The organism is Kitasatospora sp. NPDC059160 (assembly GCF_042755465.1).
Classification (GTDB): domain Bacteria; phylum Actinomycetota; class Actinomycetes; order Streptomycetales; family Streptomycetaceae; genus Kitasatospora.
The window spans coordinates 1-50,743 of the sequence record NZ_JBHZCN010000071.1 but is presented as its reverse complement, the minus strand read 5'-3'; the positions used below and the strand labels follow the sequence as shown (position 1 = coordinate 50,743).

Here is a 50,743-nt window from a genome sequence, read left to right as displayed (position 1 = left end):
GTGCGCGATACTGGGATTGAACCAGTGACCCCTACCGTGTCAAGGTAGTGCTCTCCCGCTGAGCTAATCGCGCCTGGTGAGGCGGTTGTGCAGCGAGCCTCGAAGGGCTCGTTACTGTGCGCGATACTGGGATTGAACCAGTGACCCCTACCGTGTCAAGGTAGTGCTCTCCCGCTGAGCTAATCGCGCCTGGTGAGGCGGTTGTGCAGCGGACCTCGTGAGGTCCGACGTGCGCGATACTGGGATTGAACCAGTGACCCCTACCGTGTCAAGGTAGTGCTCTCCCGCTGAGCTAATCGCGCGGGGAGGTCTCCCGGTGGAACCGGGAGAACCCCTTGGAGGTGGAGACGGGATTTGAACCCGTGTACACGGCTTTGCAGGCCGTTGCCTCGCCTCTCGGCCACTCCACCAGGCAACGCATGAAGAACGACCTTACACTGTTCTCCATCGAGCGGACGACGAGATTCGAACTCGCGACCCTCACCTTGGCAAGGTGATGCTCTACCAACTGAGCTACGTCCGCCTGTCTCCCCGGGACCTTCACCGCTTTTCCTCGGCTGCGCTCCCTGGCGACGTGTTGAACTCTAGCGGATTCCCGGGCCAGCTAAAAATCCGTTCCCGCAGCGTGCCGAGGGGATGCCGACGGAGTGCCGTTCCGTCAGCCCCTCCGGCCGGTCACCGGCCACCACCTGCGGCGCTCCCGGACGATCATCCGCAGGCCACCCGGCGCACACCGGCGCGACGCACTCAGCTGCTCGTACGCGGGGGCGCGGCGGGCTCGGGCCCGACCCGGGGCACGCCCCCGACCTACACTTCAAGCACCGCCACCCCCCAGCACCACCGCGCAGGAGAACCGTGTCCGGCCATCCCGACCCCCGCACCCCGCTCGCCCGCTTCGGCGGCCGCCTGGCCACCGGACTGCGCGACGTCACCTCGGACCCGGCCGCGCTCGACTCCTCCGGCTACTGGGCCGTCGCCTACGACTTCGAGGGCCGACTGACCTGCGCCCGCTTCGACGAGGTCCGCCCCGCGCCCGCCCCGCCCTCCGGCGCGGGCTGGCACGGCCCGGACGCCGGCAGCTGGCACAGCTCCCTGGACCGCGCCGCCTACACCGCGGGCGTACGCCGCATCCGCGCGCACATAGCCGCCGGCGAGGTCTACCAGGCCAACCTCTGCCGGGTGCTCTCCGCGCCGCTGCCCGACCCCGACCGCAGCGACATCGACGCCCTCACCGGCCTCCTCGCCCGCGGCAACCCCGCCCCCTACGCCGGGACCGTCCGACTGCCCGACCACGGCGTCGAGATCGCCACCGCCTCCCCGGAGCTCTACCTGCACCGCACCGGGCGCACCGTCTCGTCCGGCCCGATCAAGGGCACCGGCCGCACCGAGGACGACCTCCTCGACAAGGACCACGCCGAGAACGTGATGATCGTCGACCTGGTCCGCAACGACCTCGGCCGGGTCTGCGGGACCGGTACCGTCACCGTGCCCGACCTCTGCGTCGTCGAGAAGCACCCCGGCCTGGTCCACCTGGTCTCCACCGTCGAGGGCACCCTGCGCGACGGCGCCGGCTGGCCCGAACTGCTCGACGCGACCTTCCCGCCCGGCTCGGTCACCGGCGCCCCCAAGTCCAGTGCCCTGCGGATCATCGACGCCCTGGAGACCGCCCCCCGCGGCCCCTACTGCGGCGCGATCGGCTGGGTCGACGCCGACCGCGGCGAGGGTGAACTCGCCGTCGGCATCCGCACCTTCTGGCTCGACCGGCAGGACCCGCGGGTACCGGTCCTGCGCTTCGGCACCGGCGCCGGCATCACCTGGGGCTCCGACCCGGAACGCGAGTGGGCGGAAACCGAGCTCAAGGCCGCCCGACTCGTCGCGATAGCGTCGGGCAGCGAGCCCGGCATCGACACCGCCCCCGAGCCGCACCGTGTCTAGGAACCGTGTCTAGGAGCAGCCCTCGATGAACACCCGCACCACGAGCTGGGTCAACGGAACCCTGGTCGACTCCGCCCACGCCGCCGTCTCGGTCCTCGACCACGGCCTCACCACCGGCGACGGCGTCTTCGAGACCATGAAGTCCGTCGACGGCCGGGCCTTCGCGGTCACCCGCCACCTCGACCGGCTCACCCGCTCCGCCCGCGGCCTCGGCCTGCCCGACCCGGACCACGCCGTGGTCCGCGAGGCCTGCGCCCAGGTCCTCGCCGCCAACCCGGCCCCGCTCGGCCGCCTGCGCGTCACCTACACCGGCGGCGACGCCCCCCTCAGCTCGGAGCGCGGCACCACCGGCCCCACCCTGGTGGTCGGCTTCAACGCCATCGGCCCCCGCCCCGACGAGACCGCCGTCGCCGTCGTCCCCTGGCGCCGCAACGAGCACAGCGCCGTCGCCGGCCTCAAGACCACCTCGTACGCCGAGAACGTGGTCGCCCTCGCCGCCGCCCACCGCACCGGCGCCTCCGAGGCCCTGTTCGCCAACACCGCGGGCCGACTCTGCGAGGGCACCGGCTCCAACGTCTTCGTGGTCCTCGGCGGCCGCCTGCTCACCCCGCCGCTCGCCTCCGGCTGCCTGGCCGGGATCACCCGGCAGCTGGTCGTCGACTGGTGCGGCGCCGAGGAGGCCGACCTCCCGCTCGGCGTCCTCGAGGAGGCCGAGGAGATCTTCCTGACCTCCACCACCCGCGACGTTCAGGCCGTCACCCGCGTCGACGACCGCCGGCTGCCCGGCACCGGCCCGGTCACCGCCAAGGCCATGGCCGTCTTCGCCGAGCGCAGCGGCGACGACCTCGACCCCTGACCCCGGGGAAACGGCCGGGCAGACGCCCCGGGCAGCGCGGATAACCTTCCCGGCGAGGGGAAGGGACCACGACATGACCACCACGCTGCGCCCCGAGGGCCCGGAGACACCCACCACGGCCGGCGGCCGCACCAGACGCTGGCGGATCCTCGCGAACGGCCACCAGGTCGGCGCCCTGCGCACCAGCTCGGCCCGTCACGACAGTGAACTCTGGGGTGAGATAGCGGAGTTGGAGATCACGGAGGGCCGCGGTCGGGGCCGCGGCACCTTCGGCGCCCTGGCCGCGGAGGAGGTGCTGCGCGCCTGGGGCTGCACCCGGGTCGACGTCGTCGTCCCCGAGTCCGCCCCGATCGCCCGGGGGCTGGTCGCCGCCCTCGGCTACACCGAGCGGATGCGGAACCTGGGCAAGAGCCTGACCGCCGCCCCGCCGCTGCCCGCCGGTGTCACCGCCCGCCCGATCGACGCCGCCGAGTTCCCCGCCTGGATCGACCGGGCCGCGCGGGAGTACGTCCAGTCCCTGCGGGACTCCGGCCTCACCGAGGCGCAGGCCCGCGCCAAGTCACGCCTGGACCACCGCAACGTCCTCCAGCAGGGCGTCGAGACCCCCGGCGTCGCCCTGCGCCGCCTCCACGGCCCGGGCGGCGCCCCCGAGCCGCTCGGCTCGCTCTGGGTGAACCTCCACCTGCGCGACCTGCCGGACGGCACCCCGCTCGCCTGGGTCATGGTGGTCGAGGTGGACCGGGCCCACCGAGGCCGGGGCCACGGCCGCACCCTGATGCTGCTCGCCGAGCGGGAGTGCCTGGCCGCCGGAGTGCGCGAACTCGGCCTGAACGTCTTCTCCGGCAACCGGGCCGCCCTCCGGCTCTACGCCTCGCTCGGCTACCGGGTCGTCAACCGCTGTTACGGCAAGCCGCTGTGAGCAGTTGACGCAGCGTCAGGCCGACGGGGCGTCAGGTGCGTCGGTCAGGATGCCTTCGCCGCTTCGATGACCGCGACGATCCGCTCGCGCAGCCCGTCCTGGCTCTTCCCGCCGTCCAACCGCTCGCGGCCGATCACGTACGTCGGCGTCCCGGTGACCCCGATCGCCTTGCCCTCGGCCTGGTCGGAGTCCACGATCAGCATGTGCCGGCCGTCGACCAGCGCGGTGTCGACCTCCTCGGCGTCCACCCCGACCTCCCGGGCCACCTCCAGCAGCAGCTTCTGCCCCCGGGCGTCCAACTCCTCGACCCGGGCCAGCAGCGCCTCCACGAACGGCCACCCCAGCCCCTGGGCGAACGCCTCCTCGGCCGCCTCCGCCGCGGCGTAGGCGTGCTTGTGCTTCTCCAGCGGGAAGTGCCGCAGCTCGACGGAGAGCGCGTCGCCGTACTGCGCGCGCAGCGCCCGTACGTCGTCCAGGGCGGTGCGGCAGTCCGGGCACTGGAGGTCGCACCAGAACTCGAGGCGGGGGAGGGAACCATCGATCATTCCCCCAGTGTTCCACTAGTGGGTGCCCGCCCCCGCCCGGCGGTGCGCCCGAGGGCGGACCGAGAGGGAGGCACCGATGTCCAGGACCACCGGAAGCGAAGGGGCGCACCCGTGCTGACCGCGGCGATCAGTTTCCTCCTCACGGCCGGCGGCGTGGCCGTCGCGGGCCTGCGGGCCCGGCGGCGGCGCTTCCGCTCGGCGACCCGCTGGTTCGCGGTCGCCCTGCTGCCCGCCGGGCTCTACCTGACCGGACTGTTCCCGCTGGCGAGCACGATCGGCCGGGAGTTCGCCGACTGGGCGGCCAAGCTGGTCTTCGACCCCCGGGTGTGGACGGGCCTGGTGCTGCTCGGCGTCTCCGCCGCGCTGCTGTTCGCCAGCCGCTGGCCGGGCCGGCGCGGTGAGGTGGAGTCCTCCGCGGAGCGTCCGGCCGCGGCCGGAGCGGCTCCGGAGCGTCCGGCGGTGGCCCAGGCACCCAAGGCGCCCAAGGCGTCGAGGGACCCCAAGGCGTCCGGCAAGCCGCAGGCGGGCAAGCGGGACGACGGCCTCGGCGACTTCGCCGACATCGAGGAGATCCTCCGCAAACGCGGAATCTGAGCCGGGCGGGAGATGCGGCGCCGGTCAGGCGGGGGCGACGGCCTCCGCCGACCGCTGGCGCGCCCGGTAGGCGGCGACGTGCAGCCGGTTCCCGCAGGTGCGGCTGTCGCAGTAGCGCCGGGAGCGGTTCCGGGAGAGGTCCACGAAGACCCGCGCGCAGTCCGGCGCCTCGCACCGGCGCAGCCGCTCCCGCTCGCCCGCCATCAGGATGAAGGCCAGCGCCATGCCGAGTTCCGCCGCGAGGTGGGGCCCGAGCGCGGCGTGCGGGGCGAAGTAGTGGATGTGCCAGTCGTGGTGGTCGTGGTTGACCAGCCGGGGCGTCGTCCCGGCGGCCGCGACGATCGCGTTGACCAGCTCGGCGGCCGCTTCGGTGGACTCCGTCCAGAACACCTCGCGCAGCCGGGTGCGCAGCTCCTGCACCTGGCGCAGGTCGTCCTCGGTCAGCGAGTCGATCTCGCTGATCTCCTGGCGGCCCACGAAGGCGTCCAGCGCGGCGACGTCCGGCAGTCGCTCGTCGCCGCACACCTCGGGCGCGGTGTTGAGCAGATCCACGAGGATGCTCAGCGCGCACTCGGTGTCATGGGTGATCAGCACGTTGGGACTCCTCGCGCAGGGGGACTCCGGTACCCCGCGTCCACGGTTACCCCAGACCATACCGGCCCTTGCGGCATAAGGGCGGCGCCTTCGTTCGAAGGCCTGTACGGATTCCGGCGGAGTGTCCCGGTCTGGGCGCGGCTGGGTGTCGGCGGCCCCGCCGAGCCCCTCGCCCCGCGGCCCGGGAGGAGCCGCCGGGGGCCCCGGAAACGACGGTGGCGCCCGGCAGCGAGGCCGGCCACCCGTGACGGATGGCCGGCTCCGATGCCGGGCGCCTGCGGTGCTGTGGCCCCGCTCCGGTGGGAGCGGGCCGTTTCACCGGCCCCGAGACCGCGTGGTGCGCGGCTGAGTCCGCTGCCGTGCCCCCGAGTAGGACGGCAGCGATGACGGCAGGAAGTACGGCCCCGCCGACAGCGGGGCTGGACCGCCTCCGGTCGGGGTCAGCTTTCGGCGAGGATGTGGGACAGCTCCCGGTCGAGGTCGAAGTGACGGTGTTCGGTGCCGGGGGGCACCGCGGCGTCCGTCCGCTTGAGGAACGACTCAAGCGCGCGGGCCGGGGCTTCCAGCAGGGCTTCTCCTTCCGGAGAGCTCAGGGCGATGCAGACCACCCCTTGCCCGTGGCTGCGCGACGGCCACACCCGGACGTCGCCGGTACCGGTGGGTCGGTGCAGCCCCTCCGCGAGGAGATCTCGGGCGAACACCCACTCCACGGTCTCGTCGGCGCCCGTGTGGAACGTGGCGTGCACGGCGTAGGGGTCGGCGGTGTCGTAGCGCAGGCCCGCGGGGACGGGCAGTGAGGACTCGCTGGACACGATGAGGCGCAGGTGCAGCTCGCAGCTGACCGTGGTGTTCATAAGCGCCATGGCCTTTCGCTCAGTGTGCGCTCGGGGAATCGCACGTCGGCGAACGGACCATCCCACCCCCAAGACCGATGTAAACCCCTCTGTCCCGATTCGGGCGCGAGTCGTACCCCTTACGGCGCATTGCGGAATCGCCCCGGAGTACCCGCCCGGGGCATTACCGGCGGTTCTTCTCGGTCGGATTCCGGTTCGGCGTGCAGGCGGTCCGTCGGAGTGCCGGGCGGGCCGGGAACAGGGGAGCGGGTGGTGCGGCCGGGCCCGACGAGTCGTGCGCGCGGGCGGGGAGGGACGGGACGGGTGGCGGGGAGGCCCCGGCCCCGGGCGTCGGGGCGGGGTCGCCGGCGGGCGGGGTGTTCGGAGCACCCTCCGGGATGCGGTAATGTTTTCCCTGCACCCGGGCGATTAGCTCAGCGGGAGAGCACTTCGTTCACACCGAAGGGGTCACTGGTTCGATCCCAGTATCGCCCACCGGAATGCATTGTGATATGTGAGGCCCAGTCGATTATCGGCTGGGCCTCACATGTATTTCCGGAAATCCATCCGAAGAGCCGGTATCGAATCCGGCTGAGGGCCAGTCATCTTCCGTGCGGAGCGCGAGTTCTGTGGGTGCGTCGGCCGTACCCCGGAAGAGCGAGTTGTACGACCGCCCCCGAATGGTGCTAGAGTTCTTCTCGTTGCCCGGGCGATTAGCTCAGCGGGAGAGCACTTCGTTCACACCGAAGGGGTCACTGGTTCGATCCCAGTATCGCCCACCCGGACAGCACGCAGGCCCTGACCAGGAAACCGGTCGGGGCCTGCGGCGCGTTCCGGGCCGTCGTGCCGGTGAAGGGCTATGCCGCCGCCCGGCACCCGTGCTCCGGCTCCAGCCGACGACCGCAGACGCACCGGGCCGGCCGCAGCGGCCACGACAGGTCCACCCGCTCCGGCGTTCCCGAGCGGTCGAACCAGGCCTGCAGCCCCCGGGCCTGCGCCGCGTGCCAGACCGCCTGCCGCAGGTGCAGCTCCGCCGCCGTCAGCCCGCCGAGCGCCGCCGGATAGCGGGCGCCTATGCGCCGGATCAACGACAGGGCCGCCGTCGCGTCCGCCGCCGCGTCGTGCGCCCCGGCGAGGTCCACCCCGTAGTGGGCGCACAGGTCGGTCAGCGTCCGCCGGCCCTTGCGGTAGCGGTCCACGTGCTTGTCCAGCACCCGCGGATCCAGTACCACCAGCCCCGCCCCGTCCAGCCCGGTGCTCAACGGCAGGCCGTGGTGGCGCCGCAACTCCCGGTCCAGCAGGGTCAGGTCGTAGGGGGCGTTCATCACCACCACCGGGCGGCCGGCCCGCGCCTGGGCCGCCAGCGCGCGGGTGACCTCGGCCACCACCGTGCGGGCCGGGCGCCCGTACGTGCGGACCTGGTCGTCGGTGATGCCGTGCACCGCCCGCGCCCCGTCCGGGATCGGGACACCCGGATCGGCGAGCCAGGTGGTGGTCTGCGCCGGTGCGCCCGGGGTGAGTTGGACGACCAGGGCGGCGGAGACGATGCGGTCGGACTCCACGTCCACGCCGGTCGTCTCGGTGTCGAAGGAAGCGAGCGGGCCGGTGTACCAGTGCTGCTGCATGACTGCCCCTCAGGCGTGCGTTCCGCGCCCTGGTGATACCCGGTTCTGACGGTCGCTCAACCCGTTTGGCCCAGCTCCGACCGGGGATCCTGCCACTGGGCCGCTCGGCCCGGACGGGCCCGGAGCCGGGGGAGGCCACGGGGCGATGGCACTGACACAGCCGCAGCCCGACGGCGCGGCGACCACACTCAGGGGGAACCTCGCGGTCACCGCCTGCATGGAGACGCTGCAGGTCGGCTACCTGCACGCGGTTGCCGCGGCGGCCGGCTGCTCGCTCTCCCAGCCGTTCCCGGACAACGGCATCGACTGGCAGGTCAGCCACGGCTCCCGGGAGCACGACGTGGACGACGAGGTCACCATCAAGATCCAGCTCAAGGCGACCCAGCAGATCGCACCCGGTCCGGCCGGGCCGTTCTTCAGCTTCACCCTGGACAACGACCACCTGCGCAAGCTCGCCCGTGCCCGGGTCGCCGTCCCGCGGATCCTGGTCGTGATGCTGCTGCCGCGCCGGGTCGACCACTGGCTCCGGGCCCGCCCGGACGCCCTCGAACTGCGGCACTGCTGCTACTGGGTCAACCTGGCCGGCCACCCCGTCACCGGGAAGCGGCGCACCAACGTCCGGGTGCCCACCGACAAGGTCTTCGACGACCGCGCGCTCTGCGACATCATGGCCCGGGTCGGCGCGGGCGGCAGCCCGTGACCGCCCGGCCCCGGCAGCGAGGAAGCACGCCCATGACCCTGCCGAACGGACCGGAGGTCCGGGCCCTGCCCGACCCGGCCACGGTCGACCCCGCGGTGCTCGCCACCCTGCTCGCCCGGCACGGCTGGATCCGGCGCGGCGGCCCCGCCGCCCGGTACGGCCGCTGGACCCCGCCGGACGGCGAACCCGGCACCAGCCTCCTCCTCCCCACCGCCGACGGCTTCGACGACGCCGTCGACCTCCTCACCGACGCCGTCACCGCGCTCTCCCGCTCCCGCACCCCCTCCGCCCGCTCGATCCTCCTCGCCCTCGTCGTCCCCGGCGACGAGCTCAACTGGCGCCGCGAACTGCCCGGCCCCGCCGACGCCACCCCCTGGGACGACGCCGAACGGCTCCAGCGGGCCGCGCGCTCGATGCTCGCCGCCGGGGCCAAGGCCGGCCGGACCACCGCCGGCTACTTCGGTGCCCGGCTGGACGGCCTCGCCGGGGAGTTCCTGGACCGCGTCCTCCTGGTCGAACAGGGCGCCGTCGACCAGGGCGCCGCCCTCACCGCCTACACCCCCGCCCCCGAGGGCCGCACCGCCGTCACCACGCTGGTCCGCGCCCTGGAGGCGCTGCGCGACGCGGTCGACTACCGCCGGGTCAGCGGCGGGCCCGAGGCCTTCGAGAACGCCGTCCGCTCCGGGGTCAGCCGCGAACTCGTCCGGTCCGTCGAGGACCTCGTCCGCGGCGCGACCGCCGCCCGGCTCACCGTTGCCTGGTCGCCCGCCGCCGGCACCCCGGGCGGATTCGGCGACCGCCGGATCGAGCTCGACTTCTCCCCCGGGGACCTGCCCGCCCTCGCCGAGGCCGCCGAACTGCTGGAGCGGATCGAACCCGCCGTCGACGTCACCGTCGTCGGCGTGGTCGTCCGGCTCAAGCGCGCCGACCCCGCCGGACCGGGCTCGATACGGCTCCGGGTGCTCGGCGGCGCCGAGGTCCGCGAACTCAAGGTCGGACTGCCCGACCCCGACTACCGGCTCGCCGCCGAGGCCCACCTCACCGGCGTCCCGGTCCGGGTCTCCGGCCGCCTGGAACGCCGCGACGGCTTCCGCCGGCTGACCCGCCCGCACGGCCTGGAGCTGTGCGGTTGGGCGGACGACGACCGCGAGCGGCTGCTCAAGGGGCTCCAGGAGAGAGGGGAGAGGTCCTGAGTGCGCGGTGCGGCTGGTGCTCTCGGTACCATCGTCACGCGCAGCGCAGTGTTGCGTCCTCTGAATCCAGCACGTCAGGAGAGACCGGTGACGGACGTCCGGGTAATCATCAACCGCGAACCCGATCGGGAAGAGCGCGTGGTGACCACGGGCACTACGGCCGCCGAGCTCTTCGCCGACGACCGCTCGATCATCGCCGCCCGCGTCGGCGGCCAGCTCAAGGACCTCGCGTACGCCGTCCAGGACGGCGACGAGGTCGAGCCGGTCGCGATCGGCAGCAAGGACGGCCTGGACATCCTGCGCCACTCCACCGCGCACGTCATGGCCCAGGCCGTGCAGCAGCTCTACCCCGAGGCCAAGCTCGGCATCGGCCCGCCGGTCAAGGACGGCTTCTACTACGACTTCGACGTCGAGAAGCCCTTCCACCCCGATGACCTCAAGGCCATCGAGAAGCGGATGCAGGAGATCATCAAGCGCGGGCAGAAGTTCTCCCGCCGCGTGGTCACCGACGAGGCCGCCGCCGAGGAGCTGGCCGCCGAGCCGTACAAGCTGGAGCTGATCGGCCTCAAGGGCTCCGCCGCCACCGCCGGCGAGGGCGCCGACGTCGAGGTCGGCGCCGGCGAGCTCACCATCTACGACAACCTGGACGCCAAGAGCGGCGAGCAGTGCTGGGGCGACCTCTGCCGCGGCCCGCACCTGCCCAGCACCCGCCACATCCCGGCGTTCAAGCTGATGCGCAACGCCGCCGCGTACTGGCGCGGCAGCGAGAAGAACCCGATGCTGCAGCGCATCTACGGGACCGCCTGGCCGACCAAGGACGAGCTCAAGGCCCACCTCGACTTCCTCGTCGAGGCCGAGAAGCGCGACCACCGCAAGCTCGGCAACGAGCTCGACCTCTTCTCCATCCCCGAGGAGATCGGCTCCGGCCTCGCCGTCTTCCACCCCAAGGGCGGCATCATCCGCCGCGCGATGGAGGACTACTCGCGCAAGCGGCACGAGGAAGAGGGCTACGAGTTCGTCTACACCCCGCACGCCACCAAGGGGAAGCTCTTCGAGAAGAGCGGCCACCTCGACTGGTACGCGGACGGTATGTACCCGCCCATGCAGCTCGACGAGGGCGTGGACTACTACCTCAAGCCGATGAACTGCCCGATGCACAACCTGATCTTCGACGCGCGCGGCCGCTCGTACCGTGAACTGCCGCTGCGCCTCTTCGAGTTCGGGACGGTGTACCGCTACGAGAAGTCCGGTGTGGTGCACGGCCTGACCCGTGCCCGCGGCTTCACGCAGGACGACGCCCACATCTACTGCACCCGTGAGCAGATGGCGGAGGAGCTCGACTCCACGCTGACCTTCGTGCTCAACCTCCTCCGTGACTACGGTCTGACCGACTTCTACCTGGAGCTGTCGACCAAGGACCCGGTCAAGTACGTCGGTTCGGACGAGACCTGGGAGGAGGCCACCCGCGTCCTGGCGAGCGTGGCCGAGAAGCAGGGCCTGCCGCTGGTCCCGGACCCGGGCGGCGCGGCCTTCTACGGCCCGAAGATCTCGGTGCAGGCGCGGGACGCCATCGGCCGTACCTGGCAGATGTCGACCATCCAGCTCGACTTCAACCTGCCCGAGCGCTTCGACCTGGAGTACACGGCGGCGGACGGTTCGCGTCAGCGGCCGGTCATGATCCACCGTGCGCTGTTCGGTTCGATCGAGCGGTTCTTCGCGGTGCTGCTGGAGCACTACGCCGGTGCCATGCCGCCGTGGCTGGCTCCGGTCACCGTGACCGGCATCCCGATCACCGACGAGCACGTGCCGTACCTGCTGGAGGTCGCGGCCGAGCTCAAGAAGCAGGGGATCCGGGTCGAGGTGGACACCTCGGACGACCGCATGCAGAAGAAGATCAGGAACGCCCAGAAGACCAAGGTCCCGTTCATGCTGATCGCCGGCAACGACGATGTCGAGGCGGGCGCGGTCTCCTTCCGTTACCGCAACGGCGAGCAGAAGAACGGCGTGCCGCGTGACCAGGCCATCGCCGAGATCGTTGATGCCGTGGCGCGCCGTATCCAGGTGTGAGTTCCCCGCCTGAGCGGGGGTGACCCTAACGGCGTTCCGGTCGCCGAGGCAGTCGCCGAGGTTAAGCGCGGGGCAGGCTCTTCAAGAGTCTGCCCCGCGCGGCTTTGCAAGCACCCCCGGGCGAATATGCTGATCAGCATGACGACTGAGCCGGAACTGCAGCGGGGTGTCGGTGAGCCGGACGGCTTCCGCCGCCTGTGGACCCCCCATCGGATGGCGTACATCCAGGGTGAGAACAAGCCCACCGGCCCGGCTCCGGACGACGGTTGTCCGTTCTGCTCGATCCCGTCGCTGAGCGACGAGGAGGGGCTGGTCATCGCCCGGGGGAGCGCCGTGTTCGCGGTGCTGAACCTGTACCCGTACAACGGCGGGCACCTGATGGTGGTCCCGTACCGGCACGTGGCCGACTACACCGACCTCGACGAGGCGGAGACGGCCGAGCTGGCGGACTTCACCAAGAAGGCGATGACCGCGCTGCGGGCCGCCTCGGGGGCGCACGGGTTCAACATCGGGATGAACCAGGGCGCGGCGGCCGGGGCCGGGATCGCGGCGCACCTGCACCAGCACGTGGTGCCGCGCTGGGGCGGGGACACCAACTTCATGCCGGTGGTCGGCCACACCAAGGTGCTGCCGCAGCTGCTGGCGGACACCCGCAAGATGCTGGCCGAGGCCTGGCCGCAGGGCTGAGCCGGCCGGACGCGCGAAGAGGGGCCCGCCACCGAGGAGTTCGGTGGTGGCCCCTCTTCACGTGTCGCTCCCGGTCAGTCGGCGCTGAACTCGTCGACCTTGTACGGGCGGGGGCTCTGCGCCTCGGACTTGATGATCGAGGTGCGGGTCTTGAAGAAGCGGTCCGCGTCGAGGTCGTGCTCCTGGAGGAACTCCAGAGTGGCGGTGTGCACCGCGCTGAGCACCGGCACGGAGGCGTTCATGGCGTTGTCGACCATGGAGCGGTTGTTCCAGGCGGTGCCGACCCAGGAGTGCCGGAGTCCGAACGGCTCGGGCAGGCCGAGGCCGCCGCCGAGCCAGCCGAGCAGGCCGGGCATCTTGTGGAACGGTGCGCGGACGGCCTGGCGGACCACCTCGTCGTTGTCGATCAGGGGGAGCTTGACGGTGCGCTCCTCCCAGAACCGCACGGTCTTGGCGACCGACTTCTCCTTGTCCTTGGGCTTGTCGAAGAAGACGCCCTTGACCGGGCCGAGCGCGTAGCCGGCCACCGAGATGTTCAGCACGTTGGCGAGCAGGGTCACCGTGACGGTGAAGGTGATGATCAACTTGCCGTCGTGGGTGATGAACTGGGTGGCCAGGTAATGCCGGGGGCCGCCGGAGAAGGTCTGCTTGTCGGCGAGGCTCTGCACGGCGAAGTCGCGCATCCGCTCGCCGTCCATGTCGGCGCCGCCGGGGCGGCTGATCTCGTCCGCGCCCTCGCCGATGTCGAAGACCGCCCACTGCTTGATGGCCACGTTGGGGATGCCGCTGTTGGCGACGTGGCTGACCCCGAGGCCCTTGAGGTGGGCGGAGATCCGGCGGACCAGGTCCCAGGGGTGGAAGGCCCGGAAGTCGGCGTGGCCCTCGGCGGGGTGCAGGGTGTCGGCCAGGCGCCACTCGCCCCAGCGGCGGCCGGCCCCGAGGATGCCCTTGGGGCCGGCGTAGTGGTGGACGTTGGTCTCCTGCTCGGCGTCCAGCCGGCCGAGCTTGTCGCGCAGGTCGTTGGCCTTCTTGTCCAAGTCGTCGCGGGGGACGGCCTTGGCGACGGTGGCGGCGACGGCGCTGCCCTCGACCAGGGCCTGCCAGCGGGCGCGGAGGTCGGTGGCGGAGCGTTCGACGATCCGGCGGGCGAGGTACCAGCCGAGCACCGGGGCGAGCATGGTGATCCGCAGGTAGACGCCGAGGACGCCCGCCGCCGGCGGGAACAGCGCCAGGTAGCCGGCCAGGACGGCGACCGCGATCAGGGCGAGGGCGCCGTAGGTGTCGGCCCCCCGGGCGCTGTCCCGCTTGAGCCAGGCGCGCAGTTGGAAGGCGCCGAGCCAGATCAGGGTGCCGGGGAGGAAGAGCAGGCCGGTGACGACGGTGACGGTGCTGAGCTGCCGGTCGCGGGCGTGCCGGAGTTCCTCGGCGGCCAGGCAGTGCTCGACGACCTGGCGGGTGTCGACGCCGAAGGAGGGGACGAGGGGCTTGCGGTCGCCGCCGAGGGCGCGCGAGACCAGGGCCTTGCTGAAGGCCTCGCCGAGGTTGGGGCGGAAGAGCGCGAAGCGGCCCTTCTTCTCCTTGGCGTCGGTGACGTCGGTGACGAACTTGCCGATCTCGCCGTCGCGGTAGGCGGCGGAGGAGAGCGCCTGGGTGACGGCCGTCTGCGGGCCGGTGTCGGTCCGGGGTATCTGCGCACCCGGGGTCATGTCGAGTGTGGCCACGGTGGCGTCTGCTCCTCCCCTTGTCAGCGGCAGGTTACCGTGCCGTGGCACCCCTGCGCGGATGATCGTCTGAACTACCGTCACGAAGCGGTGCGTTCCGGCCGCACCGGGGCCTGAGGGGCATGATGCCCAGCTTCGGCCGGGTCGATACCCGCCCGGGCCGACGGCGTGAGGGTGGAGGAGGATGGAGGTGAAGGCGATGAAGGGGGTTGTCGTGGTGAAGGATCCGGTGCTGGTCTTCGACGGGGACTGCGCGTTCTGTTCGTCCTGCGTGCGCTGGGGGGAGCGGTACCTGCGGCAGACGCTGGCCTCGGGTGGCTGGGAGGCGGTGCCGTTCCAGTTCGCGGACCTGGCGGAGCTGGACGCGGTGGCGGGCGGCCGCGGTGAGGTGGCGGCCGAGCGGGCCGAGCGCGAGGTGCTGTGGGTGACGCCGGCCGGCCGGGTGTACGGGGGCGCGCAGGCGGTGGCGCGGCTGCTGCTGCGCACCGGGGGCGCGTGGGCGTACCTGGGCGCGCTGTTGACCTTGGCGCCGGTGCGGCCGGTGGCGGCTGCGGTGTACCGATGGGTGTCGCGGAACCGGCACCGGATGCCGGGGGGTACGGCGGCGTGCGCGCTGCCGAACCGGAAGCCGGCTCAGTCGGTGTAGCGCCCGGCCAGGGCGGCGGGCATGGGTTCGTGGCGCAGGTAGGCGCGGGAGAACTCGGCGGTGCCGTGGGTGAGGGAGCGCAGGTCGACCGGGTAGCGGACGAGTTCGAGTTCGGGGACCTCCGCGCGCAGCAGGGTCAGCCCCTGGCCGCCGGTTTCGGTGCCGAGGACGCGGCCGCGGCGTGCGGAGAGGTCGCCGAGGACGGCGCCGAGGTACTCGTCGGGCAGCAGGACGCTGACGGCGGCGACGGGTTCGAGCAGCCGGATGACGGCGTGTTCGGCGGCGTCGCGCAGGGCGAGGGCGGCGGCGTTCTGGAAGGAGGCGTCGGAGGAGTCGACGGAGTGCGCCTTGCCGTCGGTGAGGGTGACCCGGACGTCGACGAGCGGGAAGCCGGTGGCGACGCCCTTGGCGAGCTGGGCGCGGACGCCCTTCTCGACGGAGGGGATGAAGTGCTTGGGGACGGCGCCGCCGACGACGTGCTCCTGGAACTCGAAGCCGGAGCCGGCCGGGAGGGGTTCGACCTCCAGGTCGCAGATGGCGTACTGGCCGTGGCCGCCGGACTGTTTGACGAGGCGTCCGTGGCCGGCGGCGGCGGTGCCGAAGGTCTCGCGCAGGGCGACCTTGGGTTCGACGGTGTCGACGTGGACGCCGTGGCGGGTGCGCAGCCGGTCGAGGACGACCTCGGCGTGGGCTTCGCCGGTGCACCAGAGGACGAGCTGGTGGGTGTCGGGGTTCTGTTCGAGCCGTAGGGCCGGGTCCTCGGCGGTGAGCCGGGTGAGGGCCTGGGAGAGCTTGTCGTCGTCGGCCTTGCTGTGGGCTTCGACGGCGATCGGGAGCAGGGGTTCGGGGAGGGTCCAGCCGTCGAGTTCGACGGGGTGGCCGGGGTCGTGGACGGTGTCGCCGGCCCGGGCGGTGGTGAGTTTGGCGGCGCAGACGAGGTCTCCGGCGACGGCGTGCGGGACGGGGCGCTGGAGTTTGCCGAAGGGGCTGGTGAGGCCGGTGACGCGTTCGTCGCCGTTCTGGTCGGCGGTGTGGGCGGGGCCGACGAGGTGGATCCGGCTGTCGGGGCGCAGGGTGCCGGCGTAGACGCGCAGCAGGCTGATCCGGCCGACGTAGGCGTCGCCGGTGACGCGGACGACCTGGGCGGCGAGCGGGGCGTCGGGGTCGCAGGCGGGGGCGGGGCGGGTGCGTTCGGTGGGGTTCGGGAAGGCGTGGGTGATCAGGTCGAGGAGTTCGGCGGCGCCGAGGCCGTTGTCGCTGGTGGGGACGGCGGGGTGGAGGGTGCAGTTGAGGACTTCGCGGCGCAGCCCGGCTTCGAGGGAGTCGGTGTCGAGGGGGTCGCCGGAGAGGTAGCGCTCCATGAGGGTGTCGTCCTGGCCGGAGATGGCTTCGACGAGGCTCTCGTGGGCGGGGCCGGTGTCGGGGAGGGGATCGGCGTCGCCGTAGGTGTCGCCGGTGAGGAGGTCGACGCTGCCGTCGGGGTGTCCGTCGTGGAGGACGGGCAGGAAGAGCGGGCGCAGGGTGTCCGGGCCGAGCTCGAAGGCGTCGTGGCAGCTGGTGAGGATGTCGTCGAAGCCGGTGCGGGCGAGGTCGAGTTTGGCGACGGCGATGGCCCGGGGGATGCCCTCGGCGGCGCACTCGCGCCAGAGGGCGCGGGTGGGGGCGGTGACCGGGTCGGTGGCGGAGACGACGAAGACGGCGGCGTCGGCGGCGTGCAGGGCGGCGCGCAGGTCGGCGGCGAAGTCGGGGTGGCCGGGCGGGTCGATCAGGTTGATCTTGACGCCCTTCCATTCGAGGGGGAGCAGCGAGAGCTGGACGGAGCGCTGCTGCTGGTGCTCGATGTCCTCGTGGTCGGAGACGGTGGTGCCGTCGGCGACGCGGCCGGGGCGGGCGGTGGCGCCGGCGGCGAGGGCGAGGGATTCGGCGAGGGTGGTCTTGCCCACACCGCTGGAGCCGACGAGGACGACGTTGCGCAGGTCCGTGGGGCCGGTGACGGCGGGTGCCTGGCCGGCTCGTGCGGTGCTGCGGTCGGGCATCGGGGTCTCCTCCCGTGGCGCCGAAGCTGTCCTTGGCAGTCTAGGGTCGGGTGTCGTTCCGGCGCGTGTCGTGCTGGGCCCTGGTGGCCGGGGGCCGTCCGGCGGTGCGTGCGTCGGAGCGTGTCCCGGACGTGGCTACGATGGGTGCGTCGGGCGGGCTCATTCGTCCGGCCGTCTGCCGCGTGTGTTGCGCCAGGCGGGTACCCGGGAGAATCGGAGCGGCTGGGAAGGCCATGCTCAACAAATACGCGCGTGCCTTCTTCACACGTGTTCTGACCCCGTTCGCCGCGTTCCTGATCCGGCTGGGCGTGAGTCCGGACGCCGTGACGCTGATCGGTACGGCCGGTTCGGTGGCCGGGGCGCTGGTGTTCTTCCCGCGCGGGGAGTTCTTCTGGGGCACCATCACGATCACGCTGTTCATCTTCTCGGACCTGGTGGACGGGAACATGGCCCGTCAGCTGGGCCGGACCAGCAAGTGGGGCGCCTTCCTGGACTCCACGCTGGACCGGGTCGCGGACGCGGCGATCTTCGGCGGTCTGGCCATGTGGTACGCGGGCAAGGGCGACGACAACCTGCTCTGCGCGGTGGCGATCTTCTGCCTGGCCAGTGGCCTGGTGGTGTCGTACACGAAGGCGCGGGCGGAGAGCCAGGGCCTGCCGTGCGACGTGTCGGGGCTGGTGGAACGGGCCGAGCGGCTGGTGATCAGCCTGGTGGCGGCCGGGGTGGCCGGTCTGCACGTGTTCGGGGTGCCGTACGTGGAGTGGCTGCTGCCGGTGGCGCTGTGGCTGGTGGCGGCGGGCAGTCTGGTGACGGTGGTGCAGCGGATGGTGACCGTGCGCCGTGAGGCGTTCGAGGCCGACCGAGCGGCGGCCGGGAGCTGATGGGGGGCGTCCTGCGGTGACGGACCGACTGGTGTACTGGGCGTACGCGCTGGGCTGGGCGGTGTTGAAGCACCTGCCGGAGCCGGTGGCGCGGTGGCTGTTCGACCGGCTGGCGGACTACGCCTGGCGTCGTCGCGGGCCGCGGGTGCGGCAGCTGGAGGCGAACCTGCGCCGGGTGCGTCCGGGCCTGCACGAGGCGGCGCTGCGGCGGTTGTCGCGAGCCGGGATGCGTTCCTACCTGCGGTACTGGATGGAGTCCTTCCGGCTGCCGGTGTGGAGCCGGGAGCGGGTCCTGCGGGACGTCCAGGTGGGCGGCTACGAGCGCATAAGGGAGGCGCTGGACTCCGGGCGGGGTGTGGTTGTGGCGCTGCCGCACATGGGCAACTGGGACTTGGCGGGCACCTGGATAGCGCAGCTGGGCCACCCGTTCACGACGGTCGCGGAGCGGTTGAAGCCGGAGCGGCTGTTCGACCGGTTCGTGGAGTTCCGGGAGGGCCAGGGCATGGAGGTCCTGGCGCTGTCCGGCGGCGGAGCGAACGTGATCGGCACGCTGGCGCGGCGGCTGCGCGCGGGCAAGCTGGTCTGCCTGGTGGGCGACCGGGACCTCTCGGAGGCCGGTATCGAGGTGTCCTTCTTCGGTGAGGTGACCCGGATGCCGGCCGGGCCTGCGGCGCTGGCCCAGCGCACCGGCGCGGCGCTGCTGCCGGCGACGCTGTGGTACGACGGTCCGGTGCTGCGGGGGATGATCCACCCCGAGGTGCCGGTCCCGGAGGAGGGCGACCGGAAGGCGCGGACGCTGGCGATGACCCAGGCGATCGCGGACGTGTGGCAGCAGGGCATCAGCGAGCACCCGCAGGACTGGCACATGCTGCAGAAGTTCTGGCCGGCCGACCTGCCGGCCCGTGAGACGGTGGGGGGCGGGTCCGCGGCCGGGCGCGCCGACGCGGCGAAGGAGCCCGCCGCCGGGGCCTCCGGCGCCTGAGCCCGGCTGCCCGTCCGACCCTGCCCGAAGGAGCTTGAGGAACCCGTGAAGATCGGCATCGTCTGCCCGTACGACTGGGACGTCCCCGGTGGGGTGCAGTTCCACATCCGGGACCTCGCCGAGCACCTGATCGGTCTGGGGCACGAGGTGTCGGTGCTGGCGCCGGCCGAGGACGACGAGGCGCTGCCGCCGTACGTGGTCTCGGCGGGGCGGGCGGTGGCGGTGCCGTACAACGGGTCGGTGGCCCGGCTGAGCTTCGGCATCCTGTCGGCGGCCCGGGTGCGGCGGTGGCTGCGCGAGGGGCGTTTCGACATCCTGCACGTGCACGAGCCGGCCTCGCCGAGCCTGTCGATGCTGGCGGCCTGGTCGGCGACCGGGCCGATGGTGGGCACCTTCCACACCTCGAACCCGCGCTCGCGGGCGATGATCGCGGCCTCGCCGATCCTGCAGCCGGGGCTGGAGAAGATGCGGGCCCGGATCGCGGTGTCGGAGTACGCCCGGCGGACCCTGGTGGAGCACCTGGGCGGGGACGCGGTGGTGATCCCCAACGGGGTGGACGTGGAGTTCTTCGCGGAGGCCGAGGCGGACGAGCGGTGGACGGGCGGCGCGGCGGCGGGGGAGCCGGGCACGATCGGCTTCATCGGCCGGATCAACGAGCCGCGCAAGGGCCTGCCGACGCTGCTGGCGGCGCTGCCGCGGATCCTGGCGGAGCGGCCGGGGGTGCGGCTGCTGGTCGCGGGCAAGGGCGACGAGGAGGAGGCGGTGGCCGGCCTGGCGCCCGAGGTGCGCGCGCAGGTGGAGTTCCTGGGCATGGTCTCGGACCGGGAGAAGGCCCGGCTGCTGCGCAGCGTGGACCTGTACGTGGCGCCGAACACGGGTGGCGAGAGCTTCGGGATCATCCTGGTCGAGGCGATGTCGGCGGGCGCCCCGGTGCTGGCCAGCGACCTGGACGCGTTCAAGCAGGTGCTGGACGGCGGGGACGCTGGGGAGCTGTTCCCGGTGGAGGACGCGGACGCGCTGGCCCGTACGGCGCTGCGGCTGCTGGGGGATCCGGGGCGGCTGGAGGAGCTGCGCAAGGCGGCTTCGCGGCACGTGCGGCGGTTCGACTGGTCGACGGTCGGCGCGGACATCCTGGCGGTGTACGAGACGGTGACGGCCGGCGCCGCGGCGGTGGTCGAGGAGGACGAGCGCAGCGCCCCGAGCCGAAGGACGCGCCGGTGACGGGAGCGGGGGCGCGGGCGGTTCGGTCCGGCCCGGGGCCGACGGCCGGGGCTTGCGTGGCGCCCGGTGCCGGTGGGGTTAGGGTCGGGCCGACCGCACCACTGTGACCCCTGGGGGAAACGATGCCGCAGATCTCCGTCGACTACTCGTCCAGCCTGGCCGGGGCCTTCGAGCGCCGGGCGCTGGGCCTGGCGATCAACCGGCTGGCGGAGGAGACGATCGACGCCAAGCCGGGGTCCTGCAAGACGGTGTTCCGGCCGAGCGAGGACCTGGTGGTGGGCTCCGACGGGTCGGTGGACGACGCCGGGGTGGACGCCCAGGTGTATGTCGAGTTCCAGGTGTTCCCGGGCCGTACGCCGGAGGCGAAGGCGGCGCTGAGCGAGGGTGTGGTGGCGCTGCTGGCGCAGCACGTGCGGCCGGCGCCTGGGACGCGGCTGTTCACCGCGGTGAACGTCGAGGACATCGACCGGGAGAGCTACCGCAGCGGCGTCGTGCAGGGCTGACGTCGGGCGGGGCGGCCGGTGACACCCGGTAACGTAGCGGTCCGTGACTACCTGGATCTGGGCCGGCGTGGCCGTGGTGCTGTTCGGCATGTACCTGAGTTGGACGGCCGGCCGTCTGGACCGGCTGCACGCCCGGATCGACGCCGCGCGGGCGGCGCTGGACGCGCAGCTGGTCCGGCGGGCCTCGGTGGCGATGGAGCTGGCGACGTCCTCGTTGCTGGACCCGGCGGCCTCGCTGCTGCTGCTGGACGCGGCGCACGCGGCCCGGCAGGCCGAGGACGAGCACCGCGAGGTGGCGGAGAGTCAGTTGAGCCTGGCGCTGCGGGCGGTGTTCGAGGAGTCGGAGCAGGTGGCGGCGCTGGTCGCGGAGCCGGGCGGTGACGAGGCGGTTCGTGATCTGACGGCCGCGGTGCGGCGGGTGCCGATGGCCCGCCGCTTCCACAACGACGCGGTGCGGGCGGCGCGGGCGGTGCGGGAGCACCGGCTGGTGCGGTACTTCCGCTTGGCGGGCAAGGCGCCGTTCCCGATGGCCTTCGAGATGGACGACGCCCCGCCGCCCGCCCTTACGCCCGAGGGAGCGCCTGCTTAGGCTGTCCTCGGATACGGCCCGTTTGTCGCATCCCGTCGTCCGGGCTGGACTTGGTGGCGCATGGTTGGGCCACCTGATCTGCCTACCATAGGGCGATAGCACTGGTTAATCTTCGAGTGAGGTCTCACGTGTCCACCACCCCCACCACCGCAGACCAGCCGCAGATCGGTACCGCCCGGGTCAAGCGCGGCATGGCCGAGCAGCTCAAGGGCGGTGTGATCATGGATGTGGTCAACGCCGAGCAGGCGAAGATCGCCGAGGACGCCGGCGCGGTGGCCGTCATGGCGCTGGAGCGGGTTCCGGCCGACATCCGCAAGGACGGCGGCGTGGCCCGCATGTCCGACCCGAACATGATCGAGGAGATCATCGAGGCGGTCTCCATCCCGGTGATGGCCAAGTCCCGCATCGGGCACTTCGTGGAGGCCCAGGTCCTGCAGTCGCTGGGTGTCGACTACATCGACGAGTCCGAGGTGCTGACCCCGGCCGACGAGGTCAACCACTCCGACAAGTTCGCCTTCACCACCCCCTTCGTCTGCGGCGCCACCAACCTGGGCGAGGCCCTGCGCCGCATCGCCGAGGGTGCGGCCATGATCCGCTCGAAGGGCGAGGCCGGCACCGGCAACGTCGTCGAGGCCGTCCGCCACCTGCGCCAGATCAAGAACGAGATCGGCCAGCTGCGGGCGCTGGACCACAACGAGCTGTACGCCGCCGCCAAGGAGCTGCGCGCCCCGTACGAGCTGGTCAAGGAGGTCGCCGAGCTCGGCAAGTTGCCGGTCGTGCTGTTCTCCGCCGGTGGCGTGGCCACCCCGGCCGACGCCGCGCTGATGCGCCAGCTGGGCGCCGAGGGCGTCTTCGTCGGCTCCGGCATCTTCAAGTCGGGCGACCCGGCCAAGCGTGCCGCCGCCATCGTGAAGGCCACCACCTTCTTCGACGACCCGAAGATCATCGCGGACGCCTCCCGCAACCTGGGCGAGGCCATGGTCGGCATCAACTGCGACACCCTGCCGGAGACCGAGCGCTACGCCAACCGCGGCTGGTAGTCACTCCCGCCCTTCGCCCGGCCCGCCGCAGCGCTTCGGTGTGCGGCGGGCCGCGCCGCGTCCTTCCGTAGTAACGATCGATAGAGGTTGAAGACCGTGAGCACTCCAGTCATCGGCGTCCTCGCCCTCCAGGGCGACGTCCGCGAGCACCTGGTGGCGCTGGCCGAGGCCGACGCGCTGGCCCGTCCGGTGCGCCGCGCCGAGGAGCTGGCCGAGGTCGACGCACTGGTGATCCCCGGCGGGGAGTCCACCACCATGTCCAAGCTGGCCCTGCTGTTCGGCGTGATGGACCCGCTGCGCGCGCGGGTCGCGGCCGGCATGCCGGTGTACGGTACCTGCGCGGGCATGATCATGCTGGCCGACAAGATCCTCGACGGCCGGGAGGACCAGGAGAGCGTCGGCGGCATCGACATGACGGTGCGCCGCAACGCCTTCGGCCGGCAGAACGAGTCCTTCGAGTCCGGCCTCGCCTTCAAGGGCCTGGAGGAGGAGCCGGTGCACGGCGTCTTCATCCGCGCCCCCTGGGTCGAGGCGGTCGGCGCGGGCGTCGAGGTGCTGGCCGAGCTGCCCGGTGCGGACGGTCCGGAGAGCCGGATCGTGGCCGTGCGCCAGGGCAACCTGCTGGCCACCTCGTTCCACCCGGAGCTCACCGGCGACCACCGCGTGCACGCCTACTTCGTGAAGATGGTCGAGGAGCACCTCGCCGCCCGGTAGGGCTCCGGTAGCCGTGTGCGCCTTACCCGTGACGACACCGGTAAGATCTCTCCTGTTTCATTTCCCTTTGGCGACGTAAAGGAGCTGGCGATGTCCGGCCACTCTAAGTGGGCTACCACCAAGCACAAGAAGGCCGTGATCGACGCCAAGCGCGGCAAGCTCTTCGCCAAGATGATCAAGAACATCGAGGTGGCGGCGCGCACGGGCGGTCCCGACCCGGCGGGTAACCCGACCCTCTACGACGCCATCCAGAAGGCGAAGAAGAACTCGGTCCCGATCGACAACATCAACCGCGCCGTCAAGCGCGGTGGCGGTCTGGAGGCCGGCGGCGCCGACTACCAGACCATCATGTACGAGGGCTACGGTCCGAACGGTGTCGCCGTCCTGATCGAGTGCCTCACCGACAACCGCAACCGTGCGGCCTCCGACGTGCGCGTCGCGATGACCCGCAACGGCGGCTCGATGGCCGACCCGGGCTCGGTGTCGTACCTGTTCAACCGCAAGGGCGTCGTGATCGTCCCCAAGGCGGACGGCGTGGACGAGGACAAGCTGTTCGAGGTCGTCCTCGACCAGGAGCCGGAGGAGATCAACGACCTCGGCGAGTCCTTCGAGATCGTCTCCGAGGCCTCCAAGATGGTCGCCGTGCGCACCGCGCTGGTGGACGCCGGTGTCGACTACGACTCGGCCGAGGCCAACTTCCTCCCGAGCATGCAGGTCGAGCTGGACGTCGACGGCGCCCGCAAGATCTTCAAGCTGATCGACGCGCTGGAGGACAGCGACGACGTGCAGAACGTCTTCGCCAACTTCGACATCTCCGACGAGGTCGGCGCGCAGCTCGACTCCGAGTGACACGGCGTCGTCCGTGCCACGGTGAGTGATCGTTCTCACGGCCCGGCCCGGTGGTCCCAGGACCGCCGGGCCGGTGTCGTCGGCGGGGTTGTCGGACCCGGGCGGTAGCCTTCGCGAAGGCCGCTCGCCGTGAGCGGCGGATCGGCGAGGGACGGGGCGTGGCGTGCGGGTGCTGGGTGTTGACCCGGGGCTGACCAGGTGCGGGGTCGGCGTGGTCGAGGGCATGCCGGGCCGGCCGTTGCGGATGGCCGGGGTGGGCGTGGTGCGCACGCCGGCCGACGCCGAGATCGGGCAGCGGCTGCTGCTGGTGGAACAGGGGCTGGAGAGCTGGCTGGACGAGCACCGGCCCGACCTGGTCGCGGTCGAGCGGGTCTTCGCCCAGCACAACGTCCGCACCGTGATGGGCACGGCCCAGGCGAGCGCGGTCGCGATGCTCTGCGCCACCCGGCGCGGCATCCCGGTCACCCTGCACACCCCCAGTGAGGTCAAGGCCGCCGTCACCGGCTCCGGCCGGGCCGACAAGGCCCAGGTCACGGCCATGGTGCAGCGCCTGTTGCGGCTGGACGCGCCGCCCAAGCCCGCGGACGCGGCCGACGCGCTGGCGCTGGCGATCTGCCACATCTGGCGCGGCGGGACGACCAACCGGCTGCAGGCCGCGGCCCAGGCCGCAGCCGAGGCCGCCCGCTCCGGGCCCGCCCGGGGCCCCTTCTCCGTGAAAGGCAGTAGTCGGTGATCGCCTTCGTGCAAGGACCGGTGGCGGCCATCGCCTCCGGCATCGCGGTGGTCGAGGTCGGTGGGGTCGGCATGGCCGTCCAGTGCACCCCGAACACCCTGGCCGGCCTGCGGCTCGGTGAGCCCGCCCGGCTGGCCACCTCGCTGGTGGTCCGGGAGGACTCGCTGACCCTGTTCGGCTTCGCCGACGACGACGAGCGGGCCGTGTTCGAGATCCTCCAGGCCGCGCCGGGCGTGGGCCCCAAGCTGGCCCAGGCGATCCTGGGCGTGCACAGCCCCGACGCGCTGCGCGCCGCGGTGGCGGGCGGGGACGAGAAGGCGCTGGTCGCGGTGCCGGGCATCGGCAAGGCGAAGGCGGCCAAGCTGCTGCTGGAGTACAAGGACAAGCTGGGCGCCCCGCACGGCGCGGTGCCCGCGCAGAAGCCGATCGCCACCGGCCCCGCGCCGTGGAGCGAGCAGCTGCACTCCGCGCTGACCGGTCTCGGCTACGCCCCGCGCGAGGCGGACGACGCGGTCGCCGCCGTCACCCCGGAGGCGGAGGCCCAGCAGTCGCCGGACGTCGGCGCCCTGCTGCGGCTGGCCCTGCGCGGCCTCAACCGCGCCCGCTGAACCCACCCGACGACCTGTCCGTCCGTCGACACCGACACCGCAGACCCTGGAGCCCGCGAGGATGTACGACTCGGAACCCGCCGACCGGCTGGTGACCGCCGCCGCCGACGGCGAGGACCAGGCGGTCGAGGCCGCGCTGCGCCCCAAGCTGCTGGACGAGTTCATCGGCCAGGAGCGGGTGCGCGAGCAGCTGTCCCTGGTGCTCCAGGCGGCCCGCCAGCGCGGCAGCGCGCCGGACCACGTGCTGCTGAGCGGCCCGCCCGGCCTGGGCAAGACCACCCTCTCCATGATCATCGCCGCCGAGCTGGGCGCCCCGATCCGGATCACCTCCGGCCCGGCCATCCAGCACGCGGGGGACCTCGCGGCTATCCTCTCCTCGCTCACCGAGGGCGAGGTGCTCTTCCTCGACGAGATCCACCGGATGTCCCGGCCGGCCGAGGAGATGCTCTACATGGCGATGGAGGACTTCCGGGTCGACGTGATCGTCGGCAAGGGCCCGGGCGCCACCGCCATCCCGCTGGAGCTGCCGCCCTTCACGCTGGTCGGCGCCACCACCCGGGCCGGGCTGCTGCCGCCGCCGCTGCGCGACCGCTTCGGCTTCACCGGGCACATGGAGTTCTACGCCCCGGCCGAGCTCCAACGGGTGGTGCACCGCTCGGCCACGCTGCTGGACGTCGAGATAGACCCGGCCGGCGCGGCCGAGATCGCCGGGCGCTCGCGCGGCACCCCGCGCATCGCCAACCGGCTGCTGCGCCGGGTCCGCGACTACGCCCAGGTCCGGCACGACGGCGTGGTCACCCCCGCGATCGCCGCCCGGGCGCTGGACGTCTACGAGGTGGACGCCCGCGGCCTGGACCGGCTGGACCGCGCGGTGCTGAGCGCGCTGCTGCGGCTGTTCGGCGGCGGCCCGGTCGGCCTGTCGACCCTCGCCGTCGCGGTGGGGGAGGAGGCCGAGACGGTCGAGGAGGTGGCCGAGCCGTTCCTGGTCCGCGAGGGCCTGCTCGCCCGCACCCCGCGCGGCCGGATCGCCACCGCCGCGGCCTGGCAGCACCTGGGCCTGACCCCGCCGGTCCAGACCACGCGGGGCAGCGTCCCGCCCCAGCCGGAGCTGTTCCGGCCGGACGGAAGTTGACCGCTCTCGGCCGAACGGGTGAGACCCGGCCGTCGGTTCCCGCCCCCGCCCGGCGCTGTGCCCCGGGGAGGAGACGGGGGCGAACTCCCGGGAATCCGTGCAGGCGGAGGGTCGCCACTTTCGGCGGCAGGATGCGATGCTTGGCGTTGTCCGATCAGTTCGGGGTCGCCTAGACTCCGCCGGACCGCCCCTCTCACCTGACGGGCCGACCCATACCACACAGGCCGCCGGCCGGCGGCCCGTAAAGGACCCTGGCTGCAGTGAACCTCATCATCCTTCTCCTCCCGATCATCGCGATCGTGCTCATGTTCCGGTCGCAGAAGAAGCGCCAGCAGCAGCAGCAGAGCATGCAGACCTCGCTGGAGCCCGGGGCGGGAGTGCGCACCATCGGCGGCCTGTACGCCCAGGTGAAGGCGGTCAACGACGAGACCGTCGAGCTGGAGATCGCGCCCGGCGTGGTCACCCACTTCACCAAGAGCGCCATCGCGGCCGTCCTGGACCCCCAGGAGTACGACGCGATCATCAACGGTCGCCCCGCCGACGACGAGCTGTCCGAGCCGGAGGCCGAGGACACCGACGCCGCGCCGGTCGAGGACAAGCCGCTGACGCTCACCAAGGACAGCGCCGAGAAGGGCGATGTCAAGGGGGATGTCGAGGGCGGGGCTCCCGCGAGCAAGTAGTACGGCCGGGCAACCCGCCCGGTCGCGCGGCGCAGTGCCGCGAGCCCACAGGACCTCAGGGCCGCAGACCCGCCATGCCCCCGTCCCGCCACGAGCCGGACGGGGGTCCGGTCGGCGACGTGGCATGGACAGGGAGAAACGAGCAAGGTGGCAACACCCAAGTCGCGCCCGCGCGACGGCTACCCAGGGCGGGCGCTGGCCCTCATCCTGGTCGTCACCGTCGGACTGGTCGCCCTCATGTTCGGGACGGGCAACACCAAGCCCCGGCTCGGTATCGACCTCGCAGGCGGCACCAGCATCACGCTGACCGCGAAGTCGAAGGATCCCAAGGCGATCACCAAGGCGAACATGGACATCGCCGTCGGGATCATGGAGCGCCGCGTCAACGGGATGGGTGTCTCCGAGGCGGAGGTCCAGACCCAGGGCTCGGACACGATCATCGTGAACATCCCCAAGGGCGGCGACAAGCAGAACGCGGCGGACCAGGTCGGTACCACCGCCCAGCTGTTCTTCCGTCCGGTCCTGGCGGTCGCGCCGAGCGGCTTCACGCCGCCCGCGCCGCCCACCGGCACCCCGTCCGCGGGCGCCTCGGGCACCCCGAGCGCCGCCCCGTCGGGCAGCGCGACGCCCACGGCCGGCGCGAGCGGCTCCGCGAGCCACGCTCCCACCCCGTCCGCCAGCGCGAGCGCCACCAAGCAGGGCCGCTCCGTCGGTGAGGCCCTGGCCGCCGAGGGCTCCACCCCGAGCCCCGCCGCCACCGGCGTCAGCGGCACCCCGTCCGCCCCCGCCACCGGGTCGGCCGCCCCGAGCGCCCAGGCCACCCAGCCGAGCGCCGCCGACGTGAGCGCGGCGATGACCCAGGGCACCGTGCCGCCGGAGCTGGCCACCGCGTTCGCCAACCTCGACTGCACCAAGCCGGAGCAGCGCTCGACCCAGACCGGCGCCGTGGACAAGGCCGTCGTCGCCTGCTCGCAGAAGCCCGTCAAGGGCGGCTACTACGAGAAGCTGGCGCTCGGCCCCGTCGCGGTCAAGGGCTCGGACGTCTCCAAGGCCCAGCCCAGCCTCGACACCCAGACGGGTGCCGGCTGGCAGGTCCAGCTGCAGTTCAACGGCACCGGCACCGACGCCTTCACCAAGGTCACCGGCCAGCTCGCCTCCCAGACCCCGCCGAACAACCAGTTCGCGATCGTGCTGGACAACGAGGTCGTCTCGCACCCGCAGGTCAACGGCCCGATCCCCGGCGGCAGCGCCGTGATCACCGGCCAGTTCAGCCAGCCCGAGGCGCAGGACCTCTCCAACGTGCTGAGCTACGGCGCCCTGCCGCTGGAGTTCAGCAAGGGCGACGTCACCACCGTCTCCCCGGCGCTCGGCAGCGACCAGCTCAAGGCGGGTCTGATCGCCGGCGCGATCGGCATGCTGCTGGTGGTCGCCTACTCGCTGATCTACTACCGCGGCCTCGGCCTGGTCTCGATCGCCGGTCTGCTCGTCTCGGCGGCCCTGACCTACTCGATCATGAGCCTGCTCGGCGGCGGGATCGGCTTCGCGCTGAACCTGCCCGCGGTCTGCGGCGCGATCGTCGCGATCGGTATCACCGCAGACTCCTTCATCGTGTACTTCGAGCGCATCCGCGACGAGGTCCGCGACGGCGCCCCGCTGCGCCCGGCCGTCCAGCGGGCCTGGCCGCGGGCCCGACGCACCATCCTGGTCTCGGACTTCGTCTCCTTCCTCTGTGCCGCGGTGCTCTACGTGGTCTCGGTCGGCAAGGTCCAGGGCTTCGCGTTCACCCTGGGTCTGACCACCGCGCTGGACGTCGTGGTGATCTTCCTCTTCACCAAGCCGATGATCACGCTGCTGGCCCGGCGGAAGTTCTTCTCCGACGGCCACCCGTGGTCCGGCCTGGACCCGAAGCGGCTGGGCGCCCGCCCGCCGCTGCGCAGCACCCGTCGCCGTAACTCCTCCTCTGCCGCCGTGAAGGAGGCCTGACACCGTGTCGCGCTTCTCCAATCTGGGCCACCGGCTCTACCAGGGCGAGGTCAGCTTCGACTTCGTCGGGCGCCGCAAGCTCTGGTACTCGATCTCCGGCGTGATCGTGCTGATCGCGGCGATCGGCCTGGCGATGGGCCTGCACCTGGGCATCGAGTTCAAGGGCGGCTCGGTCTACACCGTGACCAAGCCGGGCCTGTCGGTCTCCCAGGCCCAGGACACCGCCGACGGGATCGTCTCCTCGCACCCGCTGGTGCAGTCGACGGACAGCAACAAGATCCGCATCCAGGTCAGCAGCGACGAGACGAAGAGCTCGGACGAGATCCGTTCGCAGCTCTCGCAGAAGCTCGGCGTGCCGCTGGACACCGTCGAGGCCCAGGTGATCGGCCCCAGCTGGGGCAAGCAGATCTCCAACAAGGCGCTCACCGGCCTGGTCGTCTTCATGGTCCTGGTGACGGTCTACCTGGCGATCGCCTTCGAGTGGCGGATGGCGGTGGCCGCCCTGGTCGCCCTCATCCACGACCTCCTGATCACCATCGGCGTCTACGCCCTGGTGGGCTTCGAGGTCACCCCCGGTACGGTGATCGGCTTCCTGACCATCCTCGGGTACTCGCTCTACGACACGGTCGTCGTCTTCGACACCGTGAAGGAGAACGCCAAGGGGATCACCAAGCAGAACAAGCTCACCTACAGCGAGGCGGCCAACGCGGGCCTCAACCAGACCCTGGTGCGCTCGCTCAACACCACCGTGGTGGCGCTGCTGCCGGTCGCCGCGCTGCTGTTCATCGGTGGCGGCCTGCTGGGCGCCGGCACCCTGAACGACATCTCGCTCGCGCTGTTCATCGGCCTCGCGGCCGGTGCCTACTCCTCGATCTGCGTCGCCACCCCGCTGCTGGCGCAGCTCAAGGAGGAGCAGCCGGAGATGAAGGCGCTGCGCAAGCGCGTCCTGCAGCACCGGGCCGCCGCGGCGGCCAAGGGCGAGGGCACCGACGCGACGGCGACCGACGAGGGTCCGGAGGACGACGAGCCTGCGGGTATGGTCGGTCAGCGCGGCCGGTCGGCCGGCACCACCCGTGCCAAGGGCCGTCCGTCCACCAAGCGCTGAACCGCACCCGACCCTGAGGACAGAACACCGTGACCACCGCCGACACCGCACTGGCCGAGCTGCTGAACAGCCGGATCCGGGACGTCCCGGACTACCCGAAGCCGGGTGTGCTGTTCAAGGACATCGCGCCGCTGCTCGCCGACGCCGAGGCCTTCGGCGCCCTCACCCGGGCGCTGGCGGACCGGGCGCTGGAGCTCGGGGCGACCAAGGTGGTGGGCCTGGAGGCGCGCGGCTTCGTGCTGGCGGCTCCGGCGGCCTTCGCGGCCGGGCTCGGCTTCGTGCCGGTCCGCAAGGCCGGGAAGCTGCCCGGCGAGGTGTTCCGGCGCTCGTACGAGCTGGAGTACGGCTCGGCGACGCTGGAGGTGCAGTGCGACGCCTTCACGCCCGGTGAGCGGGTGCTGGTGGTGGACGACGTGCTGGCCACCGGTGGCACCATCGGTGCCTCGCTGGACCTGGTGAAGGAGGCCGGCGCCGAGCTGGCGGGCGTCGTGGTGCTGATGGAGCTGGGCTTCCTGGACGGCCGCGAGCGGCTGGCCGGGCACCTGGGCGACGCCCCGCTGGAGACGCTGGTCACGGTCTGAGGGGCAGGACGGAAGGACGGCGGTCGGATCATCCGACCGCCGTCCTTCCGTTTCCGGGCCCGGCCCGATGAACACCGGGCCGTCCGGCTCGGTACCATGAAGATTCATCCCCTCCCGGTAGTGCCCGGACCGCACGGGCCTCGGCGGGGGTCGGCCCCGGTGCCCCGAGGAGTGTCCTTGCCCGACGAGGTTGTGCCCACGGCCGCAGCGGCCGCCCCCGAGAACCACCCCACGCCCTCGGGGGCCACCCCGGCACGCCCGGCGCCGGCCTCCTCGCGCCAGCTCGCCCCGCTCGGCCGCGGCTCCGGCAGCGGCGGCGGGATGCGCGCCCGGCTGGCCCGCCTCGGCGGCCAGCGCTCCAGCGTGCTCAACCCCGTCCTGGAGCCGCTGTTCCGCTCGATCCGGGCGAACGACCCCAAGGCCGACCCGGCGCTGCTGCGCGACATCGAGCGCGCCTACGCCGTCGCCGAGAAGTGGCACCGCGGGCAGAAGCGCAAGAGCGGCGACCCGTACATCACCCACCCGCTGGCGGTCGCGACCATCCTGGCCGAGCTCGGCATGGACGCCGCGACCCTGATGGCGGGGCTGCTGCACGACACCGTCGAGGACACCGACTACGGCCTGGAGACCCTGCGCAAGGACTTCGGCGACTCGGTGGCCCTGCTGGTCGACGGCGTCACCAAGCTGGACCGGGTGAAGTTCGGCGAGGCCGCGCAGGCCGAGACCGTCCGCAAGATGGTCGTGGCGATGGCCAAGGACCCCCGGGTCCTGGTGATCAAGCTCGCCGACCGCCTGCACAACATGCGCACCATGCGCTACCTCAAGCGGGAGAAGCAGGAGAAGAAGGCCCGCGAGACGCTGGAGATCTACGCCCCGCTGGCGCACCGGCTGGGCATGAACACCATCAAGTGGGAGCTGGAGGACCTCGCCTTCGCGATCCTCTACCCCAAGATGTACGACGAGATCGTCCGGCTGGTCGCCGAGCGCGCCCCCAAGCGGGACGAGTACCTGGCGACCGTCATCGACCAGGTCCAGGCGGACCTGCGCGGCGCCCGGATCACCGCCTCCGTCACCGGCCGGCCGAAGCACTACTACTCGGTCTACCAGAAGATGATCGTCCGGGGCCGGGACTTCGCCGAGATCTACGACCTGGTGGGCATCCGGGTCCTGGTCGACACCGTCCGCGACTGCTACGCGGCGCTGGGCACCATCCACGCGCGGTGGAACCCGGTGCCGGGGCGGTTCAAGGACTACATCGCGATGCCCAAGTTCAACATGTACCAGTCGCTGCACACCACGGTGATCGGTCCGGGCGGCAAGCCCGTCGAACTCCAGATCCGCACCTTCGACATGCACCGGCGGGCCGAGTACGGCATCGCCGCGCACTGGAAGTACAAGCAGCGCGCCGTCGCCGGGGCCTCCAAGATCCGCACCGACACCCCGACCCAGGTCCGCAAGGACGACAAGGCCGGCGCCGTCAACGAGATGGCCTGGCTGCGACAGCTGCTGGACTGGCAGAAGGAGACCGCCGACCCGGGCGAGTTCCTGGAGTCGCTGCGCTTCGACCTGGCCAGCAACGAGGTCTTCGTCTTCACCCCCAAGGGTGACGTGATAGCCCTGCCGGCCGGCTCGACCCCGGTCGACTTCGCCTTCGCGGTGCACACCGAGGTCGGCTACCGGACCATAGGGGCCCGGGTCAACGGCCGTCTGGTGCCGCTGGAGTCGACCCTGGAGAACGGCGACGCCGTCGAGGTGTTCACCTCCAAGGCGGAGAACGCCGGACCCTCCCGGGACTGGCTGGGCTTCGTCAAGTCCCCGCGCGCCCGCAACAAGATCCGCGCCTGGTTCTCCAAGGAGCGCCGCGAGGAGGCGATCGAGCACGGCAAGGAGGCGATCGTCCGGGCGATGCGCAAGCAGGGCCTGCCGATCCAGCGGATCCTGACCGGCGACTCGCTGGTCACCCTGGCCCACGAGATGCGCTACCCCGACATCTCCTCGCTCTACGCCGCCATCGGCGAGGGGCACGTCGCCGCGCAGAACATCGTCCAGAAGCTGGTCCAGGCGCTCGGCGGCGAGGAGGGGGCCACCGAGGACCTCGCCGAGACGGCCACGCCGACCCACGACAACCGGCGGGCCGTGCGCCGCCGGGCCAAGGGCGACCCCGGCGTGATCGTCAAGGGCGTCGAGGACGTCTGGGTCAAGCTGTCCCGCTGCTGCACTCCGGTGCCGGGCGACCCGATCGTCGGCTTCGTCACCCGCGGCAACGGCGTCTCGGTGCACCGCGCCGACTGCGTCAACGTGGAGTCGCTGAGCCAGCAGCCCGAGCGGATGATCGACGTCGAGTGGGCGGCGACCCAGTCCTCGGTCTTCCTGGTGGCCATCCAGGTCGAGGCGCTGGACCGCTCCCGGCTGCTCTCGGACGTCACCCGGGTGCTCTCCGACCAGCACGTCAACATCCTGTCGGCGGCGGTCCAGACCTCCCGGGACCGGGTGGCGATGAGCCGCTTCACCTTCGAGATGGGCGACCCGAAGCACCTGGGCCACGTGCTCAAGGCGGTCCGCGGCGTCGAGGGCGTGTACGACGTCTACCGGGTCACCTCGGCCCGCAAGTAGCCGCACGCACGAGGAAGGCCCCCCGGGGAGCTCCCCGGGGGGCCTTCCTCGTGCAGCGTGCTCAGCAGACTCGGCGTGCTCAGCAGGCTCAGCGGGCCGGAATCAGCCGCTGAACTCCTCCTGGCTCCGGTGGGCCTGCTCCAGCAGGGTCTCCACACCGGAGAGCTCGGCCTCCAGCTTGGCGACCTTGCCGGCGTTGCCCGCCGAGCGGGCCTTGTCCAGGTCGGCCCGGAGCTTGTCGGCCTTCGCCTCGAACAGGCCCACCATGCCGGCCGCGCGGGCCTTGGCCTCCGGGTTGGAGCGCTTCCACTCGCTGTCCTCGGCCTCGCGGATGGCCCGCTCGACCGCGTTCAGCCGGCCGTCCAGCTTCGGACGGATGTCGCGCGGGACGTGGCCGATGGCCTCCCAGCGCTCGTTGACCTCGCGCAGCGCGGCCTTGGCGGCCTTGAGGTCGGTGATCGGCAGGATCGCCTCGGCCTCGGTGGCCAGCGCCTCCTTGAGCTTCTGGTTCTCCACCTGTTCGGCGTCGCGCTCGCTGAACACCGCGGAACGGGCCTGGAAGAACACGTCCTGGGCGCCGCGGAACCGCGCCCACAGCTCGTCCTCGACGTCCCGCTGCGCCCGGCCGGCGGACTTCCAGCGCGCCATCAGGTCGCGGTAGGCGGCCGCGGTGCTGCCCCAGTCGCTGGACGAGGAGAGCGCCTCGGCCTCGGAGACCAGCGCCTCCTTGGTCTGCCGGGCGTGCTCGCGCTCGGCGTCCAGGGTGGCGAAGTGCGCCTTGCGGTGCTTGGAGAAGACCGAGCGGGCGTGCGAGAAGCGGTGCCACAGCTCGTCGTCGCTCTTGCGGTCCAGCCGCGGCAGGCCCTTCCAGGTGTCCACCAGGGCGCGCAGCCGGTCCCCGGCCTCCCGCCACTGGGTGGACTCGGCGAGCTGCTCGGCCTCGGAGACCAGCGCCTCCTTGGCGGTGCGGGTCTCGTCCTGGGCCTTGGCGCGGGCGGCCTTGCGCTCCTCCCGCCGGCTCTCGATCTCACCGGTGAGCGTGTCCAGGCGCTTGGCCAGCGCGTCCAGGTCGCCGACCGCGTGTCCCTCGGTGACCTGGGCGCGGAGGTGCTCCAGCGCGGTCTGGGCGTCCTTGGCGGCCAGGTCGGTGGTGCGCACCCGCTTCTCCAGCAGGCCGATCTCCACCTCGATGCCCTGGTACTTGCGCTCGAAGTAGGCGAGGGCCTCCTCGGGCGAGCCGGCCTGCCAGGAACCCACGACGCGTTCGCCGTCCGCCGTCCTGACGTACACCGTGCCCTGCTCGTCCACACGGCCCCACGGGTCGCTGCTCATAGCGCGTCCTCCACATGACGTCGCGCCCGCTCCGGGGCGGCGCACGACCGTCGTCCACAGTTGATGTGCGGCGGACCGATGAGTCCGCCGTCCCCGTCCGCCGTGCCTTGCTGCCGAGGGTGACGGCTAGGCGGGTCCGGGCACCCTATACAACGCCAACATAGGCGACCAGGACCGGTGCTGTCCGCATCCGGGCCGGGCGATTTCGGTCCGGGACCGGGCGGGGGGCGCTGCGCGCGCCCGCCGCCGGTGGTCCCGGGTTCGGTCAACCCTTGGACACCGTAACCGAGTTGAGGGTGACGTCGGCCATCGGGTGGCCGTCGCCGGCGCCCTCCAGGGTGCCCGCGGCGGCGATCTTCTGGACCACGTCCAGGCCGCCGGTGATCTTGCCGAACGGGGTGTAGTTCGGCGGCAGCTGGGTGTCCTTGTAGACCAGGAAGAACTGGCTGCCGTTGGTGCCCGGGCCCGCGTTGGCCATCGCCACGGTGCCCGCCGGGTAGGTCGCGCCGGTCAGGTTCTCGTCCGCGAACTGGTAGCCGGGGCCGCCCGAACCCTTGGCGGTCGGGTCGCCGCACTGGAGCACGAAGATGCCGTCGGTGGTGAGTCGGTGGCACTTGGTGTGGTCGAAGTACTGCTCGCCCGCCAGGAAGTTGAACGAGTTCACGGTGTGCGGGGCCTTGGCCGCGTCCAGCGTGACGGTGACCTTGCCGCAGTTGCTGTCCAGCGACATGGTGTACGAAGCACCCTTGTCGATCGACATGGCCGGCTCGGCCTTGAACTGCTTGCCGTTGGGCGAGCCCGCCGCCGGGGCGGCGCAGCCCTCGACCGGCTTGCGGGTCGGGGTGGCGGCCGGGTCGGCCTGGGCCGGGTCGCTCTGGCTCGGCGCGGCCTGCGGGGTGGCGGCGGCCGAGGTGCCCTTGTCCTTGTCGGAGCTGAACGCGCCGCCGGCGAAGAGCCCGCCGCCGGCCAGCACCACCACCGCGAGCGAGGCGCCCAGGATCGTGTTGCGGCGCCGCCGGGCGGAGGCCGCCTCGGCCCGGCGCTGCATCTGGCGCTCGTACTTCTCGCGGGCGAGCTGCCGCCGCCGCTGTTCGCTGCTGACCACCGGCCGTGTCTCCTGAGCATGTGCGGGAAAAGTGGATGGGTTCCGGAGCGGATCATCGCACCCATCGGCGGCCAAGTGTAGGGACCGGGCCCGTAAGGACGCGGTGAACCTGTCATGGCCCCGGCCCGCCACCGCCTATCTGGTTCGCAACCGGACCCGGACCGCCGGTAGGCTTCCCTTACGTCATCACTACTGGTAGCCACCGCAGCCCACCGCCGCACCCACCCGAAGGACGCGCGTGTTCATCGCCGGATTCCCCGCTGGAGCCTGGGGCACCAACTGCTACCTGGTCGCGCCGGCGGCGGGCGAGGAGTGCGTCATCGTCGACCCCGGGCACCAGGCCGCGCAGGGCGTCGAGGAGCTCATCCGTGAGCACCGGCTCAAGCCCGTCGCCGTCCTGCTCACCCACGGCCACATCGACCACGTCGCCTCGGTGGTCCCGGTCTGCGGCGCCCGCGGCGTCCCGGCCTGGATCCACCCCGAGGACCGGTACATGATGTCCGACCCGGAGAAGGCGCTCGGCCGTTCCCTGGGCACCCAGTTGATGGGCGAGCTCACCGTCGGGGAGCCCGACGACGTGCGCGAGCTCACCGACGGCAGCGTGCTGGAGCTGGCCGGCCTGCGGCTCACCGTGGACCACGCCCCGGGCCATACCGGGGGGTCGGTGACCTTCCGGACGCCCGGTGCCGAGGACCTCCCCCCGGTGCTGTTCTCGGGCGACCTGCTGTTCGCCGGCTCCATCGGGCGTACCGACCTCCCGGGCGGGGACGGCGAAGCGATCATGCGCTCGCTGGCCCGGGTGTGCCTGCCCCTCGACGACTCCACCGTGGTCCTCTCCGGCCACGGCGGTCAGACCACCATCGGCCGCGAGCGCGCCACCAACCCCTACCTCCGACAGGCAGCGGGGGCGGCCGGCGCCCCGGCTTTCCCGCGACGAGGAATGTGACGGAAGAGAAGTTGAGCACCTTCACCGCCCCCAAGGGCACCTACGACCTGCTGCCCCCCAGCTCCGGGACCTTCCTGGCGATCCGCGAGCGCATCGCCGCGCCCGCTCGCCGGGCCGGTTACGGCTACGTCGAGACCCCGGTCTTCGAGGACGTGAAGCTGTTCTCCCGCGGTGTCGGCGAGTCCACCGACATCGTCTCCAAGGAGATGTACACCCTCACCACCAAGGGCGGCGACGAGCTCGCGCTGCGCCCCGAGGGCACCGCCTCGGTGCTGCGCGCCGCGCTCCAGGCCAACCTGCACAAGCAGGGCAACCTGCCGGTCAAGCTCTGGTACTCCGGCTCGTACTACCGCTACGAGCGCGCCCAGAAGGGCCGCTACCGCCAGTTCTCCCAGGTCGGCGCGGAGGCGATCGGCGCCGAGGACCCGGCGCTGGACGCCGAGCTGATCATCCTGGCCGACGACGCCTTCCGCGCGCTGGGCCTGAGCGACTACTCGCTGCTGCTCAACAGCCTCGGCGACAAGCAGTGCCGCCCGGTCTACCGTGCCGCCCTGATCGAGTTCCTCTCCGGCCTGGACCTGGACGAGGAGACCCGCCGCCGTGCGGAGATCAACCCGCTGCGCGTGCTGGACGACAAGCGCGAGTCGGTGCAGGAGCAGCTGGTCGGCGCGCCGATGCTGCGCGACTTCCTGTGCGAGGAGTGCAAGGCGTACGACGAGAAGGTGCGCGAGCTGCTCACCGCCGCCGGCGTCGCCTTCGTCGACGACCCGAAGCTGGTCCGCGGCCTGGACTACTACACCCGCACCACCTTCGAGTTCGTGCACAACGGCCTCGGCGCCCAGTCCGCGATCGGCGGCGGCGGCCGCTACGACGGCCTGTCCGAGATGATCGGCGGCCCGGCGCTGCCGTCCGTCGGCTGGGCGCTCGGCGTGGACCGCACCCACCTGGCCCTGGAGGCGGAGGGCGTCGCCCTCGACCTGCCGCCCGCCACCTCCGTCTACGCCGTGGCGCTCGGCGAGGAGGCCAAGAACCTGCTGTTCGCCAAGGTGGTCGAGCTGCGCCGGGCCGGCGTCGCCACCGACCTCGCCTTCGGCGTCAAGAGCATCAAGAACGCCATGAAGTCCGCCGACCGGTCCGGCGCCCGCTTCGCCCTGATCGCCGGTGACCGGGACCTCGCCGAGGGCGTCGTCCAGCTCAAGGACATGAGCACCGGCGAGCAGTCCCCCGTCGCCCTCGACGCACTCGTCACCACCTTGAAGGAGAAGCAGCTGTGATCCGCACGCACGACGCGGGCACGCTCCGCCCGGAGCACGCAGGCACCACCGTCACCCTGGCCGGCTGGGTCGCCCGCCGCCGCGACCACGGCGGCGTCGCCTTCATCGACCTGCGCGACGCCTCCGGCACCGTGCAGATCGTGGTCCGCGACCTCGACTCGGTGCACGGCCTGCGCGCCGAGTACTGCGTCAAGGTCGTCGGCGACGTCCGGGTCCGCCCCGAGGGCAACGAGAACCCGGACATCCCGACCGGCGCGGTCGAGGTCGTCGTCAGCGACATCGAGGTGCTCTCCGAGGCCGCCCCGCTGCCGTTCCCGGTCGCCGAGTACGAGCCGGGCACGGTCAACGAGGAGGTCCGGCTGCGCTACCGCTACCTGGACCTGCGCCGCGAGGGCCCGGCCAAGGGCCTGCGGCTGCGCTCGAAGGTCAACAACATCATCCGCCGGGTGATGGAGGAGAACGACTTCCTCGACATCGAGACGCCGTACCTCACCCGCTCCACCCCCGAGGGCGCCCGCGACTTCCTCGTTCCGGTCCGCCTGCAGCCCGGCCACTGGTACGCCCTGCCGCAGTCGCCCCAGCTGTTCAAGCAGCTGCTGATGGTGGCCGGCATGGAGCGGTACTACCAGATCGCCCGCTGCTTCCGCGACGAGGACTTCCGCGCCGACCGCCAGCCGGAGTTCACCCAGCTGGACATCGAGGCCTCCTTCGTCGACCAGGAGGACATCCTGGCCCTCGGCGAGAAGATCGTCGGCTCGATCTGGCGCGAGGTCCACGGCTACGAGATCCCGAACCCGCTGCCGCGGATGACCTACGCGGACGCCATGGGCCGCTACGGCTCCGACAAGCCGGACGTCCGCTTCGGCCAGGAACTCACCGACCTCACCGAGTACTTCAAGGGCACCGAGTTCCGCGTCTTCCAGGCCCCGTACGTCGGTGCCGTGGTCATGCCGGGCGGCGCCTCGCAGCCGCGCAAGCAGCTGGACGCCTGGCAGGACTGGGCCAAGGCGCGCGGCGCCAAGGGCCTCGCCTACGTGCTGATCGACGGCGAGACCGGCGAGCTGCGCGGCCCGGTCGCCAAGAACCTCTCCGCGGAGCACCTGGCCGGCCTCGCCGCCGCGGCCGGTGCCAAGAACGGCGACGCGGTCTTCTTCGCGGCCGGCAAGGAGCGCCCCTCGCAGGAGCTGCTCGGCGCCGCCCGCCTGGAGATCGGCCGCCGCTGCGAGCTGATCGACGAGTCCCAGTGGGCCTTCCTCTGGGTCGTCGACTTCCCGATGTTCGAGCCGATCGAGGACGACAAGGGCCAGTTCCAGGGCTGGCACGCGGTGCACCACCCGTTCACCGCCCCGACCGCGGAGTCGCTGGACACCTTCGACACCGACCCGGGCGCGGCCCTGTCCAACGCCTACGACCTGGTCCTCAACGGCTCGGAGCTGGGCGGCGGTTCGATCCGTATCCACCAGCGGGACGTCCAGAAGCGGGCGTTCGACGCGATCGGCCTGTCCGAGGAGGAGGCGGCCTCGCAGTTCGGCTTCCTGCTGGACGCCTTCAACTACGGCCCGCCGCCGCACGGCGGGGTCGCCTTCGGCCTCGACCGGATCGTCACGCTGCTCGGCGGCTACGACACCATCCGCGACGTCATCGCCTTCCCGAAGACGTCCACCGGTGGTGACCCGCTGACCGGCGCGCCGACCCCGATCACCCCGGCCCAGCGCCGCGAGGCCGGCGTGGACGCCCAGCCCAAGGTCCGCGAGGACGCCAAGCCCGAGGCGCAGCCCAAGAGCTGACGCCTCGTCATACGCGCTAACCTGCAACGGCCCCGGACGGTCCACCCACCGTCCGGGGCCGGTCCACAACGTGGTGTGACACAGGGAGGGTTGACTCGATGCAGGTCACCACGAGAGTCGAATGTCCGCAGGACGCCCCGGCGACCAGGCGCGTGCTCATGGCCGCGTTCCCCGGGCCGGACGAGGCGGACCTGGTGGATGCGCTGCGCCGCGACCCGGCCTGGCTGCCCGGGCTGTCGCTGGTCGCGGTCGACGACGGCGGGCTGGTGATCGGCCACGCCCTGCTGACCCGGCTGCGGGTCGGTGACGGCGGCGGGGCCGGTGACGCGCTGGCGCTCGCGCCGGTGGCGGTGGCGCCCGAGTGGCAGCGCCGGGGCGTCGGCGAACTCGTCGTCCGGGCGGCGCTGGCGGCCGCCGAGGAGGCGGGGGAGAAGCTGGTGGTGGTGCTCGGCGATCCCGGGTACTACGGACGGTTCGGCTTCATCCCGGCCGGGCGGCACGAGGTCTCCGGCCCGTTCGAGGTGCCGGAGGCGTACTTCCAGGTGCTCCCGCTGGCGGCGTACGACGGCGACCCGCGCGGGCTGTGCCGCTACCCGGAGCCCTTCGTCGCGGTCTAGCGGACGTCTCGGGGGCGTCCCGCGATCCGGTTCGCCCCTTCCTCCGGTCCGACCTGCGGGGTCACCGTTCTGCGCCTACGGTGAAGGGTCATCGGCAGTAGTCGGACGGAGGACCCGAGAGTGGCCAAGGGGCAGCAGCGGACCGCGAAGCCGGAACGACTGGCGAAGAAGCCGTACGAGCGGGAACTGCTGCGGCTGCAGCAGGAGCTGGTGAAGCTCCAGGAGTGGGTGCGGGTCGAGGGCGCCCGCCTGGTGGTGGTCTTCGAGGGGCGGGACGCGGCCGGCAAGGGCGGGGCGATCAAGCGGGTGACGGAGTACCTGAACCCGCGCATCGCCCGGGTCGCGGCGCTGCCCACCCCGACCGAGCGGCAGAAGACCCAGTGGTACTTCCAGCGGTACGTCGAACAGCTCCCGGCGGCCGGGGAGATCGTGCTGTTCGACCGCAGCTGGTACAACCGGGCCGGGGTCGAGCGGGTGATGGGCTTCTGCAGCGACGAGGAGTACTGGCAGTTCCTGCACCAGTGCCCGACCTTCGAGCAGATGCTGATCGAGGCGGGCATCCTGCTGCGCAAGTACTGGTTCTCGGTCAGTGACACCGAGCAGGAGCAGCGGTTCCGGGACCGGCTGGAGGACCCGAGGAAGCGCTGGAAGCTCTCCCCGATGGACGTGGAGTCGATCACCCACTGGGAGGACTACTCGCGGGCCAAGGACGAGATGTTCGTCTACACCGACATCCCGCAGTCGCCCTGGCACGTGGTGGAGAGCGACGACAAGCGGCGGGCCCGGATCAACATGATCGCCCACCTGCTCTCCACCGTCCCGTACCACGAGGTCGCCCCGCCGCGGATCGAGCTGCCGCCCCGCCCGGCCCCGCACGGCTACCAGCGGCCCCCGCGCGACCTGCAGAAGTACGTCCCGGACCACGCCGCCGGGCTGCGGTAGCCGGCATCGCGCGGGGGCGGGCACCGCGCGGGGGCGGGCCTGTCGGCGGGCTCAACTAGGCTTCCGGTGTGGACGAACCGGACCTCTTCACCGCCGCCGCCGAGGAACTCCAGGCCAGGGAGCCCGGCCGGGCCCCGCTGGCCGTACGGATGCGCCCGCGCACCCTGGACGAGGTGGCCGGGCAGCGGCAGCTGCTGAAGCCGGGCTCGCCGCTGCGCCGGCTGGTGGCGGGCTCCCGCGGGCCGGCCGCCACCAGCTCGGTGATCCTCTGGGGGCCGCCCGGCACCGGCAAGACCACCCTGGCCCACGTGATCAGCCAGGCCGTGGAGGGCCGCTTCGTCGAGCTCTCCGCGATCACCGCCGGGGTCAAGGAGGTCCGGGCGGTGATCGACGGCGCCCGGCGGGCGGTCGGCATGTCCGGCCGGGAGACGGTGCTGTTCCTGGACGAGATCCACCGCTTCTCCAAGGCCCAGCAGGACTCGCTGCTGCCCGCCGTGGAGAACCGCTGGGTCACCCTGATCGCGGCGACCACCGAGAACCCGTACTTCTCGGTGATCTCCCCGCTGCTGTCCCGTTCGCTGCTGCTCACCCTGGAGTCGCTCACCGACGATGACGTCCGGGCGCTGCTGCGCCGGGCGGTGGAGGACGAGCGCGGCCTGGAGGGCGCGCTGGAGCTGACCCCGGAGGCCGAGGACCACCTGGTGCGGCTCGCCGGCGGGGACGCCCGGCGGGCGCTGACCACGCTGGAGGCGGCGGCCGGGGCGGCGCTGGAGAAGGGCGAGCCGAGCATCTCGCTGGCCACCACCGAGACCGCCGTGAACCAGGCGGCGGTGCGCTACGACAAGGACGGCGACCAGCACTACGACGTGGCCAGTGCGCTGATCAAGTCGATCCGCGGCAGCGACGTGGACGCCACGCTGCACTACCTGGCCCGGATGATCGAGGCGGGGGAGGACCCGCGGTTCATCGCCCGGCGGCTGATGATCTCGGCCAGCGAGGACGTCGGCCTGGCCGACCCGACGGCGCTGCAGACGGCGGTGGCGGCGGCCCAGGCGGTGGCGCTGATCGGCTTCCCGGAGGCCCGGATCATCCTGTCCCAGGCGGCGATCGCGCTGGCGCTGGCGCCCAAGTCCAACTCGGCCTACCTGGCGATCGACGCGGCGCTGGCGGACGTGCGGCAGGGGCTGGCCGGGGCCGTCCCGCCGCACCTGCGGGACGCCCACTACGGCGGCGCGGGCAAGCTCGGGCACGGCCAGGGCTACCAGTACCCGCACGACCTGCCGGAGGGCATCGCCACCCAGCAGTACGCGCCGGACTCGGTGCACGGCCGCGAGTACTACCGGCCGAACCGGCGCGGCGGCGAGGTGCGGTACGCGGACACCGTGGACTGGACGCGCGGGCGGCTGCGGGGGGAGCGCCGGAGCGCCGAGAAGCAGGCGGACAGGGCTGAGAGGAAGGCTGGGGAGGCCGGGGAGGCGCCCGGGGAAAAGGGCGCGTGATCCACCGGTATACTCGGTCGGAGTGCCAAGTCCCGGGACGGCGGCGGGGGAGACCCCACCGACCGGCCGCACCAGCGGGACATCGGCCGTAGGCCTCCTCCGGGAGGCCCGCACCAGGAGCGTCGCGCACCGTTTCGGTGTCGCGGACGGCCCGGTTTTCCGGGCCCTCCGTGTGACCAGCACTTCATGTGCCCGGCTCCGGAGAGCGGCTGATCCCTTCGCGCAGGCGTCGGGGTTATCTCCGGGTCGCGACATGCGACCTCCGTCAACACCTGGTGAAAGCCGTATTCGTAAGCAAGGAAGGTTTGGTTCATGGCGAACCAGAAGCGTCCCAAGGTCAAGATCGCGCGTGCGCTCGGCGTGCCGCTGACCCCGAAGTCCGTCAAGTACTTCGAGGCCCGCCCGTACCCGCCCGGCCAGCACGGCCGTGGTCGCAAGCAGAACTCGGACTACAAGGTCCGTCTGCTCGAGAAGCAGCGTCTGCGCGCCCAGTACGACCTGAGCGAGAAGCAGATGGCCCGCGCGTTCGACCGCGCGAAGAAGGCCGAGGGCAAGACCGGTGAGGCGCTCGTCGCCGACCTGGAGACCCGTCTGGACTCCCTGGTCCTGCGTTCGGGCATCGCCCGCACCATCTACCAGGCCCGCCAGATGGTCGTCCACGGCCACATCGAGGTCAACGGCGGCAAGGTCAACAAGCCGTCGTTCCAGATGAAGCCGGGCTTCGTGGTCACCGTCCGCGAGCGCTCCAAGGAGAAGGTCCCCTTCCAGGTCGCCCGTGAGGGTGGCTACGCGGGTGAGGGCCAGACCCCGAAGTACCTCGAGGTCAACCTGAAGGCCCTGGCCTTCCGCCTGGACCGTGCGCCGCAGCGCAAGGAGGTCCCGGTGATCTGTGACGAGCAGCTGGTCGTCGAGTACTACTCGCGCTGACCCGCGCTCGGTTCGCAGTTCGCCGAACCGGCAGCGAGCCCCCGTCGCCTTTCGAGGCGGCGGGGGCTCGTCCCTTTTCCGGTGCCGGTCGGCCTCCGGTCTCCCGGTGCCGGTCGGCCCTCCGGCTACAGCTCCGCGCCGGTCATCGCGGCGGCCAGCCGCAGGTGCGGGCGGGCCTCCTCGCCGCGGCCCTGGCGCTCCAGGGTGCGGCCGAGCATCAGCCGGGCGTAGTCCTCGGCCGGGTCGAGGTCGAGGATCCGGCGCAGTTCGGCCTCGGCGCGGCCGAGCTGGGCGGAGTGGAAGTAGCTGCGGGCCAGCAGCAGCCGGACCGAGAGGTTGGCCGGCTCCTCGGCCAGCACGCCTTCCAGCATGCGGGCGGCGTCGCTGTACGCCTTGGACTCGAAGTAGAAGTTCGCGAGGCGGTACTCGTCGTGGACGGCCATGGTGCTCCTTCCGGGTGGATCCTTGCCTCCTCAAGCAATCCGCAAGCTTCAGCTATTCCGCACCGGCGCCGGGGCCGGTGCGGGCGGCACCGAACAGGGTCCGGGGCCGGGTTCCGGGCCGCCCGGCGCGCCCCCGTCGCCGAGCGCCCGGCCGACCGCGGCGTCCAGGTCCAGCCGCCCGCCCACCTGGTAGCAGTCCTCGTACTCCTGCTCGGTGAGCCCGGCCCGGGCGCGCTCGGCGCACTCCTGGTGGGTGCCGAAGAAGGAGCGGGACCCCAGGAAGGGGTTGCCGACCGCGCGCCAGATCCGGTGCGCCGCGCCCTGCAGCACCCGGGCCTCGCACAGGGCGGCCGGCTCGCCCGGCGAGGGCGGCTCGGTCTCCAGCAGTGCCAGCAGGTCGATCCCCAGCACGATGCCGAGCAGGTCGTGGAAGCGGTGGTTCAGCCGGACGCACTCGCGGGCCAGCACGCGGGCCGGCTGGACGGCGCCGTCCAGGAAGTGCGAGTACGCCATCGCGTACAGCACGTAGCCGTACGCCCACTGCTCGCCGTGCTCCTCGCACACCTCGCGGGCCTGGCCGAACCAGAGCTCGGCGCTGTCCGGATCGCCCTGGAACAGGTAGGCGAGGCCCAGCTCGACCATCGCCATCACCACGTTGCTGTTGAGCTCGCCGATGGTCCGGTAGTGCCAGAGCGCCTCCTCGAACAGCTCGGCGGCGCGCTCCGGGTCGTCACCGATCAGGGCGGCGCAGCCCTGGCGGTGGACGGCGTAGGCGAGGGCCCGGTCGTCGCCGGTGTCCAGGGCCTGGCGGCGGCACTCCTCCAGGGCGGGGCGGGCGACGCCGAGGTCGCCCTGGAGGGTGGCCATGTAGCCGGTCACCCAGAGCGCCTTGGCCCGGACCTCGGTGGGCTCGCGGTCCAGGGCGAGCGCGCGGTCCAGCCAGTGCCGGCCCTCGCCGAGGTGGCCGCAGCCGACCCAGTAGAACCACAGGGTGCCGGCCAGCAGCAGGGCGATCTGCTCCTCGCCGGGCTCGGCGAGGCAGAACTCCAGCGCGGCGCGCAGGTTGGCGTGGGCGAGCAGGGTGCGCTCGGCGGTCTCGGCCTGCCGGGGGCCGAACCACTCGACCTCGCCCCAGGTGGCCACGCCCAGGTACCAGTCCCGGTGGCGGCGCAGCAGCCGGTGCTCCTCGCCGGCGGCGCGCAGCCAGTGGCCGCCGTACTCGCGCAGGGTGTCCAGCAGGCGGAAGCGGACGCCGAAGGCGCTGTCCTCGCGCAGCACCACCGACTTGGCGACGAGTTCGTCGAGCAGGTCGAGCACGTCCTCGGGCTCGATGCCCTCGCCGGCGCAGACGTACTCGGTGGCCTCCAGGTCGAAACTGCCGGCGAAGACCGACAGGCGGGCCCAGAGTAAACGTTCCTGCACTGTGCAGAGCTCGTGACTCCAGCCGATCGTGGTGCGCAGCGTCTGGTGTCTGGGCAGGGCCGTCCGGGAGCCGCCGGTGAGCAGCCGGAAGCGGTCGTCCAGCCGGGCCGTGATCTGCTCCACCGACAGCGCGCGCAGCCGTCCGGCGGCCAGCTCCACGGCCAGCGGGATGCCGTCGAGCCGACGGCAGAGCAGGCCGACCGCCTCCGCGTTCGCCTCGGTCACCGCGAAGGACGGCAGGACGGCCCGCGCCCGGTCGGCGAACAGCCGCACCGCGTCCGGCAGCGGGGCCGGGGCGTCCGGCCGCTCCTGCGGCGGGTCGACCGGCAGCGGGGTCAGCGTCAGCAGGTGCTCGCCCGAGGCCCGCAGCGCGGTGCGGCTGGTGGCCAGCACCCGCAGCCCGGGCAGCGCGCGCAGCAGCGCGTCGGTCAGCTCGGCGCACGCCTCCACCAGGTGCTCGCAGCCGTCCAGCACCAGCAGCAGGCGGCGCCCCGCCAGGTGCTCGCCCAGCACGTCCAACGGTGGCCGGGCGGTGCCGTCGGTCAGCCGCAGCGCCTCCAGCACGGCGTGGCCGAGCAGCAGCGGGTCCTGCACCGGGGCCACGTCCACCAGCCAGGTGCCGTCCGGGAAGGCCTCGGCCGCCCGGTCCGCCGCCCGCAGCGCGAGCCGGCTCTTGCCGACCCCGCCGGGCCCGGTCACCGTCACCAGCCGCGCCCCGGCGAGCAGGCCCGCCAGCTCGGCCAGTTCCCGCCCGCGCCCGACGAAGCCCGTCACCTCGGCGGGCAGCCGGCCCGGCTCCGACTCGCGCGGCCACGCCGCGGGCTGTGCTGTCCAGTCGCCGGCCAAGCGCTGCTCCCCGTTGTTCCCGGCCCGGACCGCGGCGGTCCGGACGTGCGTCGGGCCGTACGGGCGACGGCCCGCCTGGCTGAACGAGGTGACCGGACGGTAGGTTACGCGCGCGGTTCGCACATCCGGGCGAGGCCACGGCCGTGACCCGGTCCGGAAAGCGGACCCGGGCGCGATAGGGTTCGGTTGGGAACCGCAAGGCGAGGGAGCGCGCAGAAGTGTCCGTGGGAGAGCTGGCCGGCTTGCTTGTCGCCGTGTTCTGGGCGGTCCTGGTCACCCTGCTCGCGGTGGTGCTGGTGCGACTCTCCCGGGTGTTGAAGGAAGCCACCGTCCTGGTCTCCGCGGTCACCGAACAAGCCGTCCCGCTGCTGGCCGACGCCGGTGCCGCGGTGCGCAGCGCCAACGAGCAGCTGGACCGGGTGGACGAGATCACCGCCAACGTCCAGGACGCCGCCGCCAACGCCAAGGCGCTCTCCTCCACCGCGGCCGCCACCCTGGGCGGACCGCTCATGAAGGTCGCCGCGTTCAGCTACGGCGTCCGCAAGGCCGTCGCCAAGCAGCAGGGCACCCTGCCGAGCGTGCCGGTGCAGCCCGCCGAGCGCGACGAGCTGGCCCGGCTGATCCGGGCCGAGGTGCGCGCCGCGACCGCGCCCAGGAGCGGCCTGTTCTCCCGGGTCCGGCGAGCGGTGAGGGGCTGACCGGATGGCACGGATCTTCTGGATGGCGGTCGGCGCCGGCGCCGCGGTGTGGGCCATGAACAAGGCCAACGGCGCCGTGCAGCGGCTCACCCCGGACAGCCTCTCCGGCACCGCCGCGCGCGGTGCGCTGCACCTGGGCGACCGGGCCAGGCAGTTCGCCCAGGACGTGCGCTCCGGCATGGCCGAGCGCGAGGAGCAGCTCAAGGACGACCTCGGACTGCACGGCACGGCCGTGGCGGAGCCCCGGAGCACCCGCCGGGTGCTGCGCGGCGAGCCGCAGTACCGAGCTATCTCGGCGGTGCCCGGTCGCCCGGCCGCCGCCCTGCCCCCCGCCCGCGCCCTGCCCGACGGCGGGGGCCGCACCGTCCCACAGACCATTGAAGAAACGCCCCGCCGAGCCCTGCCGCGGGGCGGAACGAACCGGAAGGACCACTAATGGAGTCGGCTGAGATCCGCCGCCGCTGGCTGCGCTTCTTCGAGGAGCGCGGCCACACCGTCGTTCCGTCGGCGTCCCTGGTCGCCGACGACCCCACCCTGCTGCTGGTCAACGCCGGCATGGTGCCGTTCAAGCCCTACTTCCTGGGCGAGGTCAAGCCGCAGTTCTCGCGCGCCACCAGCGTCCAGAAGTGCGTGCGCACCCTCGACATCGAGGAGGTCGGGAAGACCACCCGGCACGGCTCCTTCTTCCAGATGTGCGGCAACTTCTCCTTCGGTGACTACTTCAAGGAAGGAGCCATCAAGTTCGCCTGGGAGCTGCTCACCACTCCCGTCGCGGACGGTGGCTACGGCCTGGAGAAGGAGAAGCTCTGGATCACCGTCTACAAGGACGACGACGAGGCCGAGCAGATCTGGCGCGACGTCATCGGCGTGCCCTCCGAGCGCATCCAGCGCCTGGGCATGAAGGACAACTTCTGGTCGATGGGCGTCCCCGGCCCGTGCGGCCCGTGCTCGGAGATCAACTACGACCGCGGCCCCGCGTACGGCGAGGAGGGCGGCCCGGCGGTCAACGGCGAGCGCTACCTGGAGATCTGGAACCTGGTCTTCATGCAGTACGAGCGCGGCCACGGCGACGGCAAGGACGGCTTCGAGATCCTCGGCGACCTGCCGAGCAAGAACATCGACACCGGTCTCGGCCTGGAGCGCCTCGCCGCCATCCTGCAGGACGTCGACAACCTCTTCGAGATCGACACCAGCCGGATGATCCTCGACCGCGCCGCCGAGCTCACCGGCCACACCTACGGCGCCGACCACAAGTCGGACGTCTCGCTGCGCGTGGTCACCGACCACATCCGCACCGCGCTGATGCTGGTCGGCGACGGCGTCACCCCCGGCAACGAGGGCCGCGGCTACGTGCTGCGCCGCATCCTGCGCCGCGCCATCCGCAACATGCGCCTGCTGGGCGCCACCGAGCCGGTGGCCAAGGAGCTCATCGACGTCGCGATCAAGGCGATGGCGCCGCAGTACCCCGACCTGGAGAGCGACCGCAAGCGCATCGAGACGGTCGTCGTCGGCGAGGAGGCGGCCTTCCTGCAGACCCTCAAGGCCGGCACCAACCTGCTGGACGTCGCGGTCACCGAGACCAAGCAGTCCGGTGGCGTGGTTCTCTCCGGCGACCAGGCCTTCAAGCTGCACGACACCTACGGCTTCCCGATCGACCTCACCCTGGAGATGGCCGAGGAGCAGGGCCTCCAGGTCGACGAGGCCGGCTTCCGCCGTCTGATGCAGGAGCAGCGGGACCGCGCCAAGGCGGACGCCAAGGCGAAGAAGATGGGCCACGCCGACGTCGCCGCGTACCGCGAGGTCGCCGACAAGTCCGGCGCGAGCGTCTTCACCGGCTACAGCCTGACCGAGGGCGAGGCCACCGTCGTCGGCCTGCTGGTGGACGGCGTCCCGGCGCCGGCCGCCTCCGAGGGCGACGAGGTCGAGCTGATCCTCGACCGCACCCCGTTCTACGCCGAGGGCGGCGGCCAGCTCGCCGACCACGGCCGGATCCGGCTGGAGTCCGGCGCGGTCGTCGAGATCCGCGACGTGCAGCAGCCCGTCCCGGGCGTCGTCGTCCACTCGGGCGGCGTGCTGTTCGGCGAGGTCGTGCTCGGCGCCTCGGCGTACGCCACGATCGACATCGACCGCCGCCGGGCGATCGCCCGCGCCCACTCGGCCACCCACCTGACCCACCAGGCGCTGCGCGACGCGCTCGGCCCGACGGCCGCCCAGGCCGGCTCCGAGAACGCCCCGGGCCGCTTCCGCTTCGACTTCGGCTCGCCCGCCGCCGTTCCGGGCAGCGTGCTGGTGGACGTCGAGCAGAAGATCAACGACGTGCTGGGCCGCGAGCTGGAGGTCACCGCCGAGGTCATGACGATGGACCAGGCCCGCAAGGCCGGCGCCATCGCGATGTTCGGCGAGAAGTACGGCGACGAGGTGCGGGTCGTCTCGATCGGCGACTTCTCCAAGGAGCTGTGCGGCGGCACCCACGTCGGCAACACCGCCCAGCTGGGCCTGGTGAAGCTGCTCGGCGAGTCCTCGATCGGCTCCGGCGTGCGCCGCGTCGAGGCGCTGGTCGGCGTCGACGCGTACAAGTTCCTGGCCCGCGAGCACACCGTGGTGGCCCAGCTCACCGAGCTGGTCAAGGGCCGCCCGGAGGAGCTGCCGGAGAAGATCTCGGGCATGCTCGCCAAGCTCAAGGACGCCGAGAAGGAGATCGAGCGCTTCCGCGCCGAGAAGGTGCTGGCCGCCGCGGCGGGCCTGGCCGACTCGGCCGAGGACGTGCACGGCATCGCCGTGGTCGCCGCGCAGGTCGCCGACGGCGTGGGCGCGGACGAGCTGCGCAAGCTGGTCCTGGACGTGCGCGGCCGCCTGGGCGCCCGCCCGGCCGTGGTCGCCGCGTTCACGGTGGCCAACGACCGCCCGCTGACCGTGATCGCCACCAACGAGGACGCCCGCGGCCGCGGCATCAAGGCCGGCGAGCTGGTCCGCACCGCCGCCAAGACCCTCGGCGGCGGCGGTGGCGGCAAGGACGACGTCGCCCAGGGCGGCGGCTCCAACCCGGCCGCGGTCGGCGAGGCGATCGCCGCGGTGCGCGGCCTGGTCGCGGAGCGCGCCAGCTGATGGAGCAGGAGGAGAGGCCCTTCCGGCGTGGGCGGCGGATCGCCGTCGACGTCGGTGACGCCCGGATCGGGGTCGCGTCCTGCGACCCCGACGGGGTGCTCGCCACACCGGTGGAGACCGTTCCGGCCGGGGTGAAGTCGCAGGCCAGGATCGCCGCGATCGTCGAGGAGTACGACGCGATCGAGGTGGTCGTCGGGCTGCCGCGCTCGCTCAGCGGCAAGGAGGGTCCGGCCGCGGAGAAGGTCCGGGCCTACGCCACGCGGCTGGCCAACCGGGTCTACCCGGTGACGGTGCGGCTGGTGGACGAGCGGATGACGACCGTCACCGCGACCCACGGGCTGCGCGCCTCGGGGGTCAAGGCGAAGAAGGGCCGCTCGGTGGTCGACCAGGCCGCCGCGGTGGTGATCCTCCAGACCGCCCTTGAGTCCGAACGGGTGAGCGGACGCCCGCCCGGTGAGAGCGTCGAGGCGACCGGCTGACCGGCCTGCTCTAACGTCCCGAAGAGGGGTGCGGGGGGGGCCGGCCGCCCCGCCCCGCCCGGGCCGCGCCCGCGCCGGCCCCCCCCCCGGGCCCCCCCCCCCGACCGCGACCTGCTGCTCGCGGAACTGCGGGCGGCGGGCGACCAGGGCCCGGCC

46 protein-coding genes and 7 tRNA genes are annotated in these 50,743 nt (G+C 72.3%); 38 read left to right on the top strand and 15 right to left on the bottom strand.

Annotation, left to right across the window (positions count from 1 at the left end; all coding sequences use genetic code 11):
• Nucleotide 1: 1 nt before the first annotated feature.
• From ACFXOZ_RS27595 to ACFXOZ_RS27575, 5 genes are all read right to left on the bottom strand, one after another.
• Nucleotides 2–73: transfer RNA gene (locus tag ACFXOZ_RS27595), tRNA-Val, on the bottom strand.
• 44 nt (nucleotides 74–117) lie between these two features.
• A tRNA-Val gene (locus tag ACFXOZ_RS27590) sits at nucleotides 118–189 on the bottom strand.
• A 41-nt stretch (nucleotides 190–230) separates the two neighbouring features.
• Nucleotides 231–302, bottom strand: a tRNA-Val gene (locus tag ACFXOZ_RS27585).
• A gap of 34 nt (nucleotides 303–336) precedes the next feature.
• Nucleotides 337–410: transfer RNA gene (locus ACFXOZ_RS27580), tRNA-Cys, on the bottom strand.
• A 40-nt stretch (nucleotides 411–450) separates the two neighbouring features.
• A tRNA-Gly gene (locus tag ACFXOZ_RS27575) sits at nucleotides 451–523 on the bottom strand.
• Nucleotides 524–855: 332 nt separating this feature from the next.
• Here ACFXOZ_RS27575 and ACFXOZ_RS27570 point away from each other — a divergent pair.
• The 3 genes from ACFXOZ_RS27570 to ACFXOZ_RS27560 all read left to right on the top strand — a co-directional run bounded on the left by ACFXOZ_RS27570 (nucleotide 856) and on the right by ACFXOZ_RS27560 (nucleotide 3,710).
• On the top strand, nucleotides 856–1,935 hold the full coding sequence (locus tag ACFXOZ_RS27570) for a chorismate-binding protein (RefSeq protein ID WP_375890052.1): 1,080 nt from the start codon (nucleotides 856–858) through the stop codon (nucleotides 1,933–1,935).
• 25 nt (nucleotides 1,936–1,960) lie between these two features.
• A complete protein-coding gene (locus ACFXOZ_RS27565; protein ID WP_380532800.1) occupies nucleotides 1,961–2,791 on the top strand; it encodes an aminotransferase class IV in 831 nt (276 codons plus the stop codon).
• 73 nt (nucleotides 2,792–2,864) lie between these two features.
• Nucleotides 2,865–3,710 (top strand): GNAT family N-acetyltransferase, encoded by an 846-nt coding sequence (locus ACFXOZ_RS27560; RefSeq protein ID WP_375890048.1) that lies wholly within the window; start codon nucleotides 2,865–2,867, stop codon nucleotides 3,708–3,710.
• Between the two features lie 44 nt (nucleotides 3,711–3,754).
• Here the strand turns inward: ACFXOZ_RS27560 and ACFXOZ_RS27555 are convergent, their stop codons facing one another.
• The gene (locus tag ACFXOZ_RS27555; protein WP_380532803.1) at nucleotides 3,755–4,255 is read right to left on the bottom strand and encodes a DsbA family protein; all 501 of its coding nucleotides are present in this window, start codon (nucleotides 4,253–4,255) and stop codon (nucleotides 3,755–3,757) included.
• A gap of 111 nt (nucleotides 4,256–4,366) precedes the next feature.
• On the opposite strand from ACFXOZ_RS27555, the gene ACFXOZ_RS27550 reads away from it, so the two are divergent.
• Nucleotides 4,367–4,849 (top strand): hypothetical protein, encoded by a 483-nt coding sequence (locus ACFXOZ_RS27550; RefSeq protein ID WP_375890044.1) that lies wholly within the window; start codon nucleotides 4,367–4,369, stop codon nucleotides 4,847–4,849.
• Between the two features lie 24 nt (nucleotides 4,850–4,873).
• Here ACFXOZ_RS27550 and ACFXOZ_RS27545 read toward each other — a convergent pair whose 3' ends face one another.
• Together ACFXOZ_RS27545 and ACFXOZ_RS27540 are read right to left on the bottom strand one after the other, a co-directional pair.
• The gene (locus ACFXOZ_RS27545; protein WP_360230149.1) at nucleotides 4,874–5,443 is read right to left on the bottom strand and encodes a CGNR zinc finger domain-containing protein; all 570 of its coding nucleotides are present in this window, start codon (nucleotides 5,441–5,443) and stop codon (nucleotides 4,874–4,876) included.
• A gap of 440 nt (nucleotides 5,444–5,883) precedes the next feature.
• A complete protein-coding gene (locus ACFXOZ_RS27540) occupies nucleotides 5,884–6,297 on the bottom strand; it encodes an SsgA family sporulation/cell division regulator (protein ID WP_030056266.1) in 414 nt (137 codons plus the stop codon).
• Between the two features lie 402 nt (nucleotides 6,298–6,699).
• Between ACFXOZ_RS27540 and ACFXOZ_RS27535 the strand changes: the two genes are divergently transcribed.
• Nucleotides 6,700–6,771: transfer RNA gene (locus ACFXOZ_RS27535), tRNA-Val, on the top strand.
• A gap of 212 nt (nucleotides 6,772–6,983) precedes the next feature.
• A tRNA-Val gene (locus ACFXOZ_RS27530) sits at nucleotides 6,984–7,055 on the top strand.
• A 78-nt stretch (nucleotides 7,056–7,133) separates the two neighbouring features.
• Here the strand turns inward: ACFXOZ_RS27530 and ACFXOZ_RS27525 are convergent.
• A complete protein-coding gene (locus ACFXOZ_RS27525) occupies nucleotides 7,134–7,901 on the bottom strand; it encodes an exonuclease domain-containing protein (RefSeq protein WP_375890042.1) in 768 nt (255 codons plus the stop codon).
• A 145-nt stretch (nucleotides 7,902–8,046) separates the two neighbouring features.
• Here ACFXOZ_RS27525 and ACFXOZ_RS27520 point away from each other — a divergent pair, with 145 nt between their 5' ends.
• From ACFXOZ_RS27520 to ACFXOZ_RS27505, 4 genes are all read left to right on the top strand, one after another.
• Nucleotides 8,047–8,601, top strand: coding sequence for a DUF4365 domain-containing protein (locus ACFXOZ_RS27520; protein WP_360230145.1), 555 nt, complete (start codon nucleotides 8,047–8,049; stop codon nucleotides 8,599–8,601).
• A 32-nt stretch (nucleotides 8,602–8,633) separates the two neighbouring features.
• Nucleotides 8,634–9,794 (top strand): hypothetical protein, encoded by a 1,161-nt coding sequence (locus ACFXOZ_RS27515; protein WP_380593129.1) that lies wholly within the window; start codon nucleotides 8,634–8,636, stop codon nucleotides 9,792–9,794.
• A gap of 87 nt (nucleotides 9,795–9,881) precedes the next feature.
• Entirely contained in the window at nucleotides 9,882–11,861 is a 1,980-nt protein-coding gene (gene thrS / locus ACFXOZ_RS27510; RefSeq protein WP_380526822.1) for a threonine--tRNA ligase, read from the top strand.
• 126 nt (nucleotides 11,862–11,987) lie between these two features.
• The gene (locus tag ACFXOZ_RS27505; RefSeq protein ID WP_350507180.1) at nucleotides 11,988–12,548 is read left to right on the top strand and encodes an HIT domain-containing protein; all 561 of its coding nucleotides are present in this window, start codon (nucleotides 11,988–11,990) and stop codon (nucleotides 12,546–12,548) included.
• Nucleotides 12,549–12,622: 74 nt separating this feature from the next.
• Here ACFXOZ_RS27505 and ACFXOZ_RS27500 read toward each other — a convergent pair whose 3' ends face one another.
• Nucleotides 12,623–14,269: a hypothetical protein gene (locus ACFXOZ_RS27500; RefSeq protein ID WP_380593128.1), complete on the bottom strand. Its 1,647-nt coding sequence runs from the start codon at nucleotides 14,267–14,269 to the stop codon at nucleotides 12,623–12,625.
• A gap of 199 nt (nucleotides 14,270–14,468) precedes the next feature.
• On the opposite strand from ACFXOZ_RS27500, the gene ACFXOZ_RS27495 reads away from it, so the two are divergent.
• Nucleotides 14,469–14,915 carry a thiol-disulfide oxidoreductase DCC family protein gene (locus ACFXOZ_RS27495; RefSeq protein ID WP_380526857.1) on the top strand — a complete coding sequence of 149 codons (447 nt, stop codon included), beginning with the start codon at nucleotides 14,469–14,471 and terminating at the stop codon, nucleotides 14,913–14,915.
• Here ACFXOZ_RS27495 and ACFXOZ_RS27490 read toward each other — a convergent pair.
• Nucleotides 14,903–16,951: an elongation factor G-like protein EF-G2 gene (locus tag ACFXOZ_RS27490; RefSeq protein WP_380593127.1), complete on the bottom strand. Its 2,049-nt coding sequence runs from the start codon at nucleotides 16,949–16,951 to the stop codon at nucleotides 14,903–14,905. The two genes, ACFXOZ_RS27495 and ACFXOZ_RS27490, sit on opposite strands and share 13 nt — an antisense overlap.
• 233 nt (nucleotides 16,952–17,184) lie before the next feature.
• On the opposite strand from ACFXOZ_RS27490, the gene pgsA reads away from it, so the two are divergent.
• The 16 genes from pgsA (at nucleotide 17,185) to ACFXOZ_RS27410 (ending at nucleotide 33,165) form a co-directional block, all read left to right on the top strand.
• Nucleotides 17,185–17,832, top strand: coding sequence for a phosphatidylinositol phosphate synthase (gene pgsA, locus ACFXOZ_RS27485; protein ID WP_380526828.1), 648 nt, complete (start codon nucleotides 17,185–17,187; stop codon nucleotides 17,830–17,832).
• Between the two features lie 16 nt (nucleotides 17,833–17,848).
• Nucleotides 17,849–18,814, top strand: a complete 966-nt coding sequence (locus tag ACFXOZ_RS27480) for a phosphatidylinositol mannoside acyltransferase (RefSeq protein WP_380526830.1) — start codon at nucleotides 17,849–17,851, stop codon at nucleotides 18,812–18,814.
• Between the two features lie 45 nt (nucleotides 18,815–18,859).
• Complete coding sequence (locus ACFXOZ_RS27475) at nucleotides 18,860–20,035, top strand: glycosyltransferase family 4 protein (RefSeq protein ID WP_375890026.1); 1,176 nt, start codon at nucleotides 18,860–18,862, stop codon at nucleotides 20,033–20,035.
• Nucleotides 20,036–20,157: 122 nt separating this feature from the next.
• Entirely contained in the window at nucleotides 20,158–20,538 is a 381-nt protein-coding gene (locus tag ACFXOZ_RS27470; RefSeq protein WP_380593126.1) for a 5-carboxymethyl-2-hydroxymuconate Delta-isomerase, read from the top strand.
• 43 nt (nucleotides 20,539–20,581) lie between these two features.
• On the top strand, nucleotides 20,582–21,127 hold the full coding sequence (locus ACFXOZ_RS27465) for a hypothetical protein (RefSeq protein WP_375890023.1): 546 nt from the start codon (nucleotides 20,582–20,584) through the stop codon (nucleotides 21,125–21,127).
• Between the two features lie 128 nt (nucleotides 21,128–21,255).
• Nucleotides 21,256–22,167 (top strand): pyridoxal 5'-phosphate synthase lyase subunit PdxS, encoded by a 912-nt coding sequence (gene pdxS, locus ACFXOZ_RS27460; protein WP_375890021.1) that lies wholly within the window; start codon nucleotides 21,256–21,258, stop codon nucleotides 22,165–22,167.
• 96 nt (nucleotides 22,168–22,263) lie between these two features.
• Nucleotides 22,264–22,881: a pyridoxal 5'-phosphate synthase glutaminase subunit PdxT gene (pdxT, locus tag ACFXOZ_RS27455; RefSeq protein ID WP_375890020.1), complete on the top strand. Its 618-nt coding sequence runs from the start codon at nucleotides 22,264–22,266 to the stop codon at nucleotides 22,879–22,881.
• A gap of 90 nt (nucleotides 22,882–22,971) precedes the next feature.
• Nucleotides 22,972–23,730 carry a YebC/PmpR family DNA-binding transcriptional regulator gene (locus tag ACFXOZ_RS27450; protein ID WP_375890018.1) on the top strand — a complete coding sequence of 253 codons (759 nt, stop codon included), beginning with the start codon at nucleotides 22,972–22,974 and terminating at the stop codon, nucleotides 23,728–23,730.
• Nucleotides 23,731–23,893: 163 nt separating this feature from the next.
• The gene (gene ruvC, locus ACFXOZ_RS27445) at nucleotides 23,894–24,463 is read left to right on the top strand and encodes a crossover junction endodeoxyribonuclease RuvC (RefSeq protein WP_375890016.1); all 570 of its coding nucleotides are present in this window, start codon (nucleotides 23,894–23,896) and stop codon (nucleotides 24,461–24,463) included.
• A complete protein-coding gene (gene ruvA, locus ACFXOZ_RS27440) occupies nucleotides 24,460–25,071 on the top strand; it encodes a Holliday junction branch migration protein RuvA (protein ID WP_380406865.1) in 612 nt (203 codons plus the stop codon). Before ruvC ends, ruvA begins: the two co-directional genes overlap by 4 nt.
• Before the next feature lie 61 nt (nucleotides 25,072–25,132).
• Nucleotides 25,133–26,203 (top strand): Holliday junction branch migration DNA helicase RuvB, encoded by a 1,071-nt coding sequence (gene ruvB, locus ACFXOZ_RS27435; protein ID WP_375890012.1) that lies wholly within the window; start codon nucleotides 25,133–25,135, stop codon nucleotides 26,201–26,203.
• Nucleotides 26,204–26,463: 260 nt separating this feature from the next.
• Nucleotides 26,464–26,883 carry a preprotein translocase subunit YajC gene (yajC, locus tag ACFXOZ_RS27430; protein ID WP_375890010.1) on the top strand — a complete coding sequence of 140 codons (420 nt, stop codon included), beginning with the start codon at nucleotides 26,464–26,466 and terminating at the stop codon, nucleotides 26,881–26,883.
• 147 nt (nucleotides 26,884–27,030) lie between these two features.
• Complete coding sequence (secD, locus tag ACFXOZ_RS27425) at nucleotides 27,031–28,866, top strand: protein translocase subunit SecD (protein ID WP_375890008.1); 1,836 nt, start codon at nucleotides 27,031–27,033, stop codon at nucleotides 28,864–28,866.
• A 4-nt stretch (nucleotides 28,867–28,870) separates the two neighbouring features.
• Complete coding sequence (secF, locus tag ACFXOZ_RS27420; protein WP_380593125.1) at nucleotides 28,871–29,971, top strand: protein translocase subunit SecF; 1,101 nt, start codon at nucleotides 28,871–28,873, stop codon at nucleotides 29,969–29,971.
• Nucleotides 29,972–30,000: 29 nt separating this feature from the next.
• Complete coding sequence (locus ACFXOZ_RS27415) at nucleotides 30,001–30,552, top strand: adenine phosphoribosyltransferase (RefSeq protein ID WP_375890004.1); 552 nt, start codon at nucleotides 30,001–30,003, stop codon at nucleotides 30,550–30,552.
• A 96-nt stretch (nucleotides 30,553–30,648) separates the two neighbouring features.
• Nucleotides 30,649–33,165 (top strand): RelA/SpoT family protein, encoded by a 2,517-nt coding sequence (locus ACFXOZ_RS27410; protein ID WP_375890002.1) that lies wholly within the window; start codon nucleotides 30,649–30,651, stop codon nucleotides 33,163–33,165.
• Nucleotides 33,166–33,267: 102 nt separating this feature from the next.
• Here ACFXOZ_RS27410 and ACFXOZ_RS27405 read toward each other — a convergent pair whose 3' ends face one another.
• Together ACFXOZ_RS27405 and ACFXOZ_RS27400 are read right to left on the bottom strand one after the other, a co-directional pair.
• Nucleotides 33,268–34,497, bottom strand: coding sequence for a DUF349 domain-containing protein (locus ACFXOZ_RS27405; RefSeq protein WP_375890000.1), 1,230 nt, complete (start codon nucleotides 34,495–34,497; stop codon nucleotides 33,268–33,270).
• Nucleotides 34,498–34,762: 265 nt separating this feature from the next.
• Entirely contained in the window at nucleotides 34,763–35,602 is an 840-nt protein-coding gene (locus ACFXOZ_RS27400) for a peptidylprolyl isomerase (RefSeq protein WP_380593124.1), read from the bottom strand.
• 238 nt (nucleotides 35,603–35,840) lie between these two features.
• Here ACFXOZ_RS27400 and ACFXOZ_RS27395 point away from each other — a divergent pair, with 238 nt between their 5' ends.
• From ACFXOZ_RS27395 to rpsD, 7 genes are all read left to right on the top strand, one after another.
• Nucleotides 35,841–36,548 (top strand): MBL fold metallo-hydrolase, encoded by a 708-nt coding sequence (locus ACFXOZ_RS27395; RefSeq protein WP_360230103.1) that lies wholly within the window; start codon nucleotides 35,841–35,843, stop codon nucleotides 36,546–36,548.
• Between the two features lie 11 nt (nucleotides 36,549–36,559).
• The gene (hisS, locus tag ACFXOZ_RS27390) at nucleotides 36,560–37,822 is read left to right on the top strand and encodes a histidine--tRNA ligase (RefSeq protein WP_380593123.1); all 1,263 of its coding nucleotides are present in this window, start codon (nucleotides 36,560–36,562) and stop codon (nucleotides 37,820–37,822) included.
• The gene (aspS, locus tag ACFXOZ_RS27385; protein ID WP_375889994.1) at nucleotides 37,819–39,609 is read left to right on the top strand and encodes an aspartate--tRNA ligase; all 1,791 of its coding nucleotides are present in this window, start codon (nucleotides 37,819–37,821) and stop codon (nucleotides 39,607–39,609) included. The genes hisS and aspS overlap by 4 nt, the downstream gene beginning before the upstream one ends.
• Before the next feature lie 98 nt (nucleotides 39,610–39,707).
• Nucleotides 39,708–40,226 (top strand): GNAT family N-acetyltransferase, encoded by a 519-nt coding sequence (locus tag ACFXOZ_RS27380; protein WP_375889993.1) that lies wholly within the window; start codon nucleotides 39,708–39,710, stop codon nucleotides 40,224–40,226.
• 120 nt (nucleotides 40,227–40,346) lie between these two features.
• The gene (gene ppk2 / locus ACFXOZ_RS27375; protein ID WP_380593122.1) at nucleotides 40,347–41,168 is read left to right on the top strand and encodes a polyphosphate kinase 2; all 822 of its coding nucleotides are present in this window, start codon (nucleotides 40,347–40,349) and stop codon (nucleotides 41,166–41,168) included.
• 68 nt (nucleotides 41,169–41,236) lie between these two features.
• Nucleotides 41,237–42,667 carry a replication-associated recombination protein A gene (locus tag ACFXOZ_RS27370; RefSeq protein WP_380593121.1) on the top strand — a complete coding sequence of 477 codons (1,431 nt, stop codon included), beginning with the start codon at nucleotides 41,237–41,239 and terminating at the stop codon, nucleotides 42,665–42,667.
• A gap of 312 nt (nucleotides 42,668–42,979) precedes the next feature.
• Nucleotides 42,980–43,594 (top strand): 30S ribosomal protein S4, encoded by a 615-nt coding sequence (gene rpsD / locus ACFXOZ_RS27365; RefSeq protein WP_030240707.1) that lies wholly within the window; start codon nucleotides 42,980–42,982, stop codon nucleotides 43,592–43,594.
• 125 nt (nucleotides 43,595–43,719) lie between these two features.
• On the opposite strand, the gene ACFXOZ_RS27360 is transcribed toward rpsD, so the two are convergent.
• Nucleotides 43,720–44,037 carry a tetratricopeptide repeat protein gene (locus tag ACFXOZ_RS27360; RefSeq protein WP_375889988.1) on the bottom strand — a complete coding sequence of 106 codons (318 nt, stop codon included), beginning with the start codon at nucleotides 44,035–44,037 and terminating at the stop codon, nucleotides 43,720–43,722.
• Nucleotides 44,038–44,085: 48 nt separating this feature from the next.
• Complete coding sequence (locus tag ACFXOZ_RS27355; RefSeq protein ID WP_380526852.1) at nucleotides 44,086–46,305, bottom strand: ATP-binding protein; 2,220 nt, start codon at nucleotides 46,303–46,305, stop codon at nucleotides 44,086–44,088.
• A 218-nt stretch (nucleotides 46,306–46,523) separates the two neighbouring features.
• On the opposite strand from ACFXOZ_RS27355, the gene ACFXOZ_RS27350 reads away from it, so the two are divergent.
• The 4 genes from ACFXOZ_RS27350 to ruvX are packed head-to-tail and all read left to right on the top strand — an operon-like array spanning nucleotide 46,524 to nucleotide 50,587.
• On the top strand, nucleotides 46,524–47,003 hold the full coding sequence (locus ACFXOZ_RS27350; protein ID WP_375889985.1) for a DUF948 domain-containing protein: 480 nt from the start codon (nucleotides 46,524–46,526) through the stop codon (nucleotides 47,001–47,003).
• A 4-nt stretch (nucleotides 47,004–47,007) separates the two neighbouring features.
• Nucleotides 47,008–47,439: a DUF6167 family protein gene (locus ACFXOZ_RS27345; protein ID WP_375889983.1), complete on the top strand. Its 432-nt coding sequence runs from the start codon at nucleotides 47,008–47,010 to the stop codon at nucleotides 47,437–47,439.
• The gene (alaS, locus tag ACFXOZ_RS27340; RefSeq protein WP_375889982.1) at nucleotides 47,439–50,108 is read left to right on the top strand and encodes an alanine--tRNA ligase; all 2,670 of its coding nucleotides are present in this window, start codon (nucleotides 47,439–47,441) and stop codon (nucleotides 50,106–50,108) included. The genes ACFXOZ_RS27345 and alaS overlap by 1 nt, the downstream gene beginning before the upstream one ends.
• Nucleotides 50,108–50,587: a Holliday junction resolvase RuvX gene (ruvX, locus tag ACFXOZ_RS27335; RefSeq protein WP_380526855.1), complete on the top strand. Its 480-nt coding sequence runs from the start codon at nucleotides 50,108–50,110 to the stop codon at nucleotides 50,585–50,587. The genes alaS and ruvX overlap by 1 nt, the downstream gene beginning before the upstream one ends.
• Nucleotides 50,588–50,743 lie beyond the last annotated feature (156 nt).

Excerpts from the sequence above, each read along its gene's own strand:
- ACFXOZ_RS27565 (WP_380532800.1), top strand. The coding sequence starts at position 1,961 with ATGAACACCCGCACCACGAGCTGGGTCAACGGAACCCTGGTCGACTCC.
- ACFXOZ_RS27560 (WP_375890048.1), top strand. The coding sequence starts at position 2,865 with ATGACCACCACGCTGCGCCCCGAGGGCCCGGAGACACCCACCACGGCC.
- ACFXOZ_RS27555 (WP_380532803.1), bottom strand. The coding sequence starts at position 4,255 with ATGATCGATGGTTCCCTCCCCCGCCTCGAGTTCTGGTGCGACCTCCAG.
- ACFXOZ_RS27540 (WP_030056266.1), bottom strand. The coding sequence starts at position 6,297 with ATGAACACCACGGTCAGCTGCGAGCTGCACCTGCGCCTCATCGTGTCC.
- ACFXOZ_RS27525 (WP_375890042.1), bottom strand. The coding sequence starts at position 7,901 with ATGCAGCAGCACTGGTACACCGGCCCGCTCGCTTCCTTCGACACCGAG.
- ACFXOZ_RS27520 (WP_360230145.1), top strand. The coding sequence starts at position 8,047 with ATGGCACTGACACAGCCGCAGCCCGACGGCGCGGCGACCACACTCAGG.
- ACFXOZ_RS27515 (WP_380593129.1), top strand. The coding sequence starts at position 8,634 with ATGACCCTGCCGAACGGACCGGAGGTCCGGGCCCTGCCCGACCCGGCC.
- ACFXOZ_RS27505 (WP_350507180.1), top strand. The coding sequence starts at position 11,988 with ATGCTGATCAGCATGACGACTGAGCCGGAACTGCAGCGGGGTGTCGGT.
- ACFXOZ_RS27495 (WP_380526857.1), top strand. The coding sequence starts at position 14,469 with ATGAAGGGGGTTGTCGTGGTGAAGGATCCGGTGCTGGTCTTCGACGGG.
- ACFXOZ_RS27490 (WP_380593127.1), bottom strand. The coding sequence starts at position 16,951 with ATGCCCGACCGCAGCACCGCACGAGCCGGCCAGGCACCCGCCGTCACC.
- pgsA (WP_380526828.1), top strand. The coding sequence starts at position 17,185 with ATGCTCAACAAATACGCGCGTGCCTTCTTCACACGTGTTCTGACCCCG.
- ACFXOZ_RS27470 (WP_380593126.1), top strand. The coding sequence starts at position 20,158 with ATGCCGCAGATCTCCGTCGACTACTCGTCCAGCCTGGCCGGGGCCTTC.
- ACFXOZ_RS27450 (WP_375890018.1), top strand. The coding sequence starts at position 22,972 with ATGTCCGGCCACTCTAAGTGGGCTACCACCAAGCACAAGAAGGCCGTG.
- ruvB (WP_375890012.1), top strand. The coding sequence starts at position 25,133 with ATGTACGACTCGGAACCCGCCGACCGGCTGGTGACCGCCGCCGCCGAC.
- ACFXOZ_RS27410 (WP_375890002.1), top strand. The coding sequence starts at position 30,649 with ATGAAGATTCATCCCCTCCCGGTAGTGCCCGGACCGCACGGGCCTCGG.
- ACFXOZ_RS27405 (WP_375890000.1), bottom strand. The coding sequence starts at position 34,497 with ATGAGCAGCGACCCGTGGGGCCGTGTGGACGAGCAGGGCACGGTGTAC.
- ACFXOZ_RS27380 (WP_375889993.1), top strand. The coding sequence starts at position 39,708 with ATGCAGGTCACCACGAGAGTCGAATGTCCGCAGGACGCCCCGGCGACC.
- rpsD (WP_030240707.1), top strand. The coding sequence starts at position 42,980 with ATGGCGAACCAGAAGCGTCCCAAGGTCAAGATCGCGCGTGCGCTCGGC.
- ACFXOZ_RS27360 (WP_375889988.1), bottom strand. The coding sequence starts at position 44,037 with ATGGCCGTCCACGACGAGTACCGCCTCGCGAACTTCTACTTCGAGTCC.
- ACFXOZ_RS27345 (WP_375889983.1), top strand. The coding sequence starts at position 47,008 with ATGGCACGGATCTTCTGGATGGCGGTCGGCGCCGGCGCCGCGGTGTGG.
- alaS (WP_375889982.1), top strand. The coding sequence starts at position 47,439 with ATGGAGTCGGCTGAGATCCGCCGCCGCTGGCTGCGCTTCTTCGAGGAG.
- ruvX (WP_380526855.1), top strand. The coding sequence starts at position 50,108 with ATGGAGCAGGAGGAGAGGCCCTTCCGGCGTGGGCGGCGGATCGCCGTC.